At 62.5% G+C, this 55,468-nt stretch carries 56 protein-coding genes (1 of these 56 cut by a window edge); 19 read left to right on the top strand and 37 right to left on the bottom strand.

Features of this window, described 5'->3' with window-relative positions:
- The 16 genes from hslU to larB form a co-directional block, all read right to left on the bottom strand.
- Positions 1-241, bottom strand: the beginning of a protein-coding gene (gene hslU, locus BQ4888_RS05150; protein ID WP_092054503.1) for an ATP-dependent protease ATPase subunit HslU. The gene continues 1,082 nt to the left of window position 1, outside the view; only the first 241 of its 1,323 coding nucleotides appear in the window; its start codon is at positions 239-241; its stop codon lies beyond the left edge, outside the window.
- Entirely contained in the window at positions 238-768 is a 531-nt protein-coding gene (gene hslV / locus BQ4888_RS05145) for an ATP-dependent protease subunit HslV (RefSeq protein ID WP_092054500.1), read from the bottom strand. The genes hslU and hslV overlap by 4 nt, the downstream gene beginning before the upstream one ends.
- A 140-nt stretch (positions 769-908) precedes the next feature.
- Positions 909-2,033, bottom strand: coding sequence for a hybrid sensor histidine kinase/response regulator (locus BQ4888_RS05140; RefSeq protein ID WP_240746417.1), 1,125 nt, complete (start codon positions 2,031-2,033; stop codon positions 909-911).
- A gap of 33 nt (positions 2,034-2,066) precedes the next feature.
- Positions 2,067-4,715, bottom strand: a complete 2,649-nt coding sequence (alaS, locus tag BQ4888_RS05135) for an alanine--tRNA ligase (RefSeq protein WP_092054583.1) — start codon at positions 4,713-4,715, stop codon at positions 2,067-2,069.
- A 131-nt stretch (positions 4,716-4,846) separates the two neighbouring features.
- Complete coding sequence (locus BQ4888_RS05130; protein WP_092054497.1) at positions 4,847-5,308, bottom strand: regulatory protein RecX; 462 nt, start codon at positions 5,306-5,308, stop codon at positions 4,847-4,849.
- Positions 5,295-6,449, bottom strand: a complete 1,155-nt coding sequence (locus BQ4888_RS05125) for a type IV pilus twitching motility protein PilT (RefSeq protein ID WP_092054494.1) — start codon at positions 6,447-6,449, stop codon at positions 5,295-5,297. The genes BQ4888_RS05130 and BQ4888_RS05125 overlap by 14 nt, the downstream gene beginning before the upstream one ends.
- Before the next feature lie 3 nt (positions 6,450-6,452).
- Complete coding sequence (recA, locus tag BQ4888_RS05120; RefSeq protein ID WP_092054491.1) at positions 6,453-7,475, bottom strand: recombinase RecA; 1,023 nt, start codon at positions 7,473-7,475, stop codon at positions 6,453-6,455.
- 27 nt (positions 7,476-7,502) lie between these two features.
- On the bottom strand, positions 7,503-8,090 hold the full coding sequence (gene thpR / locus BQ4888_RS05115) for an RNA 2',3'-cyclic phosphodiesterase (RefSeq protein WP_092054488.1): 588 nt from the start codon (positions 8,088-8,090) through the stop codon (positions 7,503-7,505).
- Entirely contained in the window at positions 8,050-10,179 is a 2,130-nt protein-coding gene (locus BQ4888_RS05110; protein WP_092054485.1) for a sensor histidine kinase, read from the bottom strand. The genes thpR and BQ4888_RS05110 overlap by 41 nt, the downstream gene beginning before the upstream one ends.
- A 25-nt stretch (positions 10,180-10,204) precedes the next feature.
- Positions 10,205-11,440, bottom strand: coding sequence for a competence/damage-inducible protein A (locus BQ4888_RS05105; protein ID WP_240746415.1), 1,236 nt, complete (start codon positions 11,438-11,440; stop codon positions 10,205-10,207).
- Between the two features lies 1 nt (position 11,441).
- Positions 11,442-11,909, bottom strand: coding sequence for a phosphatidylglycerophosphatase A family protein (locus tag BQ4888_RS05100; RefSeq protein ID WP_092054482.1), 468 nt, complete (start codon positions 11,907-11,909; stop codon positions 11,442-11,444).
- A gap of 4 nt (positions 11,910-11,913) precedes the next feature.
- A complete protein-coding gene (locus tag BQ4888_RS17845; protein ID WP_276609584.1) occupies positions 11,914-12,048 on the bottom strand; it encodes a hypothetical protein in 135 nt (44 codons plus the stop codon).
- Entirely contained in the window at positions 12,042-12,287 is a 246-nt protein-coding gene (locus BQ4888_RS05095; RefSeq protein WP_092054480.1) for a BRO family protein, read from the bottom strand. The genes BQ4888_RS17845 and BQ4888_RS05095 overlap by 7 nt, the downstream gene beginning before the upstream one ends.
- Before the next feature lie 25 nt (positions 12,288-12,312).
- Positions 12,313-13,104: a nucleotidyltransferase domain-containing protein gene (locus BQ4888_RS05090; protein WP_092054477.1), complete on the bottom strand. Its 792-nt coding sequence runs from the start codon at positions 13,102-13,104 to the stop codon at positions 12,313-12,315.
- Between the two features lie 22 nt (positions 13,105-13,126).
- On the bottom strand, positions 13,127-14,299 hold the full coding sequence (gene larC, locus BQ4888_RS05085) for a nickel pincer cofactor biosynthesis protein LarC (RefSeq protein ID WP_092054475.1): 1,173 nt from the start codon (positions 14,297-14,299) through the stop codon (positions 13,127-13,129).
- On the bottom strand, positions 14,296-15,054 hold the full coding sequence (larB, locus tag BQ4888_RS05080) for a nickel pincer cofactor biosynthesis protein LarB (protein WP_092054472.1): 759 nt from the start codon (positions 15,052-15,054) through the stop codon (positions 14,296-14,298). The genes larC and larB overlap by 4 nt, the downstream gene beginning before the upstream one ends.
- Before the next feature lie 190 nt (positions 15,055-15,244).
- Here larB and BQ4888_RS05075 point away from each other — a divergent pair, with 190 nt between their 5' ends.
- Positions 15,245-16,192 (top strand): YbgA family protein, encoded by a 948-nt coding sequence (locus BQ4888_RS05075; RefSeq protein WP_092054469.1) that lies wholly within the window; start codon positions 15,245-15,247, stop codon positions 16,190-16,192.
- Positions 16,193-16,208: 16 nt separating this feature from the next.
- Here the strand turns inward: BQ4888_RS05075 and BQ4888_RS05070 are convergent, their stop codons facing one another.
- Positions 16,209-16,763: a YaeQ family protein gene (locus tag BQ4888_RS05070; protein ID WP_092054466.1), complete on the bottom strand. Its 555-nt coding sequence runs from the start codon at positions 16,761-16,763 to the stop codon at positions 16,209-16,211.
- A 146-nt stretch (positions 16,764-16,909) separates the two neighbouring features.
- On the opposite strand from BQ4888_RS05070, the gene BQ4888_RS05065 reads away from it, so the two are divergent.
- The 6 genes from BQ4888_RS05065 to mtgA all read left to right on the top strand — a co-directional run bounded on the left by BQ4888_RS05065 (position 16,910) and on the right by mtgA (position 21,110).
- Positions 16,910-17,905 (top strand): YhdH/YhfP family quinone oxidoreductase, encoded by a 996-nt coding sequence (locus BQ4888_RS05065; RefSeq protein WP_092054463.1) that lies wholly within the window; start codon positions 16,910-16,912, stop codon positions 17,903-17,905.
- Positions 17,906-18,156: 251 nt separating this feature from the next.
- Positions 18,157-18,948 (top strand): sulfite exporter TauE/SafE family protein, encoded by a 792-nt coding sequence (locus BQ4888_RS05060; RefSeq protein WP_092054460.1) that lies wholly within the window; start codon positions 18,157-18,159, stop codon positions 18,946-18,948.
- 96 nt (positions 18,949-19,044) lie between these two features.
- Entirely contained in the window at positions 19,045-19,545 is a 501-nt protein-coding gene (locus BQ4888_RS05055; RefSeq protein ID WP_092054458.1) for an ORF6N domain-containing protein, read from the top strand.
- Positions 19,546-19,624: 79 nt separating this feature from the next.
- A complete protein-coding gene (locus BQ4888_RS05050; RefSeq protein WP_092054455.1) occupies positions 19,625-19,930 on the top strand; it encodes a DUF2442 domain-containing protein in 306 nt (101 codons plus the stop codon).
- Between the two features lie 62 nt (positions 19,931-19,992).
- On the top strand, positions 19,993-20,280 hold the full coding sequence (locus BQ4888_RS05045) for a HigA family addiction module antitoxin (protein ID WP_092054453.1): 288 nt from the start codon (positions 19,993-19,995) through the stop codon (positions 20,278-20,280).
- An 86-nt stretch (positions 20,281-20,366) separates the two neighbouring features.
- Complete coding sequence (mtgA, locus tag BQ4888_RS05040) at positions 20,367-21,110, top strand: monofunctional biosynthetic peptidoglycan transglycosylase (RefSeq protein ID WP_205748048.1); 744 nt, start codon at positions 20,367-20,369, stop codon at positions 21,108-21,110.
- Between the two features lie 36 nt (positions 21,111-21,146).
- On the opposite strand, the gene BQ4888_RS05035 is transcribed toward mtgA, so the two are convergent.
- The 14 genes from BQ4888_RS05035 to mutT all read right to left on the bottom strand — a co-directional run bounded on the left by BQ4888_RS05035 (position 21,147) and on the right by mutT (position 34,739).
- Positions 21,147-21,965: an MBL fold metallo-hydrolase gene (locus BQ4888_RS05035; RefSeq protein ID WP_092054450.1), complete on the bottom strand. Its 819-nt coding sequence runs from the start codon at positions 21,963-21,965 to the stop codon at positions 21,147-21,149.
- Between the two features lie 82 nt (positions 21,966-22,047).
- Positions 22,048-22,497: a DUF2889 domain-containing protein gene (locus tag BQ4888_RS05030; protein ID WP_092054447.1), complete on the bottom strand. Its 450-nt coding sequence runs from the start codon at positions 22,495-22,497 to the stop codon at positions 22,048-22,050.
- Positions 22,494-23,813: an erythromycin esterase family protein gene (locus tag BQ4888_RS05025; RefSeq protein WP_092054444.1), complete on the bottom strand. Its 1,320-nt coding sequence runs from the start codon at positions 23,811-23,813 to the stop codon at positions 22,494-22,496. The genes BQ4888_RS05030 and BQ4888_RS05025 overlap by 4 nt, the downstream gene beginning before the upstream one ends.
- A gap of 37 nt (positions 23,814-23,850) precedes the next feature.
- Complete coding sequence (locus tag BQ4888_RS05020; protein ID WP_092054441.1) at positions 23,851-25,074, bottom strand: ABC transporter permease; 1,224 nt, start codon at positions 25,072-25,074, stop codon at positions 23,851-23,853.
- An 88-nt stretch (positions 25,075-25,162) separates the two neighbouring features.
- On the bottom strand, positions 25,163-26,413 hold the full coding sequence (locus BQ4888_RS05015) for an ABC transporter permease (RefSeq protein WP_092054439.1): 1,251 nt from the start codon (positions 26,411-26,413) through the stop codon (positions 25,163-25,165).
- A complete protein-coding gene (locus tag BQ4888_RS05010) occupies positions 26,388-27,071 on the bottom strand; it encodes an ABC transporter ATP-binding protein (protein WP_092054436.1) in 684 nt (227 codons plus the stop codon). The genes BQ4888_RS05015 and BQ4888_RS05010 overlap by 26 nt, the downstream gene beginning before the upstream one ends.
- 2 nt (positions 27,072-27,073) lie before the next feature.
- Entirely contained in the window at positions 27,074-28,306 is a 1,233-nt protein-coding gene (locus tag BQ4888_RS05005) for an efflux RND transporter periplasmic adaptor subunit (RefSeq protein ID WP_092054433.1), read from the bottom strand.
- 191 nt (positions 28,307-28,497) lie between these two features.
- On the bottom strand, positions 28,498-28,935 hold the full coding sequence (locus BQ4888_RS05000; RefSeq protein ID WP_092054430.1) for an SH3 domain-containing protein: 438 nt from the start codon (positions 28,933-28,935) through the stop codon (positions 28,498-28,500).
- 119 nt (positions 28,936-29,054) lie between these two features.
- Positions 29,055-30,968 (bottom strand): putative nucleotidyltransferase substrate binding domain-containing protein, encoded by a 1,914-nt coding sequence (locus tag BQ4888_RS04995; protein WP_092054428.1) that lies wholly within the window; start codon positions 30,966-30,968, stop codon positions 29,055-29,057.
- A 36-nt stretch (positions 30,969-31,004) separates the two neighbouring features.
- Positions 31,005-31,208 carry a hypothetical protein gene (locus BQ4888_RS04990; protein WP_092054425.1) on the bottom strand — a complete coding sequence of 68 codons (204 nt, stop codon included), beginning with the start codon at positions 31,206-31,208 and terminating at the stop codon, positions 31,005-31,007.
- A gap of 6 nt (positions 31,209-31,214) precedes the next feature.
- The gene (locus BQ4888_RS04985) at positions 31,215-32,921 is read right to left on the bottom strand and encodes a VC_2705 family sodium/solute symporter (protein WP_240746413.1); all 1,707 of its coding nucleotides are present in this window, start codon (positions 32,919-32,921) and stop codon (positions 31,215-31,217) included.
- 30 nt (positions 32,922-32,951) lie between these two features.
- Positions 32,952-33,263, bottom strand: a complete 312-nt coding sequence (locus BQ4888_RS04980) for a DUF4212 domain-containing protein (protein WP_170232960.1) — start codon at positions 33,261-33,263, stop codon at positions 32,952-32,954.
- A gap of 49 nt (positions 33,264-33,312) precedes the next feature.
- Positions 33,313-34,074, bottom strand: a complete 762-nt coding sequence (locus BQ4888_RS04975; protein WP_092054421.1) for an IclR family transcriptional regulator — start codon at positions 34,072-34,074, stop codon at positions 33,313-33,315.
- A 281-nt stretch (positions 34,075-34,355) separates the two neighbouring features.
- Positions 34,356-34,739, bottom strand: a complete 384-nt coding sequence (gene mutT, locus BQ4888_RS04970) for an 8-oxo-dGTP diphosphatase MutT (RefSeq protein WP_092054418.1) — start codon at positions 34,737-34,739, stop codon at positions 34,356-34,358.
- Positions 34,740-34,873: 134 nt separating this feature from the next.
- Between mutT and ubiE the strand changes: the two genes are divergently transcribed.
- On the top strand, positions 34,874-35,584 hold the full coding sequence (gene ubiE, locus BQ4888_RS04965) for a bifunctional demethylmenaquinone methyltransferase/2-methoxy-6-polyprenyl-1,4-benzoquinol methylase UbiE (protein WP_092054416.1): 711 nt from the start codon (positions 34,874-34,876) through the stop codon (positions 35,582-35,584).
- Positions 35,585-35,665: 81 nt separating this feature from the next.
- Here ubiE and BQ4888_RS04960 read toward each other — a convergent pair whose 3' ends face one another.
- From BQ4888_RS04960 to BQ4888_RS04955, 3 genes are read right to left on the bottom strand one after another with little or no spacing between them, the layout of a single operon-like run.
- Positions 35,666-36,955, bottom strand: coding sequence for a diadenylate cyclase (locus BQ4888_RS04960; RefSeq protein WP_092054414.1), 1,290 nt, complete (start codon positions 36,953-36,955; stop codon positions 35,666-35,668).
- A 15-nt stretch (positions 36,956-36,970) separates the two neighbouring features.
- Positions 36,971-37,342 (bottom strand): hypothetical protein, encoded by a 372-nt coding sequence (locus BQ4888_RS17295; protein WP_140396591.1) that lies wholly within the window; start codon positions 37,340-37,342, stop codon positions 36,971-36,973.
- A 58-nt stretch (positions 37,343-37,400) separates the two neighbouring features.
- Positions 37,401-38,738: a DEAD/DEAH box helicase gene (locus BQ4888_RS04955; protein ID WP_092054412.1), complete on the bottom strand. Its 1,338-nt coding sequence runs from the start codon at positions 38,736-38,738 to the stop codon at positions 37,401-37,403.
- A gap of 285 nt (positions 38,739-39,023) precedes the next feature.
- On the opposite strand from BQ4888_RS04955, the gene rsgA reads away from it, so the two are divergent.
- From rsgA to BQ4888_RS04930, 6 genes are all read left to right on the top strand, one after another.
- Positions 39,024-39,959: a ribosome small subunit-dependent GTPase A gene (gene rsgA, locus BQ4888_RS04950; RefSeq protein WP_092054410.1), complete on the top strand. Its 936-nt coding sequence runs from the start codon at positions 39,024-39,026 to the stop codon at positions 39,957-39,959.
- A 96-nt stretch (positions 39,960-40,055) separates the two neighbouring features.
- Entirely contained in the window at positions 40,056-40,232 is a 177-nt protein-coding gene (locus tag BQ4888_RS17495; protein ID WP_170232959.1) for a hypothetical protein, read from the top strand.
- A gap of 111 nt (positions 40,233-40,343) precedes the next feature.
- Positions 40,344-41,126: a PEP-CTERM sorting domain-containing protein gene (locus BQ4888_RS04945; RefSeq protein WP_092054408.1), complete on the top strand. Its 783-nt coding sequence runs from the start codon at positions 40,344-40,346 to the stop codon at positions 41,124-41,126.
- Positions 41,127-41,464: 338 nt separating this feature from the next.
- Positions 41,465-42,523, top strand: a complete 1,059-nt coding sequence (gene ispG / locus BQ4888_RS04940) for a flavodoxin-dependent (E)-4-hydroxy-3-methylbut-2-enyl-diphosphate synthase (protein ID WP_092054406.1) — start codon at positions 41,465-41,467, stop codon at positions 42,521-42,523.
- Between the two features lie 24 nt (positions 42,524-42,547).
- Positions 42,548-43,702 (top strand): tRNA-queuosine alpha-mannosyltransferase domain-containing protein, encoded by a 1,155-nt coding sequence (locus tag BQ4888_RS04935; RefSeq protein ID WP_276609582.1) that lies wholly within the window; start codon positions 42,548-42,550, stop codon positions 43,700-43,702.
- A gap of 64 nt (positions 43,703-43,766) precedes the next feature.
- Complete coding sequence (locus BQ4888_RS04930) at positions 43,767-45,086, top strand: CDP-alcohol phosphatidyltransferase family protein (RefSeq protein WP_092054404.1); 1,320 nt, start codon at positions 43,767-43,769, stop codon at positions 45,084-45,086.
- A 60-nt stretch (positions 45,087-45,146) separates the two neighbouring features.
- Here BQ4888_RS04930 and BQ4888_RS04925 read toward each other — a convergent pair whose 3' ends face one another.
- The 3 genes from BQ4888_RS04925 to BQ4888_RS04915 form a co-directional block, all read right to left on the bottom strand.
- Positions 45,147-46,139: a zinc-dependent alcohol dehydrogenase family protein gene (locus tag BQ4888_RS04925; protein WP_092054568.1), complete on the bottom strand. Its 993-nt coding sequence runs from the start codon at positions 46,137-46,139 to the stop codon at positions 45,147-45,149.
- Between the two features lie 83 nt (positions 46,140-46,222).
- Positions 46,223-46,411, bottom strand: coding sequence for a DUF6726 family protein (locus BQ4888_RS04920; RefSeq protein WP_092054401.1), 189 nt, complete (start codon positions 46,409-46,411; stop codon positions 46,223-46,225).
- A gap of 30 nt (positions 46,412-46,441) precedes the next feature.
- Positions 46,442-47,932: an AAA family ATPase gene (locus BQ4888_RS04915; protein WP_092054398.1), complete on the bottom strand. Its 1,491-nt coding sequence runs from the start codon at positions 47,930-47,932 to the stop codon at positions 46,442-46,444.
- A gap of 155 nt (positions 47,933-48,087) precedes the next feature.
- On the opposite strand from BQ4888_RS04915, the gene BQ4888_RS04910 reads away from it, so the two are divergent.
- From BQ4888_RS04910 to BQ4888_RS04890, 5 genes are all read left to right on the top strand, one after another.
- Complete coding sequence (locus tag BQ4888_RS04910) at positions 48,088-49,527, top strand: DUF3375 domain-containing protein (protein WP_092054396.1); 1,440 nt, start codon at positions 48,088-48,090, stop codon at positions 49,525-49,527.
- 61 nt (positions 49,528-49,588) lie between these two features.
- Positions 49,589-50,191, top strand: coding sequence for a DUF4194 domain-containing protein (locus tag BQ4888_RS04905; RefSeq protein WP_092054394.1), 603 nt, complete (start codon positions 49,589-49,591; stop codon positions 50,189-50,191).
- The gene (locus tag BQ4888_RS04900; RefSeq protein WP_092054392.1) at positions 50,172-53,531 is read left to right on the top strand and encodes an ATP-binding protein; all 3,360 of its coding nucleotides are present in this window, start codon (positions 50,172-50,174) and stop codon (positions 53,529-53,531) included. Before BQ4888_RS04905 ends, BQ4888_RS04900 begins: the two co-directional genes overlap by 20 nt.
- On the top strand, positions 53,528-54,721 hold the full coding sequence (locus tag BQ4888_RS04895; RefSeq protein ID WP_092054390.1) for a DUF3322 domain-containing protein: 1,194 nt from the start codon (positions 53,528-53,530) through the stop codon (positions 54,719-54,721). Before BQ4888_RS04900 ends, BQ4888_RS04895 begins: the two co-directional genes overlap by 4 nt.
- Before the next feature lie 82 nt (positions 54,722-54,803).
- On the top strand, positions 54,804-55,310 hold the full coding sequence (locus BQ4888_RS04890; RefSeq protein WP_092054388.1) for a hypothetical protein: 507 nt from the start codon (positions 54,804-54,806) through the stop codon (positions 55,308-55,310).
- Positions 55,311-55,468: the final 158 nt, after the last annotated feature.

Below are 55,468 nucleotides of genomic sequence, written 5' to 3'. Positions count from 1 at the left end.
CCTTGACGAAGGGGGCCTGGGCGAGCTTCGCCAGACGGCGGGCGATCTCGGTTTTGCCGACCCCGGTGGGGCCGATCATGATGATGTTTTTCGGCGCGATCTCCTCGCGCAACTCCGCCGGCACCTGCTGACGCCGCCAACGGTTGCGCAGGGCGACGGCGACGGCGCGTTTGGCGCCCTTTTGGCCGACGATGTAGCGATCGAGCTCCGAAACGATTTCCCGTGGGGTGAAGTTGGTCACGGCAAGGCCTCCACGAGGATGCTGTCGTTGGTGTAGATACAGATGCCGGCGGCGATGCGTAGCGACTGCTCGGCGATCTCCCGCGCCGAAAGCTCCGAGTGGTTGAGCAGAGCGCGGGCAGCGGCTAAGGCATAGGGGCCGCCGGAGCCGATGGCGGCAACGCCGTCGTCCGGTTCGATGATGTCGCCGGCGCCGGAGAGGATCAAAGTCGTCTCGACGTTGGCGACGATCAAGAGCGCCTCCAGCCGCCGCAGGATGCGGTCGGTACGCCAGTCCTTGCCGAGAGCGACCGCCGCCCGAGGCAGGTTGCCGCGATACTCCTGCAGCTTGGCGTCGAATTTCTCGAACAGGGTAAAGGCGTCGGCAGTGCTGCCGGCGAAACCGGCCAGCACCCGGTCGTCGTACATGCGCCGCAGCTTGCGGGCGCCGTGCTTCATGACCGTGTTGCCGAGGGTCACCTGGCCGTCGCCAGCCAGGGCGATTTCGTTGTTTTTGCGTACGCAGAGAATGGTCGTGCCGTGAAACATGGGAGATCCCCTCCGCCGGGTTTTTCGGAGAAAGAAAAATGCGGCTAATATAGCACAGCCCCGGCGTCATGAAAAAGGAAAATGCCGCCCTCACCCCGTCAGCGGGGAAGGACGGCATGAAGCGAATTTTTAAAGAGGAATCAACGCAAGGGGAGTTCCAGCGTGACGATGGTTCCGCCTTCCGGCGCGCTTTCAAGGGCCAGGCGGCCGTCGTGATCGACGATGAATTGGCGGGCGTAGAAAAGCCCCAGGCCGAAGCCCCTCACCTGCCCGGTATGGTCCGGGTCGACCTGATAGAACTTCTCGAAGACCTTGGGCAGTTCGTCCTGGGGAATGCCCTGGCCGCTGTCCTTGACGATCAGCCGCGCCGAGTTGCCGTGCAAGTCGCCAGTCAGGGTGATCGTTCCTCCTTTGGGGGTGAACTTGACGGCGTTTTCCAGAATCGCCCGCAGGGCGAAGCTGATGCGCTTGCGGTCAAGCATCATCTCGGGGAAATAGCTCTCCAGCGAAACGTTCAGGGTCACCCCCTTGTTTACGGCACTGTAGTTCATGTCCCCGGACACGCTCTGGGCGATGTCCCGCAGATTGCAGGGGCGCAGTTCCGGCGGCCCTTCGCGCAGGATGACCTCGCTGTAGACGAGCAGGTCCTTGATCAGATAGCCGAGATACTTCGACTCGTCGAGAATCAAAGCCAGGGTCTGCTGATAGGTGGGATCATTGGGGTCGCCGAAGCCCCGGGAGAGGTTCTGGATAAAGAGGGAGATGGCGGTGATCGGTGTCTTCAGCTTGTGGGAGACGAGGCCGAGGAACTCTGATTTCAGCTTGTCCAGGCGCTTGAGGTGGAGGAGTTCTTCTTTGAGCGCCTTCTTTTCCAGGACCCGGTCGATGGTCGTCTTGAGTTGCAGCAGGTTGATCGGCTTGGTGATGAAGTCGTCAGCGTCGGACTTGAGGGCGCGCAGGATGACGTCCTTGTCGGCGTAGCCGGTCATGATCACCACGACCTGATTGGGTGTTTTGTCCTTGATCGTCTTGAGCAGGTCGAGACCGTTCAGGCGCGGCATCATGACATCGGCGAGGATAACGTCGGCGGTTTCGCCGGCGAGCATCTGCAGGGCCTGCTCGCCGTCCTCGGCCTGGAGGATACGGTATCCCTTGAGCGCCCGGGCGCAGAGATCGCGGATGATCGGCTCATCGTCGACGATGAGAATGGTTCGACCTTCCATCTCCTGCAGCAGCTGCGGTTCGTTCTTGAGAATGGTACGCAAGAGTTCCTCCCTGATGAATGATTCCGGGTTCGGCTATTGGCCCTGAAGGGCGGCGCGGATCAACTCCGGTGCGCCGTCCAGGGTCTGGGCGAGCCGTTCCGGGCGGTTGCCGCCGGCCTGGGCGAGATCGGGGCGGCCGCCCCCCTTGCCGCCGACCTGTTCGGCCAACACGCGGATCAGGTTTCCGGCATGCAGGCGACCGGTGAGATCTTTGGTGACGGCGACCAGCAGATTGGCCTTGCCGTCGGCCGGGCTGCCGAGAATGACCACGCCCGAGCCGAGGCGGTCGCGTAGTTGGTCGGCCAACTCCCGCAGCCCCTTGGCGTCGGCGCCGGGGATCGGCACGGCTAAAAGCTTAATGCCGTCGATCTCCTGCACCCGGTCGAGCAGTTCCGCCGCCTGGCCGGCGTTGAGGCGGCCTTGCAGCATCTCGACTTCCCGTTCCAGTTCCTTCTGCCGCTCCAGCAGCTTTTGCAGCCGTGACTGAACCAAGGGCCGGTCACTTTTGAGCAAGGCGGCCAGCTGTTCCAGGGTCTGTTCCTCTTCCTGAACCAGAGCCAGGGCGCGGGCGCCGGTGGCCGCTTCGATGCGCCGGACGCCGGCGGCGATGCCCGTTTCCTGGACGATCTTGAACAGGCCGATGTCGCCGGCGGCTTTGGTGTGAGTGCCGCCGCACAGCTCCATGCTGAAATCGCCGACCCGTACCACCCGTACCCGGTCGCCGTATTTTTCGCCGAAGAGGGCAGTGGCCCCGGCGGCGATGGCTTCTTCGTTCTCCATCTCGGCGGTATCGACCGCCTGGTTGTCGCGGATGCGGCGGTTGACCTCGATCTCGACCCGCCGCAGTTCGTCGGCGGTCATGGCCGAGAAGTGGGTGAAGTCGAAACGCAGGCGGTCAGGGGTAACGAGCGAGCCGGCCTGCTTGACATGATCACCGAGCACTTCGATCAGCACCGCTTGCAGAATATGGGTGGCGGTGTGGTTGAGGGCGGTGGCTCGCCGCGCCGCCTCGTCCACCAGCAGCTCGACGGCATCCCCGGTGCGCAGCACGCCTTTACGCACTTTAACCAGATGCACCGGTAGTTCCGGCAGCGGTTTGCGGGTCTCGACGACTTCCAGTTCGGCATCGGCGGCAAGGATGCGCCCGCGATCGCCGGACTGTCCGCCCGACTCGCCATAGAAGGGGGTCTGGCTGGTGACGACTTCAATTTCGTCTCCGGCGCTTGCCTGCTCGACGATCTGCCCGTTTTTGAGGATGGTCGTGACCGTGCCGTGGCCGCTGGTGGTCTGGTAGCCGGTGAATTCGCATTGCCGGCCCTCTTCGAGGAGCTTGCGGTAGACCGCCGCCACGGCCTCCTCGCCGGAGCCCTTCCAGTTTTCCCGGGCTTTTTTGCGCTGTTCAGCCATGCAGGCCTCGAAGCCCGGCTCGTCAAGGGTGTAGCCGTCCTTTTCGACGATATCGGCGGTCAGGTCGACGGGGAAGCCGAAGGTGTCATAGAGGCGGAAAACCACTTCGCCGGGGATGACGGTTTGACCGGCCGTCTTGAGCTTGGCGATCTCTTCCGAAAGGATGCGCAGTCCGTTGCCGAGGGTCTGGATAAAGCGTTCTTCTTCGTTTTTCACCACCTTGGCGACGAAATCCCGGCGCTTGGCTTCCTCGGGATAGGCGTCGGCCATGGCTTCGAGGACGAAATTCGCGGTCTTGAACAGCACCGGATCCTCGAAACCGAGCATCTTGGCGTGACGCATGGCCCGGCGCATGATCCGGCGCAGCACATAGCCGCGCCCCTCGTTGGAGGGCAGCACGCCATCGGCGATGAGGAAGGCGGTGGCCCGGCTGTGGTCAGCGATGACCCGCATCGAGACGGAGGCCTCCTGGTTGTCGCCGTAGCGCTGGCCCGAGAGCTCTTCGACATAGGCGATAATGCCGCGCAGCAGGTCGGTGTCGTAGTTGGAGGTGACCCCCTGCATCACCGTGGTGATGCGCTCCAAGCCCATGCCGGTATCGACCGCCGGCTTCGGCAGCGGCGTCAGGGTGCCGTCGGCGCTGCGGTTGAATTGCATGAAGACGTTGTTCCAGATCTCCATGTAGCGGTCACAGTCGCAGCCGACGGCGCACTCGGGTTTGCCGCAACCGACTTCGGGACCGTTATCCCAGAAGATTTCGGTGCAGGGGCCGCAGGGGCCGGTATCCCCCATCGACCAGAAATTGTCTTTTTCGCCGAAGCGGTAGATGCGTTCGCGGGGGACGCCTTCCTGCTCGTGCCAGATGTCGGCGGCCTCGTCGTCGTCGGTAAAGACGGTGACGTAGAGCCGGCTCTTGTCGAGTTTCAGATCGACGGTGAGAAATTCCCAGGCGTAGGCGATGGCTTCCTTCTTGAAATAGTCACCGAAGGAGAAGTTGCCGAGCATCTCGAAGAAGGTGTGATGGCGGGCGGTGCGGCCGACGTTTTCGAGGTCGTTGTGCTTACCGCCGGCGCGCACGCACTTCTGGCTGGAGGCGGCGCGGACGTAGTCGCGCTTCTCGTTGCCGAGGAAGCAGTCCTTGAACTGGTTCATGCCGGCGTTGGTGAAGAGCAGGGTCGGGTCGTTATGGGGAACCAGCGGCGAGGAGGAGACCACCGTATGGCCGCGTTGCTCGAAAAAACTCAGGAAACGGGAGCGGAGTTCTTTGCCGGTAATCATGGTCTGTTTTCTCTTCCTCTCTACTTGTTGGGGAATGGATTTGGTGAAGATTTCAAGTATTAGCACCAAGCCGCCCAAAGACCAAGCAAATCCTTGTGAAACGATAGAAATCTCAAGCGCGGGGCGGGTCAGGTGTCGGCGTTTTTACAGTGGACCAGAATCCGCTCGAAGGAAAAGCCGCGGCGGAGAAAATAATGGATGACGCGGCGGCGTCGGCGGTCGTCCGCCTCGGCATAGGAAAAGCCGGGAAAGCGTCGTTCCAGCAGTTCGGCCAGCAGCTGGTCGGAATCGATGTCGTTTTCCACCTCTTCGGCCGCTTGTCGGGCCAGTTCCTCGTCGATCCCCTGCTGCTTGAGTTCGGCCCGCAGGCGACCACCCACGGCCCGGCCGTTGCTGACGAGGCTGCGGGCGCGCTGGCGGGCGAAGCGGGCGTCGTCCAGGTAGCCGTATTCCCGGCAGCGTTCCAGGGTAGCGGCGATCTCTTCCTCGGTAAAGCCTTTGCGCCGCAGACGGGCGGCAAGCTCCCCCTCGCTGCGGTCGCGGCGGGCAAGGAGGGCCAGGGCGGCGTTCCAGGGGCTAGTGGCGCTCAATCTGGATTTCGTCCTCGGGTGGCGCCGCCTTCTCCCCCTTGTCGAAGTCGTCCCAACTCAGGTCTGACGTCGAGGAAATCCCGGAGAATTTGAGTTTGAAGTCGTCGGGGTTGGAGCATTGGCGCAAGGCCTCGTCGAAGGTGATGAGATTCTGTTTGAGCAGACTCATCAGCGACTGGTCAAAGGTCTGCATGCCGTAGGAGACGAAACCCTGCTGGATGGCGTCGCGCAGCAGTTTGGTCTTTTCCTTGTCGTCGATCAGTTCGCGGGTGCGAGCGGTAGAGACCAGTACCTCGATGGCCGGCACCCGCCCTTTGCCGTCGGCGCGAGGAACTAGGCGCTGAGAGATGATCCCCTTGACGACTCCGGCCAGCTGGATACGCACCTGGCGTTGCTGGAAGGGGGGAAAGACCGAGATGATCCGGTTGATGGTTTCGCTGGCGTCAATGGTGTGCAGGGTCGAGAGGACCAGATGCCCGGTCTCGGCGGCGGTCAGGGCGGTTTCGATGGTTTCGTGGTCGCGCATCTCGCCGACCAGGATGACATCGGGGTCCTGGCGCAGGGCGCTCTTCAGGGCGACCTGAAAGCCGGTGGTATCGAAGCCGACCTCGCGCTGGTTGATGATGCTGCTCTTGTCCTTGTGCAGGTATTCGATGGGGTCTTCAATGGTGACGATATGGGCGGTCCGGTTGCTGTTGATGTAGTCGATCATCGCCGCCAGGGTTGTCGACTTGCCCGAACCGGTGGCGCCGGTGACGAGGATCAGGCCGCGGGTTTCCGAGGCGATCTTCTTCAGCACCGGCGGCAGGGTCAACTCTTCCAGCGTCTTGATTTCAAAGGGGATGAAACGCAGTACCATGGAGATGGAGCCGCGCTGGGAGAAGACGTTGACGCGGAAACGGCCGAGCCCGGGGACGCCGTAGGCGAGATCGACTTCATGAAATTCCTCGAAGCGCTGGCGCTGGCGTTCGTTCATGATCGACATCGCCATCTTGCGCATTTCCTCGGGGGTCAACCGCGCCGCCTTGGGATGCGGGCGCAAGCTGCCATCGATGCGGTAGGTCGGCGGCAGACCCGCTTTCAGGTGGACGTCCGAGGCCCGCGCCTTCAAGGCGACGGCGAGGATTTCATTCAGTTCCATGGCTTAACTCTCCTCCGCAGGGGCGGTTGCCGGGCTCAGGCCGTAGTGAACCAGAATCTTCTGCTCGATTTCCTGGGCTGTTTCCGGATGCTCGCGCAGAAACTGCTTGGCGTTTTCACGGCCCTGACCGATGCGCTCGCTGCCGTAGGAAAACCAGGCGCCGCTCTTGTCGATGACGCCGCAATCGGCACCGAGGTCGACAATGTCCCCCTCCCGGGAAATCCCCTGATTATACATGATGTCGAATTCCGCCTCCTTGAAGGGGGGGGCGACCTTGTTCTTCACCACCTTGACCCGGGTACGGTTGCCGATCACGTCCTGACCGTTCTTCAGCGAGGCGATGCGGCGGATATCCATGCGCACCGAGGCGTAGAACTTGAGGGCGTTACCGCCAGTGGTCGTCTCCGGATTGCCGAACATGACGCCGATCTTCATGCGGATCTGGTTGATGAAGATCACGCAGCAGTGGGATTTGCTGATGGTGGCGGTGAGCTTGCGCAGCGCCTGGGACATGAGTCGCGCTTGCAGGCCCATGTGCGAATCGCCCATCTCCCCTTCAATTTCGGCCTTGGGCACCAGGGCCGCCACCGAGTCGACCACAAGCACGTCGATGGCGCCGCTGCGCACCAGGGTTTCAGTGATTTCCAGGGCCTGCTCGCCGGTGTCGGGCTGGGAGACGAGCAGATCGTCGGTCTTCACCCCGAGTTTGCGGGCGTAGCCGATGTCGAGGGCGTGCTCGGCGTCGATGAAAGCGGCCATCCCCCCGACTTTCTGCGCCTCAGCGGCGATGTGCAGGGCCAAGGTGGTCTTGCCCGAGGATTCGGGACCGAAGATTTCAATGATCCGGCCGCGAGGGACGCCGCCGACGCCGAGGGCGATATCCAGGCCGAGAGCGCCGGTGGAGATGGCCTGCACGCCCGGCAACGCCAGATCTGTGCCGAGGCGCATGATGCTCCCCTTGCCGAACTGTTTCTCTATCTGGCTGATGGCCAAATCGATGGCCCGATCGCGGTTGTTCTCCGCCATGTTGTTCATCCTCCCGAATGGGGTTGGTTACAGGTTGTCAGCAAGCCGCCGCCGGAGTAGGCCCAGGGGCGCGACGCGCAGGGGGAGATGGATGGCGCTGCTCGCCGCCAGGCGGCTTTCGAAAAGAATCATCCGGTCGGCCTGGAAGTCGCCGAGGGTCAATGCTGCCCGGCGTTGCCAGAGGTCCTGGGGGATGGCCCCCGGTTGGCGCCAGCGGCCCAGAGTCAGGTGCGGGGTGAAGGGCCGAGTTTCGCGAGGAAGGCCGGTGGTCGCAAGGCGTTCATTCAGGGCGTGAAAGAGTTCCCCCAGGGCCGCTCCCCCGTCGATACCGAGCCACAGAACCCGGGCCCGGGTCGGGCCGGGAAAGGTTCCCAGAGTGGTGACGTCGATGTGGAAAGGGGGGATCAAGGTTCCTACCGATAGCATGATTTGCCCTATTTTTTCAACTGTTTCTTCCGGCAGATCGGGGAGGAAGCGGAGGGTGAGATGCAGGCTTTCGGGCCGGACCCAACGGACATCGGGGAGGCGGGGGGAGAGCTCTTGCTGTAGCCGCCGTGCCCGGTGACGCAAATCCTCAGGCAGGGGAATGGCCAGAAAGGCTCGTAAGTTGCTCATGGGAACCCTCCAGCGGCAAGGGGTCAAGGGGCAGGAGCAGATGGAAGGCGCTTCCGCCCAGGGTTTCACCGGTGCCGGGACTCTCGACCCAGGTCATGCCGCCGTGGGCCTCGACCACCCCCTTGACCAGGGAAAGCCCGAGTCCGACCCCCTTGCCGCCGAAGGAGGTGCGGGAGGTGAAATGGCCGTCGGGAGGGCCGATTTCGTAGAACTTATCGAAAATCCGCACCTGTTCCGCTGGATCGATGCCGACGCCGGTGTCGCGGATGCTGAGCTGCAAGAAGCGGGGAAGCATGGGCCGGGTGAAGAAGGCGGTGGAGAAGTCCCGCAGTTGCGCCTCCTGAAGGCGAAGCTCCCGATCGTGCAGGAGGTTGCCGCTGATTTCGATCGCTCCCCCCTCGGGGGTGAACTTGACGGCGTTTTCCACCAGCCGGTGGAAGGTTTTGCCCAGTTGCCGGGCATCGCCGTGAATCTCGTCGGTCGGCAGGGGAGTGACACGAAAGCTGAGGTTCCGTTGCCGGAAAAGGGTCTGGAATTCCTGTTCGACTTCCGCCAACAGGGTCGGCAGGTGGACCTTGCCCCGGGTGATCGGGCAGGCGTTGGCTTCGATCCGGGCCATGTCGAGGAGATCCTGGACGATTTCATGAAGCCTTAGTCCGCCCTGGTGGATGGCCCGCAGCACGTTCTGTTCTTCGTCACTGAGACGGCCTCTCAGGGTGCCGGCGAGAAGCTCGGAGCCGGAAAGGATGTAGGTCAAAGGGGTGCGCAGTTCGTGGGAGGCGAGGGTGATGAAATTGCTCTTCAGACGTTCGGTCTGCTCCAGGGTCCGGTTGGCCAGCTCCATCCGGCGCAGGCTCTCCCGCAGGCGCAGGCGAGACTGCTCCAGCTCGCGGTTGCTCGCTTCGGTCAGCCGGTGCTGCCACTGCAAGGCGTCGTAAAGCTCGACGCTGTCCACCGCTCCCCCCAGTTGTTTGCCGATGGCGAGCAGTAATCTGACCTCTTCCCGGCGGAAGATGCGCTTTTCAAGGGTGAAGAAAAAAAGGACGCCGACAGTGCGCTGGTCGGAAACCAAGGGAACCGCCTGATAGCCGCGCCAGCCGGCCTGGCGCACCGACTCGGACCAGACCCGGTTGTCGTGGCGCAGATCCGGGGAAGAGCGGGGTTTGCCGCTGGCCGCTACCCGCCCCGCCAGGCCCTGTCCCACCGGCATTTTTTCCATATCGGAGAGGACCGGCTCCTCGATCCCGCGATGCACCAGCAGGTGCAGTTCGCGCCCCTGGTGGCGCAGCAGGAAAATACCGCCGCCGTCGGCGGCGAAGGTCTCCAGTACCCGTCCGAGGAGGCCGTCGAGCATGCGCTTGGCATCCCGGCTGCCGGCGGCTTGGTGGGCGATGTCGTTGACCAGGGCCAAATCGCGGTTTTTTTGGCGCAGTTCTTCCTCGATGTGGTGCATCTCGCTCACATCCCGCAGCACGCAGTGGACCACCTTGCGTTTGCCGAGATCGCCGAGCCGGGCATGGAGTTCGCCATGCATGAGTCGTCCGTCCCGGCGCCGGATGAGCAGATCGGGCACCTCGCCGTAGCCGTCGCGCAGGACCTTTTTGACCAGACGCAGATAGCGGCGGCGCTGCCCGCCGGGAAAGAGTTCTCCAAGGGGGAGATCGGTGATGGATTGGCCGGGGTAGCCGAGGAGTTGTGCCCCCCGACGGTTGATGTCGAGAAAGGCGCCAGTTTCGGGATGAATGAAGAAGATGGCGTCACCGGCATTGTCGAAAAGCTGCTGAAAGCGCAGTTCGGCCTCTTCGGCGGCTTGGCGCAGGTGGGAGTTTTCCGTTTCGAGTCGTTGCCGCTCGCGCCAGGGAAGGCCGTGGCGGCGAACCAGGTAGAGGCCGGGAAAGAGCAACGCCAGACCGGTCAAGAGCACCAGCGCGCTTTCGGCGAAACTCCGGTCGAGGAACGCCCGTCCCAAGAGGAGGCTCAGGACCAGGGCACTGAACACTCCCGCGGTGACACCCAGGTATTTCGGAGTGATCCAGGCCTTGCGCGGCATCGTCGATTCGGATTCCTCAAGAAAACGTTCGTTCTTCATGACGGAGGATGGGGGGATTAGCGGATCAATGTTTCTCCAGATAGCGGCGCAACCGGTCCAGCGCCATGCACACGCTCAGTCGGCGGACGGTGTCGCGGTCGCCGGAAAAGCGGTAACCCTTGACCTCCTCCCCGGACGCGGTCGCCAGGCCGATGAAAACCGTGCCAACCGGTTTTCCCGGGGTGCCGCCGTCCGGTCCGGCGATGCCGGTGACCGACAGAGCGACATCGGCCTGCGCCGCTTCGCGGATGCCTTTCGCCATCGCCCGTGCGCATTCGGCGCTGACCGCTCCCTGGGTTTCGAGAACGGCTTCGGGGACCTTCAGCCAGTCTCTTTTGGCGCTGTTGGCATAAGTCACTGCCCCCCGTTCGAGAAAAGCCGAAGCCCCCGGCAAGTCGGTGAGCTGTTTGGCGATCCAGCCGCCGGTGCAGGATTCGGCCAGGGCCAAGGTCTTCCTTTGTTCCGTCAGCAACCGCGCCACGGTTTGTGCCAAGGAGGCATCGCCGGTCGCGACGACGAAATCCCCCAGGGCCCGGCGGGCCACAGGCTCGGTCCGATCGAGCAGTGTTTCGGCTTCCGAACCCGAAGCTCTAAGCTTGACATGGACAAAAGGAAAGTCAACTCCGAAGGCCACTTGCACCTTCTCCGGCAGACCCGCGGCGACGAGCAGCGCCTCGCACTTCGGCTCGGAAAGGCCGAAGACCTTCAGCACCCGTTCCCGGGTCGGCAGCCCTTCGCCATGGTTCCGCTCCAGGCGCGGCAGAACCGCCTCATCGAGCATGGCGACCATCTCCGTCGGCACGCCGGGGAGAAAGAAGCAGTCGCAGTGGCCGGTGTCGAGGCGGAAGCCGGGCGCGGTGCCCAGGCGGTTGGTGAGGATCTCAACCCCGACGGGCAGCCGTGCCTGCTTGTCGTTGCGCGGATGCATGGTCAGGTTGTGGCGCAGGAAGTAGGCGCGGACCTCCTCCTGCGCCGCCGGATTCTCCTCCAGGGGACGACCAAAAGCCGTGGCCGCCGCCTCGGCGGTCAGATCGTCCGCCGTCGGCCCGAGTCCGCCGGTGACGATCAGCACCGCCCGGCGGTCGGCCATCAGTTGCAGGGCGGCGACGATATCGTCCATTTCATCCCGCACGCAGAGGGATTCCCGCACCCGGTAGCCGTGGGCGGCGAGGCGGCGGGCGACGGCGGCGGTGTTGGTGTCGGAGAGCTCGCCGTTGAGCAGTTCGTCGCCGATGGTCAGTACCGAAACGTTCACTTCCATCTCAGCCTCCCCACAATGCGGTCAACGGCGGCAAAAGCAGACGCAGGGCGACGGCGCCGTAGAGCCCCGCCACCACGTCGTCCAGCACCACCCCGTAGCCGTTTTTCAGCTTTTGATCGAACCATGACGCCGGCGGTGGTTTGAGGATGTCGAAGACGCGAAAGAGGAGAAAGCCGAGGAGCGCCGTGCTCCACGAAAAAGGGAGAAAGGCCACCGTGACCAGATAGCCGACCAACTCGTCGATGACGATGCGCCCGTCGTCGACCACCCCGTAGATTTTACCCGCCGCCCCCGCCGCCCAGAAGGAAAGAAAGAGCAAAGCCAGCCAGGTCAGCAGATAGAGTAGGGGCGGGAAGCCGCTGAGCAGATAGAAGACGGGAATCCCGGCGAGGGTACCGAAAGTGCCCGAAGCCACCGGCGCGTAGCCGAGTCCGGCGTTGCTGGAGAGGAAGAGGATGAAACGCTTCATGAGATTAACTCTTCAATTTCTTGGGTTTGGTGTTCTGTTTGGCGAGCTGTTTTTCCTCGGATTTTACCCGGCGCACCAGCTTTTTGATGTCCTCGGCCGGCGGCAAGGCCTCGGGTTTGATCCCCCGGTCGGTCAGCACCTTGCGCACATCCTGCCGATCTCAACCATTTTCCTGACGTCAGGAAAATGGTCTTCCACGGAGTGGCCGGCGGTCCGGCAGGCGATCTTCGCTTTGTCGACCACCTTGGCGAAGTTTTCCCACTTGGCGTAGCCGAGCAGGCCCATGAGGTCGCGGGCGAACCAGAACTCCTCGCCCTCCGCCTGGCGAGCGTAGTCCTCGAAATGCTTGTGCAGTTGGATGATGATGTCGCTTTTCATGGGCATTCCCTCCGGGCGGTAATCGTTATCGGATTGAATTCAATTGCCAGACCTCGTGGAGCATGGTGATGAACAGGTCATCCAGTTCCCCTGTGGCGACCCCGCCGCGCTCCATGTCCGCGCCAATTTTGCCGAAATATGCGATGCGCTCGTCGAGAAAATCGTTGAGGGGAGCGATGCGCGGTTCCAGGTCAAGCTCGTCGCCGGCCATTTTGCGGCGCAACAGCTCGTCGATAACGATAATCAAGTCGGAAGGCAAGCCGGCGTCGGCATAGAGGAGGGCAAACTCGGTCGGCGGCATGGTGCGATATTTTTCGATCCAGGCGCAGGCGAGAATCGGGCGCAGCACATAGAAATATTTTTTGATCCGCACCGTTTCGCCGTGCAGATATTCCCGGTAGTTGCCTTGAGCCATATGCAGGTAGTGGTGCAGACAACTTATGGGGGAAAAGTGTTTCCGTTGCAAACCCCGCAAACGGTCCGCCAGTCCATGATTGTCGGCATAGACAATGGGCGAGCCAAGCCATTCCAGCAGCGGGGGATTGGATTTGCGGAACAGCCGCAGCGCCTTGGAAAGTTCCCAGCCGCTGATGTCGAGCTGGCCGCTGATCGGCTCCTCGATGACATCCCGCTGTCGGTCGATGGCGAGATACCAGTTCAGCGGATGAATGTAGATGAAGCGCACATCAAAATCACTATCCCGCGAGGCGAACCCCCAGGCGCGGCTGCCCGATTCCACAGCATAAAGAATACGAACCCGGTTTTCCTTTTCGATTCGGGAAAGTTCTTTCTGGATATCCGATAGTCCAATATTCATTCAAGGTTCTCGTAGGAGGTATTTACACAGGGAAAAACGCCTCTGCCGCCCGTTCCACCAGCCGGTAGACTTCCGGCAGAGGGCGGCCCGAGGCTTCGGCGAGGGCGCGGCAGCTGGCGTATTCGGCGCTGACGCGCAGCAGTTTTTCTCCTTCGTAGATGAGCTTGACCGCAGCTTCGCCGAGTTCGGTGGCGACGGTGGCGCTGTCGCGGCGCAGCTTGAGGCGTTCGGTTTCGTAACGGCGCACGCCGATGGCGCTGCTCTCCCTGAGCAGCAAGCGGGCGAGGCGATCCGCCAAGGGCGGCGGGGCGACGACGGTGACGCGCAGGCCGGGACGGTTTTTCTTCATCTGCAAGGGACTGTAGCCGACATCGAAGGCGCCGGCGGCGAGCAGGCGTTCCATGAGAAAGCCGAGGACTTCCGGCGTGGTGTCGTCGAGGTGGGTTTCGAGCACGACGACCCGGTCGATTTCTCCATTTTCCGTCGTTTCCCCGAGCAGTCCCCGCAGCAGATTGGGGCGGTCGGGCAGGTCGCGGCCGCCGACGCCGTAGCCGACCGTTTCCAGGGTCATGGCCGGCAGCGGGCCAAATTCGGCGATTTCGGCGGCGATGGCGGCGCCGGTGGGGGTGACCAGTTCCTTGTCGCATTGCCCGTCGATGATCGGCAACCCTTTGAGGATTTCCAGGGTCGCCGGCGCCGGCAGGGGGATGGCGCCGTGGGCGCAGAGCACCGTGCCTTGGGACATCGGCAGCGGTCCGCAGACCACCTGTTCGACGCCGAGTAGGGTCAAGCCGACGGCCGCGCCGACGATGTCGACGATGGAATCGACCGCGCCGACCTCGTGGAAATGCACCGTCTCCAGGGGCACGCCGTGAACCTTGGCTTCCGCTTCGCCGACCCGGCGGAAGATGCGCCGAGCGAGTTCGCGGGCCGCCTCGGGCAGGGCGGAGTCGGCCAGCATGCGGTCGATACCGGCCCAGGTGCGGTGGTGATGGTGTTCGTCGATGGTGACGTGCACCCGGCAGCCGGTGATGCCCCGCCGTGCCTCGCGGCGCGCTTCCAGGGCGTAACCGGAAACCGGCAACTTGCACAGTTCGGATTCGATGGCACTCAATTCGACGCCGAGGTCGACCAGCAGGCCGAGCATCATGTCGCCGGAGATGCCGGAAATGGGATCGAGATAGAGGGTTTTCATGGCTGAATGATCCGATTGATGCGGGTGGCGGCGTAGGCGGCGCCGAAGCCGTTGTCGATGTTGACGACGGTGACGCCGCCGGCGCAGGAATTGAGCATGCCGAGCAGGGCGGCGACGCCGCCGAAAGCGGCGCCGTAGCCGACCGAGGTCGGCACGGCGATGACCGGCACGGCGACCAGACCGCCGATCACCGAGGGGAGCGCCCCTTCCATGCCGGCGACGACGATCACTACCGCCGCCTCGCGGAGTTTATCGGCGCGGGCGAAGAGGCGGTGAATGCCGGCAACGCCGACGTCGACCAGCTCCTCCACCGGATTGCCGAGCATGCGGGCGGTGACGGCGGCTTCCCGGGCGACGGGGAGATCGGACGTTCCGGCGCAGACCACCAGCACGGTGCCGCGGGTGGCGATTTCCAGCGGCCGTTGCGTCAGGCAGAAGGCGCGGGCGTCGGTGTCGTAGGTCGCATCGGGGAAGCGCGCCAGCAGCGGTTCGGCCTTCTCGGCGGCGAGGCGGGTGACGAGGACGTTGCTCCCCTTCTCCGCCATCTTCTCGACGATGGTGAAGATCTGGCCGGCGCTCTTGCCCTCGCCGAAAATCACTTCCGGCGCCCCCTGGCGCAACTCGCGGTGATGGTCGATCATCGCCACCCCGACATCCTCGAAGGGGAGGGCGCGCAGCCGTTCCATTCCCGCCTCGACGGAAAGCCCGCCGTCGCGGATGGCCTGAAGGAGGGTCAGCAAATCGTTGGGATGCATGGATATCCTCGTTTTGTCTCTGGATTTTTACGGGAAACCGACTTTACCGGACAAGCCCCGGTGTTGCAAGGCCTTCATTTTCGGGGGGATGGCGATTTTTCTTGCGCTGGAATCGGTCCGCGGCTTTCTCCCGCCGGGATTAATGATACACTTTCCGCCATCATTGCCAATCTCTCGGGAGGATAAACCGATGGAAGAGAAGATCCGGATCGGCATCAGCGCCTGTCTGCTGGGGCAAAAGGTGCGTTTCGACGGCGGGCACAAGCGCGACCCCTTTCTGGTCGAGACCTTGGGGCGCTATGTGGAGTATGTGCCGGTCTGCCCGGAGGTGGAGGTGGGATTGCCGACGCCGCGCGAGGCATTGCGCCTGGTCGGCGAGGCCGAGGCGCCGCGTCTCGTTTTTTCCCGCAGCGGCGGGGAGATCACCGAACGCATGCAATCCTGGGCGGCGGGGCGTCTGCGGGAACTGGAGGGGGAAAATCTCTGCGGTTTCATCTTCAAATCCCGCTCGCCGAGCAGCGGCATGGAGCGGGTCAAGGTTTATGACGACAAGGGAATGGCGCACAAGACCGGGGTGGGAATCTTCGCCCGCGCTTTCATGGCGCACTTCCCGCTGTTGCCGGTGGAGGAGGAGGGGCGGCTCAACGATCCCAAGCTGCGGGAGACTTTCATCGAGAGCCTCTTCACCCTCAAACGCTGGCGGGAGACGGCGGACCGGCAGCGCACCCGGGGGGCGCTGGTCGACTTCCACACCCGGCACAAGCTGCTGATCCTCGCCCACGGCACCGAGATCTATCGGGAAATGGGGCGGCTGGTGGCGCGGGCCGATCTCTCGGTGGAGGAGCTGTACGCCGCCTATCTGCCGCTGCTGGTGAAGGCGCTGCGTCTGCAATCGACCATCAAGAAGAACGTCAACGTTCTGCAGCACATGCTCGGCTATTTCAAAAACCAGCTCAGTGCCGACGAAAAACGCGAGATGCTGGAGATCATCGAGCATTACCACCAGGGGCTGGTGCCGCTCATCGTCCCCGTGACCCTGATCAACCATTTCACGCGCAAATACGACCAGCCCTATCTTAAGCAACAGGTCTACCTCAACCCCCATCCGCTGGAATTGCAGTTGCGCAACCACGGGTAAAAACAGTGATTGGTGATTAGCTCCCCACGGCGTTGCCGTCTTCCAACAGGGTCAGGCTGCTTTCCAGGGTGGTGTCGCCGAGGTTCAGGTAGAGGTTGCCTTCGGTGATGGTCAGGTCCCAGTTGATGGTGCGTTGCAGGCGGGCAACCAGTTGTTGCAGAAAGTCGTAGTCGATCCCCCAGATGGTCAGGTTGGGGATGGCGGAGAATTTCGCCAAGTGCTGGTTTTCCCAGCGGTAGCGGGCTGGTCCGTAGGCAAAGAGAACGATCTGTTCGGCGTGGCGGGCGGCTTTGAGCAGCCGTTCCGGGTCGGGCTGGCCAACCTCGATCCAGGTCAGCACCCGGCCGTCCGGTCCCTTGATCCACAGGTCGGGCTCGTCGCCGGCGCAGATCCCCTTGGTGAAAGCCAGATCCTCCTCGTAGGCGACGGCGTAGGCGAGAACCCGCGTTAGCAGCCGCTCGGCGGTTTCCGAGGGGTGGCGGGCGACGGTGGTTTGCAACTTCTGGTAGAGGTTGCGGTCGACATCCGCAAGCTGGATGGCGACGCGATAGATGGTTGCCGGCAGGGCCATGAGGGGAGGGTTCCTTTCTCCTTGTTCGCTGGCGCGCAGCATAGCGGCAGGCGGCGGGAAAGGCCAGGGCAAAGTTGCCCCGCGACGGTTGACAGCCCGCGCGCGGGGGGAGTAATAACGTAGCGAAAGCGAAGAGGAGAATCCCGATGACCAAGACGAACTTTACCGCGCTGCTGGTCGAGAAGGCTGGCGAAAAAGAGTACCGCCGTTCCATCGTCAACCGTTCGCTGGAAGATTTGCCCCCCGGCGGGCTGCTGGTGCGGGTGCGCTATTCCTCCCTCAATTACAAGGATGCCCTCTCGGCCCTGGGCAAGCCCGGCGTGACCAAGAACTATCCCCACACCCCGGGGATCGACGCCGTCGGCGAGGTGGTGGAGTGCCTCGGCGGGGCTTTCGCGCCGGGGGATCCGGTGATCGTCACCGGTTTCGATCTGGGGATGAACACCGCCGGTGGCTACGGCCAGTACATCCGGGTCTCCCCGGACTGGGCGGTGCGGCTCCCCGACGGGCTGAGTCCGCGTGAGAGCATGATCCTCGGCACCGCCGGTTTCACCGCCGCCCTGTCGGTATGGAAGCTGGCCGGAGCCGGGATCGGGCCGGAGGCCGGCGACATCCTCGTCACCGGCGCGAGCGGCGGCGTCGGCAGCCTGGCGGTGGCGATCCTGGCCAAGGCCGGCTACCGGGTGACGGCGGCCACGGGGAAGGCGGCGGAGAAGGATTTTCTGCTGTCGCTGGGGGCGGCGGAAGTGATCTCCCGCGATGAGGTGCTGGCCGGGTCGGATCGGCCGATGATGAAAGAGCGCTGGGCCGGGGCGGTCGACGTGGTTGGCGGCGAAACCCTGGTCGCGGCGATCAAATCGACCCGTTACGGCGGGGCGGTGACCTGCTGCGGGCTGGTCGCCTCGCCGGAACTGTCCATGAACGTCTTTCCCTTCATCCTGCGCGGCGTCAGCCTGCTCGGCGTCGATTCGGTGCAATGCCCGATGGCGTCGCGCCTCAAGGTCTGGGAAAAACTTGCGGGCGACTGGAAACCCGCGCATCTGGAAAGCGTCGTCGAAGAAACGACCCTCGAAACCCTGGAACCCAAGTTCCACGCCATCCTCAAGGGGCAGGTCAAAGGGCGGGTGCTGGTGAAGCTGTAGCCGGCTGATGAAAAACACCCATCTGCGGCGTTGTCCTCATCCCTCGTCAACGACGTACCTTTCAGGTACGCCTTATTCCTCAGGATTTCGTCCGCCTTGCATCTGGGCCTTTTTGATCAGCCTTGGAAAACGAGTTTCCAACAACCTGGAAGAAGATTGCTCCCCCCTTTGAAAAGGGGGGCTCGGGGGGATTTCCCCTTGCCTGAAGATGGCCGCCGATCTTTTCACTTCTTGCTGATGGAGTTTCTGCGATGGAATGGCTTTTTTACCTCGGCACCGGCGCCTTCGCCGGAGTGCTCGCCGGGCTGCTCGGCGTCGGCGGCGGGGTGATTATCGTGCCGCTGCTGGTCTTCACCTTCACCGCCCAGCACTTGCCCGAGGCTTACATTCTCCATTTGGCCCTCGGCACCTCCCTGGCCAGCATCATCTTCACTTCCATCTCCAGTTTGCGTGCCCACCATCGTCGGGGGGCGGTTAACTGGCCGGTGGTCAAGGGGATTTCTCCCGGCATCCTGGTCGGCACCTTCCTCGGCTCCTGGGTCGCGGCCCAGCTTTCCACCGGCTTTCTCAAGGGCTTTTTCGTCGTCTTCCTCTACTACGTGGCGACCCAGATGCTCCTCGATATCCGCCCCAAACCGCACCGGCAGATGCCCGGCGCGGGGGGGATGTTCGGGGTCGGCAACGTCATCGGTGGGGTATCGAGCCTGGTCGGTATCGGCGGCGGCAGCCTCTCGGTCCCCTTTCTCATCTGGTGTAACCTGCCCATGCACCACGCCGTCGGCACCTCGGCCGCCATCGGCTTTCCCATCGCCGTCGCCGGCGCCGCCGGTTATCTGGTCAACGGTCTGATGGCCGACGGCCTCCCCTCCGGCGCCGTCGGCTTCGTCTACCTTCCCGCCCTTGTCGGCATCGCCCTCGCCAGCATCTGCACCGCCCCCTTGGGTGTCCGCCTCGCCCACAGCCTCCCCGTCCCCCGCCTGAAAAAAGTCTTCGCGGTTTTTGTGTTGATCATGGGGACGCGGTTGCTGGTGAGTATGTTTTGAGAGGAGGGAGCGCGCCCCGTGCGAAATGTTGTCTGCCGGAATCTGTTCCGATTTCGACTCCAGTTCTTTTGATGTCATGACTTGAAGGGAGGGAATATGTCGTCGCCCGATCTCATTCGCGTGGAGCGCGCCATCCGCATCATCCGCGGAGACAAGGTGATTCTCGATGAGGACCTGGCCGAATTGTACGGCGTCGAGGTCAAACGGTTGAACGAGCAGGTCCGCAGGAACTTGGATCGCTTTCCTGCCGACTTCATGTTTCAGCTGACAAATCAGGAATTTACTGACTTGAAGTCGCAATTTGCGACCGCAAGTCAATGGGGCGGTCGGCGCACGCCTCCTTATGCGTTTTCCGAGCAGGGCGTAGCGATGCTCTCCAGCGTGCTGCACAGCAAACGCGCGGTCCAGGTCAACATCGAGATCATGCGAACCTTCGTGCGGCTGCGCAAGCTGCTCGCTTCAAACGTCGAACTGGCCGAGCGCCTCGATCAACTGGAAGCGAAAGACGATGGCCAATTCCGGAACGTGTTCGAGGCGATCCGCCAGTTGATGGCGCCGGTGGAGACAAAGAAAGGGCGGATCGGGTTCGATGTGTGAGGAGAATTCAGTCGTTTGGAGTTGAGGCGAATCAGTGGGATGATAAACGAAAATATCGATAAGTTGACGGAGGCGTGGAATGGCTACTTTGGCGGTTGAAATCCAAATTCCCGACGCGGTGGATGTTTTGGTGAGCGAGGATACTTTGTCCGTCGATCTGTCTGATGGCAGAACGATTTCCGTTCCCTTGGGGTGGTACCCCAGGCTCGAATATGCCAGCGCCGAGGAGAGAGCCAACTGGCGACTGATTGGAAATGGTCAGGGCATTCACTGGGATGACGTCGACGAAGACATCAGCGTCGAAGGACTTCTCGCCGGAAAATCATCCGGGGAAAGCCAATCGTCCCTCAAACGCTGGCTTCAATCCCGAAGACCTGTCAGCTGATCTCATTAGCTGTGCTATGAGCACGTCTCGCCGATTACCACTAAAAAAAGAGGAGACCGCCCATGATCCCGACTGATCGCATCCCGGCCCATCCCGGCACCATCCTCAAAGAAGAATTTCTCGACGAACTCGGCGTCAGCCAGGTGGCGTTCGCCGCGCATGTCCAGGTTCCCGTGCAGCGCATCAACGAGATTGTGCGCGGCAAGCGGGGCATCACCTCGGAAACGGCTTGGCTGCTGGCTCAGGCCCTCGACACGACCCCTGAGTTCTGGCTCAACCTGCAAGCCGCTCACGATCTTGCGCTGAACCGCCCGCAAAAGACCATTGCGAAACTCCGCCTGGCGAGCTGACGACGTCTCGTCTCTAGTCTTTCGATCGCCAGGGGGGCGGGACTCCTCAGACTGCCATCCTTTTTTCGCCCCATACCGAGTTCCCCATGAATCCCCAAGTCCCGATGGAAGGCAAACGCAGATCGGTACCCCGCCGGTTGTTGCTCGCTCTTGCGAAGACGGCCGTCGCTCTGGTTGTGCTGTCGGTGCTGGCGGTACTGGTGTTGCGGTTCGTGCCGCCGGTGACCAGTGCCTTCATGGTGACGCGCTATGCCGAAGGGGTCTTTGGGGGCCACGCCTATACCGCTATTGACTATCGCTGGGTGAATTGGAAGAAGATTTCGCCGCAGATGCCGCTGGCGGCGGTGGCGGCCGAGGATCAGAAGTTTCCCGACCATTTCGGTTTCGATTTCGAGGCGATGGCCGACGCCTTCGAAGACATGGAAGACGGCGGCCGCGTTCGGGGGGCCAGCACCATCAGCCAGCAGGTCGCCAAAAACCTCTTTCTGTGGAAGGGGCAAAGTTTTTTTCGCAAGGGGATTGAAGCCGGCTTCACCGTGCTGATCGAAACGCTCTGGCCGAAGCAGCGGATTCTCGAAGTCTACCTGAACATCGCCGAATTCGGCGACGGCGTCTACGGGGTGGAAGCGGCGGCGCAGCGCTATTTCGGCAAACCGGCGGCGAAGCTGTCCTCGCGGGAAGCGGCGCGGCTGGCGGCGGTGCTTCCCAATCCGAAACGCTTCAAAGCAGCGGCGCCCTCGGCTTACGTCGAGCGGCGGACGATGCGCATCGAACGGCAGATGCGCAACTTAGGGCCCGACTATCTGCGGGAGGTCTGGCGCGCTCCCTGATCCACCCTGTTCACTTCTGCTCTCACCAACTCCGCTTTATCCCTCCAGCACACTCCCTACCGAACCGAAAAAGAAGCGCTCCCCCAGAATCGCCTGCAAGCGGGCGGCATGGGGCAAACCGGTGCAATGGGAAACCCCGAGTTTTTCCACCTTATAGTTGTCCAGCGCCTGCAGGGTCCGCTCAAACTGGGCATCGTCGGCGAAACCGAGATGGGTGCCGCCGAGAATGGCGTAAAAACCGTCGCGGCCAAGTTTCGCCAGCACATGATCCATGATGTTGACCAGTCCGGCGTGGGCGCAGCCGAGGACCAGGATCAGGCCCTTCTCCGATTCGACCACCAGCGAGAGATCGTCGAGTATGTCGTCGTGGCTCGTCGTCCCGCAGCAAACCGCCGTCATCAGCGGATCCCCCTGCTCGAAGGCGGTATGGCGCGGCACCTCGCCGGTCAGCCACAGCCCCTGAGCGACTTTGTGCATTTCCCGGTTGAGGATGAAGCGGGCACCCTGGGCTTCGAGATATTCCCGGCGGTGGGGGATGCCGATGAAGCGGTCTTCCCGGTAGCGGGCCAAAAAGAGGTCGGGATGGCCGTGGACGTCGATGGGACCGGTGCGGCGCAGTACCTCGGGCAGGCCGCCGGTGTGGTCGTAATGGCCGTGGCTGAGGAGGATCGCCTTGAGTTTGGCGAGATCCTTCTTCAGGGTGAGGGCGTTCTGGATGATGCCGAAGCCTTGGCCGGTGTCGAACAGGTAGTTGCCGGCGGGGGTCTCCACATGACAGGCGAAGCCGTGTTCGCCAATCAGATTGGCCTGGGGGCGGACGGAATTTTCACAGAGGATGGTCAGTCGGATCGCCATGGGAACTCCTGTTTTTGGGATTTGATCATTTTTGGATGTTCGAAAATCGGGCGCACCTCGGTTCGCCCCAACACCTCACCCTTCACGGTCCCTGTTGCGGATACCCGGCGCAGGTGCCGAGCAGGCGGTCGTGGATGGCGGTGAGGGCAGCCTCTTCGTCGGCGAGTCCGGCGCCGGCCTGCAGGTTGATCGCCAGCGGCAGCAGGCCGGCGAGCATGACCCGCAGGTTGCCGCAGCCTTGGGGGCCGCCGAAGACCTCGTTCAGTTTGCGGCTCAGACCCCGGCCGATGACGAAGCCGTGCAATGGGGCGCCCTTGTCCGCCGCCTCCGTGCAATGGGCGGTGGGGGCGCGGTGGAACTCGACACGACTGGCGAGGATTTCGAGGGTGGCGATGTCGGCGACGATTGCGACTTCGATGTCGTGGAAGCGGTCGCGCAGGCGGGCGGTCAGGGTCATGCGTCCGTCCGCTTCGGCCCTGACGCCGTAATCGATGGTGCGCTGAAAGTCTTGCATGGGATTGGCGGCGGTCATGGCCTTTCCTTTTCGCTGGGGGAAGGCGGGATCTCCAGTGCCCGGGTCCGGTCGATGAAGATGAAGGCGTCGAAGCGCCCCGGCAGGATGGTGGCCAGATAGTTGTCCCGGGCGTCGAACTCGGGCTGATAGACGACGCCGATGGCGCGCAGGCCGCAAGGGGCGGCGAGAGGTCCGTCGTGACGGTCGCCGGGAGCGAAGAGCCAGTAGGCGACGGCATGCCCGGCGCGGTGCATGAGATCCTCGAAGCTCCCCTCCATGGCCGGGGGGACGGGCAGGGTCGCCACCGGGGCGCCCCAGTCCCGGCCGGAAAGCACGCTCCCCGTGTAGGTGGCCGAGCCGACCAGCAGCGTTGATTCGGTGCCGAAACGGGTCCGCAGCAGCTCGCCGAGACTCTGCATCCCCTGTCCGGCCATGGCGCTGAGGCGAGCGTCGCCGACGTGGGTGTTGTGCGCCCAGACGAGGCCCCGGGCGGCGGGGCCGTGCCGGTCGAGCAGCCGCTCCAGGGTTTCGGCGAAATGGGCCACCCGCCGGTTCCAGGCTGAGGCGGAGGAGGTGGCCATGGCCCGGTAGTAGGCTTCGGCGTTTTCCACCACATGCAGCTGGGCGGCGAGATCGCCGTCGTGATCGTCACTCGCGGCCACTCGGGCGCGCAGGGCGGCGAGTTCCGGGGTGCAGTCCGTCGCCCCCTGCGCGAGGGCGACGGGGTAGGTGAGGGGATTGTCCAGGTAGGGCGCCAGACATTGCCGGAAGGAGCTCCCGGCTTCGGTTGTGGCCGGATGGTCGATGAGCTTTTGCAGGGAGTCGGGGAAGCCGAGGAGATCCATGCCGTAGAGGGCGACGCGCCGCTCGGGCGGGCGTTCGCCGTTGAAGCGGTGCAGCCACTCCACCAGCCGTTCGAACTCGCTGTTTTTCCAGACCCAGTCCGGCCAGCGGTTGAAGGCGCGCAGGGCTTCGGCGGCACTCGCGGCGGCCCCCGGCAAATGGCGGACATAGCGGTCGACTTCCGCCGTGCTCGCCCAATCCCCCTCGACGGCGATAAAGGCGATATCCTGCTCGGCGATGAGCCGTTGGCTGATGTGGGCGCGCACCCGATAGAAGTCGTAGCTGCCGTGGCTGCCGTCGCCGAGGAGGATCAGGCGCGCCCCGTGCGCCCGCGCCAGCAGCGGATCGAGATCGGCCTCGGTCGCCAGGGGCAGCGCCCGCTCGCGCAGATGCGCGACCAGGGGGATTTCCGTGGTTTCCACGGCCGGAGCGGGAGATGGGAATCCCGTCAGCAGCACGATGCCCAGCAGTGCCAGGAAGGTCTTTTTCATTCAGGCCGACTCCCGCTGCGAATCGGGCTTGCGCCCGTTACTCGTGGTTTTTCAGCACGTCGAGAATTTCGATGTGCGCCGCCTGCCAGGCCGGATAGGCGCCGGCGGCCAGCCCCAGCAGCACCGAGCCGCCGAGGGAGCCGCCGATGAGCAGGGGATCGATGACCAGGGGCATGTTGCCGAGGCGGCAGACGACCACCACCAGGGCCAGCGCCAGCACGACGCCGAGACCGCCGCCGCTCCCCGCCATCAGCGCCGCTTCCAGCATGAACTGGCGGACGATGTCGAGCCGCCGCGCCCCGACCGCCCGGCGCACGCCGATCTCCAGACGGCGGGTGCGCACCAGCAGGACCATGATCGAGAGAATGCCGAGGCCGCCGACGGCGAAGGAAATCGACGAACTGATCAGGCCGAGGGTGCCGACCAGATCGAGGGCCTGTTGCTGCACCTTCATGGTGTCCTTGGCGGTCATCAGGGAAAAGTCGTCCTCCTTGCCCGGGCCGATGTGGTGGCGCGCGCGCAGGATCGCTTCCGCCGCCGGGCGCGCCGTCTCATGGGCGTCGGGACGGTCGAGTTGCAGGTAGACGCCGCTGATCCAGTTCTGGTTGGCCATGCGTCGCATGAAAGTGCTGATGGGAACGAAGACCTGCTCATCCTGATCGGTGCCGGAAATGTCCGCCCCCTTGCTCTCCATCACCCCGATCACCTGGGCGCCGGCGCGAAAGAAGAAGACTTGCCGCCCGAGGGCTTTTTCCGGCGAGCCGAAGAGGCGTTCGGCGATCTTGGCGCCGAGCACCACCACCCGTGCCCGCTCCTCTTCCTCGGCGGCGCTGAAGAAACGGCCGTGGGCGGGGCGGAAGTTGCGTACTTCGGGATAGGCGTCGGTGGTCGCCACTATCTGGGAGGGGATCTTGTTGTCGCCGAGGCGGATCGGCATGGTCTGGGTGATGAAGGGGGCGCCGCGGTGCACCGAGGGAATCCCCTGGATCAGTGCCCGGGCGTCGGCAAGGGTGAAGTTGCGCGCTTCGTTGCGGGCGCGGGCGGTGCCGTCCCGACGGAAGGCGAGCTGGCCGCTCTGGGCGATGAAAAGATTGCTGCCGAGCTTGGCCGTTTCCACCTCGGTTTTTTCCAGCATCGCCATGGAGACGTGCTGCACCCCGGTCAGCGCCAGGGCGCCGAGGAGCACGCCGATCATCGCCAGCAGGGTACGCAGGCGATGGGCGCGTAGGGAAGAGAGGGCGATTTTGAGACTCAGGGGCATGGCAATCCAGTGATGAGTGATGAGTGATGAGTGATGAGTGATGAGTGGTATTGTCAATTACCGATCACCGATCACTAATCACTGTTTTTTATCCCTTCAAAACCTCGATCGGCACCATCGCTGCGGCGCGGCGGGCCGGGCGTAGGCCGAAGAGGATGCCGATGGCGACGGCGGAAAGGGTGGACCAGGTGAAGACCTTCCAGGAGAAAAGGATCTCCAGGATTTCCAGTTTTTCCAGGAGCTTCGCCATGCCCATGCCGAGGGTCATGCCGAGCAGGGCGCCGATCAGGGTGAGGATTACCGCTTCCGCCAGAAACTGCGCCAGCACCGCACCGTCGCGGGCGCCGAGGGCTTTTTTCAGGCCGATTTCCGCCTTGCGCTCATCGACGCTCAGGTAGAAGAGGTTGGCCAGCACGAAACCGCCGACCAAAACGGCGACGGTGGCGGTGATGCCGAGAAAGACGAGCAGCCCGCCCTTGAACATGGAGAGGAATTTGAGAATCTCGTCGGCGGTCAGCAGGCTGAAATCGTCGGGCTCGCCCTCGGCAATGCGGTGTTGATGGCGCAGCAGGGAGCGCAGATTCTCAACGTGGAAAGCCATGTTGTCGGTGGAGGTGAACTTGACCCGCAGGGCGCGGAAATATTTGCGGTCGAGGTTGAAACGCTGGGTCAGGGTGGTGAGCGGCACGATGATGCGTTCGTCGATGGGCGTGCCGCCGCCGGTGGGGGTGCCGCGGTAGATGAGGCGGCCGATGACCTGTACCGGCAGCTTTTCGATGAAGATGGTCTGCCCCAGGGGGGAACGGTCGCCGAAGAGCTCCCGCGCCGGAGCGTCGCCGATGAGGCAGACCTTGGCCCCCCGTTCGATATCCTCGGCGGTGAAGTCCCGCCCCTCGGAAAGAGGCCAGTTCCAGACCTGGGCGTAGCCTTCGGTGGCGCCGACGATGGCGGAAACCTGGATCTTGTTCCGCTCGAAGCGCACCGGCAGGTTGTGCTGGGAGCGCATCGGAACCACCAGGTAGGCGCCCGGCAGCGACTGGCGCAGAACCTCGACATCGGCTTCGGTCAAGGTGTTGAAACGCTGACCGACGGCGCGGTTGCGGATATCGCCGCCGATGACGAAGATCGCGTCGGGGCCGAAGGTGTCGACGATTTCGTAGGCCTTGCGCTCGGCGCCGTCGATGGCGGCGACGATGACGGTCAGCGAGGCGATGCCGAGGCCGACGCCGAGGATGACGAAACAGCTGCGCAGCCGATAGGCCCAGACCGCGGTCAGCGCCATGTGCAGGATACGCGCACTCAGGCGCAGGCGATCAAGAATTGCGGATACGGCCGTCATCGAGAACAATCCGGCGTTGCGCATAGGCGGCGGTCTGCTGGTCATGGGTGACGAGGATCACCGTGCGCCCCTGGCGGTTAATGGCGCTGAGCAGTTCGAGAATCTCGACGCTGGTTTTCGAGTCGAGTTGGCCGGTCGGTTCGTCGGCCAGCAGCACCTGGGGATCGTTGACCAGCGCCCGGGCGATGGCCACCCGCTGTTGCTGGCCGCCGGAGAGCTGGCTCGGTTTGAACTCCATGCGGTCGGCGAGACCGACCAAGGCCAGCAACTCTTCGGCGCGGGCCTTGAGTTTGCGTCCCGGCGTGTGGCTGTAAAGCCCCGGCAACATGACGTTCTCCCGGGCCGAAACATAGGGAATGAGATAAAAGGATTGGAAGATGAAGCCGACCATCTGATTGCGCAGTTCGCTCAGTTGGTCGTCGGCCAGTTGTGCCACGTCCCGGCCGCCGAGGAGGTAGCTCCCGGCCGTCGGCCGGTCGAGCAGGCCGAGGATGTGCATGAGGGTCGATTTGCCCGAACCCGAGGTGCCGAGCAGGGCGATAAACTCACCGGCGGCGATATCCAGGGAGATCCCCTTGAGGACTTCGACGGGTGCGCCCCCCTGGCTGAATATCTTGCCGATATCCGTGAGGCGGATGATGGTGTCGTTTGCGGTCACGGCTATTTCCTCTTGGCCGGGGCCTGATCGGGCAGCTCGACCCGAGTGGCGACCACATCCCCCTCGCTGAGCCCTTCGATCACTTCCGTGTGGCCGAGACCGGCCAGCCCCAGTTTAGGCCTGACCTGGCCGACTCCACCCGCGGCCTGTTTGACAAAAACGATCTGTTCGCCGTTCACCCACTTGAGGGCAGCGTTGGGCAGGCGCGGCACATCCTGCTTCTCCTCGACGACGATGCGTACCTGGGTGGTCATTTCCGGGCGCAGGAGCAGCGCCTGTTCGCTGTCGATCTTCACCAGCGCCCGGTAGTAGACGATGTTGTCGCGGATCTCCGGTTCGGGGTAGATGGTGGCGACGTGCCCTTCGAAGGTTCTGTCCGGATAGGCGTCGACCTTGAATTCCACCAGCTGCCCGGGCTGGGCCAGGCCGACGTCGGTTTCATCCACATAGACCCACATCTCCAGGCGGGTGGGGTCGATCACTGTGACCAGATTGGCGACCTGCAGCCCGGCGACGATGGTTTCCCCCTCCTGGGCCGTAACCTGGCTGACAACGCCGGAGAGGGGACTTTTTACCGCGGTGTAGGAGATACGGATCTCCAGCGCCGCCAGCGCCGCCTCGGCCTGGCTCACTGCCAGTTCCGCCTTGCGCGTTTCCTGGGCGAACTCCTGCTGTTCCCGTTCGTGTGCGGCCTGACGGGAACGGACCTGTCCGCCGTCGATCTCCGCCTGCTGCCGGGCCCTTTCCAGTTCATCCTGGGAGATGACCCGCTCCGCCACCAGGCGTTGCTGGCGCTGGTAGTTGTTTTGTGAATAGTCCGCCCGGGCGGTCGCCAATTCCCGTTCCGCTTCCGTTTCGGCGATGCGCAGGGGGTAGACGCGGGCGATGCGTTCCCGTTCGGCGCGCAACGAGGCGAGGCGGGCGCGGGCTTCGTCGGCCTGGGCGACCAGCTCGCGGCTGTCGATCGTCGCCACCAGTTGCCCGGCCTCGACCCGGTCGCCGACCTTAACCAGCATACGGTCGATGACCCCGGTGGCGCGGGCGCCGATTTTGACGATGCCCCCCACCTGGGACTTGATGATGCCGGTCTCTTCCAGCACCTTGCGCACCGTTCCCCGCTCGACCTTTTCCGTGGCCAGGATACGGATCTCCGTTTTTTTATGCGTGGCTTTCCACCACCAGAGGGCGCCGCCGAGGGCACCGAGAACAAGAATCAGGGCGATGGTTTTTTTCATGGATGGACAAACCTCACGGCGAGGGAATAAGTCAGGGTAAAGTTTACGGGGACGAAAACATCGTTCCTATATCTTTAACAGAGTTTGTACGGGAAGGAAACCGTTGAACTCCTGTTTCGTAACTGCACAAAACGTCGGCGGGCCGCTTTGGGAAAGCGGCCCGCCGTGAAATCCTTATGCGTGGAAGGCAGTTACAGCCCCCAGGTCAGGCTTTTGCTGATCCAGCCGCTGCGTTCTTCTTCCTGCCCACCGATTTGGACCCAATCCCCCTGCTGTTCCAGCACCGGGTAGGTTTCGCCACGCATGCCTTTGAAGGCGACGGGATGCTCGGTCCCCGGGCCCTTGCGCACGTTGACGCTGTCTTTGGTGATAACCACGGCCGGGCTTTTGCCGACCAGGGTGTTGTGAATCCAGCCGACGGTGCCTTTGAAATCCTTGACCTGCAGGTAGCGGTCCTGGGTGTCACGTACCTCGAGCGGGGTGGCGAGGGGGACGGTAGCGACGATTTTGGAGCCACTCACGGCGGGCTTGTCCCGCAGTTCGGCCTGGCCGACGGTGACGGTGACCATCTCGGCGAAGGCCGGTCCGGCCAGCAGTAAGGCGGTGAAAACGAGTGCGACGACTTTCATTGTTCCTCCCGAAGAATGGAATGATTTTGCGCTTTTTTAGCCGCGCCAATCTATCATCGGTGCTCGGGGTGGTTCAAGGGTTTTTCACGGCGGGGCGCCTTGGCCACCGCGATTTTCCGTCAGAAGGGAGTTCGGGCGAAATGGCGCTTGGTCGCTTCCTGCAGCTTGCTCACGGCGTTGAAGGCTTCGCGCAGCAGGTCCTGCTCGGTCTTCGACAACAGGCTGGGGTCGAGATAGTGGCTCGGTTCCCGTCCCGCTGCGAAGGCGGCGATTTCGGTGCGCAGACGCAGGAAGGTCAGGGCCTCGAAGGCGGCGCGGATATGTTCGGCGGTCTCCACGGAAAAGACGTTGCGCTTGACCAGGGCCTTGAGCCGGTCGAGGGTGGAGAGCTCGGGCAGCCCCTTTTCCAGGGCGAACATGCGAACGCAGTCGACGATGTAGATGCTTCCCCCCTGCTTGAGGGAAAGTTCCCCATTGTGCTCGCCGCTCTTTTCCGTGAGGAAGCGGCCGAGCAGGCCGATGGGGACCTTGTAGCGCAGGTCGAGGGACATCATGTGATAAAGAAAACCCTGAAACTCGCGGATTTCCCGGTCGACAATGGCGCGTAAGCTCAAGGCCAGCGCGGCGTCCCCGGCCAGGGGGGTGAAGTCGAAGAAGATCGACGAGTAGCGGACTTTTTGCGGCTCGGGATCGTTCACCCAGTCGCTGATGCGCCGGTCCCAGTCCCCCAGCCGGCCGCGCCAGAGGGGGTTGTTGACCATGACCCTGCCGGCGCAGAGGGGGTAGCCGACCCGGTTCAGGGCGTTGACAATCTTCTCGGCGAAGGGGGCGAAGAAATCTTCGATCTCGGGCAGGCGGTCGTCGGGGACATCCTCAAAAATAAAGCCGTTGTCCTGGTCGGGATTGAGCAGCATCTCGCGGCGGCCGCCACTGCCCATGAGCAGGAAGCAGTAGCGGATGTTGGGCGGCCGGTAGCCTTCGGCGAGCATCTGCTCCAGACACAGATCGTAGACCTGGCGGATGATGCCGTGGTGGATGTAGGAGAGAATCTCCATGACTTCCGGGGTGCGGCGGGTTTCCGAGAGCAGGGTGCGGGCGACACCGACGATCTCGCGGCGGATCGCCGCCAGCCCTTCCAGGGACCGCTCCTCGCGGATGTTCCCCACCAGCAGCATCGCCTTCTGGCTGCGGAAACGCATCAGATCGCGCACGGTGACCATACCGACGACCTCGCCGTTATCCACCACCGGCAGGTGGCGAATCTGGTGGTTGAGCATGTAGGCCATCGCTTCGTACATGTAAGTCGAGGGCGGCATCGAGCAGGTCTTGCGATTCATGACGTCGGCGGCGGTCAGGGTGTCGGGATTGGCCCCCTCCGGGGCCAGGGCCTTGGCGACGAGATCCCGCTCGGTGATCAGGCCGAGATGGGTGTTGTGCTCATCGGCCACCAGCAGGGCGCTGATCTGCCGCTTGCCCAGGCGCTGGGCGACCTGGCGCACGGTATCCTCGGGCGCGCAGGTCTCCACCGGCGAAGTCATGATTTCGGAGAGGCGTTTTTTGAACGGGTAGGCCTCCATGTGGGTGAGGGCCTGCTGGGTGTGGTCGGCGACGATTTCCGTATAGAGCTTGCGTACGCGCGAATGGATGATGCGGGTGAAATAGTCGCCGACCTGGGGATAGTCGGCGGCGGCGCGCTTGAGGATGTCGGCGGGAATGAGATAGCAGTCGGTCTGCTTGACGGTGCGGGCGCCGCCGGTGTAGGGCTCACCGGTAAAGATCGGCGTGCCGCCTACGAAGGTGCTTTCGTTGCGGTAGTCGACCACCATCTCTTCCCCGCCGGGGGCGAGGACGGTAATCTCGACCAGCCCTTCCTTGATGACGTAGAGAAAGCCGGTGGGCGGGTCGTTCTGCTTGAAGAGGTAGACCCCCGACGCATACCTTTTCAGGATGGCCGCTGCGCAGATTTCGTCGCGGATGGCGTCGGGGAGCTGGCTGAAAGGTTGGGCTTCCTTGAGATGCTTGAACAGGGGCATGGCGATGTCCGTGGTCGAGAGGAGAGGCGCGGGAAATCAGGGCTTGGTCTCGGCATCCTTGCGCGCCGTCGGGGCATGTTCCAGCACCAGGGCGATAATAAAGGAGAGGATGCTCGCCGCCATCAGCTCGGCGATATGCACGAAGAAGCTGCCGGTCATGAGCAGGTCGACGGCCATCAACAGCACGCCGAGCACGGTGAAGGCCGTGGCCAATCGCTGGCGGGTCAGAAGGGGCGGCATGGGAAGCTAGACCCGACGCGGCGCGTCCGTATCCGGCGCGGCTCCCGCTTCCGGCAGGGGGGCGGGCAGGTTGTGCAGCTTGCGCAAGATGCTGTCCCCCCGGTCGGCGGTCTCTTCGGTGACTTTGTCGTGCATGATGTTGGAGACGAGAATGTTGAGCAAAAAGGCGATGGGACAGACGATCAGCGCCGAGGAGGTCGCCGGTATCCAGCCTTCGGGGCCGAAGAAGTCGATCTTCAGAATCCACCCGGCCATGGCCAGTAGGGTCATGCCGAAACCCCAGACCATCCCGGCCAGGGCGCCGTATTTGTTGGATCGAGAGTACCAGATGCCGAGGACCACGGCGGGAAAGATGGTGTTGCCGGCGATGGCGAAGGCCATGGCGACGATCTGGGCGATGAGGGCCGGAGGATTGAGGGCGATGACGATGACGATGACGCAGAGGACAGCGGTAAAGATGCGCCCGACCATCAGCGCCTGCTTGTCCGTGCATTCCGGACGCAGCACCGTGGCGTACCAGTCATGGGCGATGGCCGAGGCGCCGGCCATGAGCAGCCCGGCGACGGTGGAGAGGCCGGCGGCCATGGCGCCCGAGGCGAGGTAGCCGATATAGGCGATGCCCAGGTTGGCCCGCTCTGGGGCCGAGAGGATGATGACGTCGGCGACGGTGGGTCCGCCGGTGGGGTTCCAGAATTTGCCGAGCACCGCGTAGACCGGTGACGACCAGTAGAGCAGGCCGATGAAGACGAGCCCCCAAAGGACCGATTTGCGGGCAATATCCTCGTTCTTCACGGTATAGAAGCGGATCATGATGTGCGGCAGGCCGGCGGTGCCGACCATCAGGGTAAAGACCAGGGCGATGAACTGGTAGAAGTTGCCGGTTCCCCAGGGGAGAAAGGTCCGGCGCAGTTCCAGGGCCTCATCGGCGCTTAAGGGGCCGCCCGCGACCTTGCCCTCCATCAGCCCCGAAAGGATCGGGCCGTACTCCAGTTGCGGCAGGATGCCGGCGCCGCCGGCCTTCTGAATCAGCACCCAGAGGGGGATCATGAAAGCCGAGATCAGGACCACGTACTGAATCTGCTGGTTGCGGGTGACGCCGGCCATCCCCGAGATGAGCATGTAGGCGGTGACCACCCCGGCGGCAAAGAAGACGCTGGCGGTGTAGCTCATGCCGAAGATCCAGCCGCAGATCAGGCCAATCCCCTTGAACTGGGCGGCGGCGTAGGTGATAGCGATGATGACCGTGACCGAGGCGGCGAGGAGGCGCACCACATGGCAGTCGAAGCGGTCGCCGAGGAATTCGGGGATGGTGTATTTACCGAAGCGCCGCAGCTGGGCGGCGATCAGGCAGAGCAGCAGCACGTAGCCGCCGGTCCAGCCGATAATGTAGCCGAGGCCGAACCAGCCTTTCAGGTAGAGCAGCCCGGCGACCCCCATGAAGGAGGCGGCGGACATCCAGTCCGAGGCGATGGCGGCGCCGTTGCCGAACTTGCCGATTCCCTGGCCGGCCACCCAGTAGCCGGACGTATCCGAGACCTTGGAGAGAAAGCCGACGCCCACGTAGACGCAGAGGAGCGAGATCATGATGACCGCCGGAATCAGCTTGAAACCCTGTTCGATTTCGAAGATCTCTTCTCCCGTGGCGAAGAGATCGCCGGCGAAAAGAAGAAGGAGCAGGGGCGCCAGAAGCGGGATCAGGGTTTTTCGTTTCACGTCGGTAAGTCCTTTGCGCCGGGGGCGACTCTAGCGGGGGAGGCGGGAAACCTTGCGATCCCAGAGCAGGCAGTAGAGTTTGCACAGCAAAATATAGCCGATGGTGCAGCCTTGGGCGATCAGCCAGTAGTGGAGGGGAAAACCGAGAAAACGGGTGCGGGTGAAGAAGGATTCTCCCATCCCCGCGGGATCGCTCATCCCCGCCAGAAAGATGCACAGGGGCAACAAATAGCTGAGCAACGCCCAAAAAAGAATGACGATGGCGGCGATGCGCGCCTCGGCCTTCATGTTGGCGGACGAGGGGCGGAAGAAATTGACGTAGACGCGCTCCTTGGCGGCCATTTTCATCCTCCATTTGGGGTTTCGTCTAGTTATAAATGGAAATGGCGTTTCAGTAAAGGTCTTTACTGAGATGTGGGCCGAGATAGCCCAGTTTGGAGGAGATGATCTGGCCGGCGTCCTTCAGGCGGGGAAGGAGTTCGCTTTCGAGAAGGGGGGGCTGCATGCGGAAATCCGGGCCGATCATGGCGAGGGCGGCGACGGTGGTGTCGTGCAGGTCGATCAGGGGGACGGCCAGGCAGGTGACGCCTTCGCCGAGGCTGTCGTGATCGACGCCGAAGCCCTGTTCGAGGATTTTGTGAAGGGCGGGGTCCATTTCCGGGAGGGGTTCGACGAGACTCTCACTGTGCCGGGCTCCGGCCAGCAGCACCCGTCCCGCCACCGACAGGGGGAGGGGGTAGCGCTTGCCGACCAGGGAGACGATCTTGACCTGCAAGGGGGTGTCGACGGCGTCGAGGAAAAGCAGATCATCATCGCGGCGCACGGCCAGATAGACGGCCTCGCTCGTTTCGCGGACCAGGCGCTCCATCACCGGTCGGGCCTTTTTCAGCAGGCCCATGCGCGACAGGAACTTTTGCCCCATCTCGTAGGCGGCGATGCCCAATCGGTATTTGCCCGAAATCTCCTCCCGCTCCACGTAACCCCGACTTTCGAAGGTGGCGAGCAGGCGGAAGACGCTCGTTTTGTTCATCCCGAGCTTCTCGCTGAGGCGGGAAATCCGAACCTCGTCGTCATCTTCGCACAGGGCTTCGAGAACATTGAGGGCGTTTTCCACCGACTGGATGGAGTAGGTTTCTTTCCCGCGACTGGGCAAGGGGCGACTCCTTTCTCGGTCGGAGCGATGGCGACAGGTCTATCCCTAAGGCGTCTAAAAAATAATACGACGTTTTATTTGTGTCAACGGTATTTTTCAAAAAAGGGGGATGAGAACCGTCCGGCGCGGTATGGCGGGGGGTTGTTGTGTTTTGTTTTGTTCTTCGTAAGTGTCTGGAACCCTTGGATCCTGGATCTGAATTGAACGGTGGGGAAGGGGGCTTTTGGGGTTTGATAAATTATGTTTTATTGATCTCGAAGGCTTTCGCGGAGGGCTCGGCTTCAGCGTTGCAGTCGAGCGATGATGGGGGCGTCGGCGGGGAGGATATCGTAGCGGTGCAGTTCGGTCACCGGCACCCAGCGGTGCTCGGATACTTCAATGTTCTGAATGACGCCGTCCAGATGCCGGCATTCGTAGGCCAGAATCAGCACCGGCGTTTGCGGATAGCGAAAATAGACGACCTCGAAAATATCCCCGACTTCGCTGTCGATGCCCAATTCCTCGCGCAACTCCCGGCGCAGGCCCTCCTGCGGGGTTTCGTTCGGGTCGAGCTTGCCCCCGGGAAACTCCCAAAGTCCGCCGTGCTTGCTCTGTAGCGGGCGGCGGGTGATGAGGACGGTCTCCCCCTCGCGGAGGATGGCGGCGGTGACGATGATCGGCAGCATGAAGGCTCCTGGAAGAGGGGGACGGCTGAGTATAGACCGGGCCCCGCGGGCGGGGGAAGGCTTTTTTGCTGACAGTCTTTCCGGGGATGTGCTAAAAGTTGCCGTCGCTTTGCTTGTCCTCATGAGGTGAAACCATGTTCAATCTTTCCGAAAAAGGGCGCGGCATCCGCGAGATGTTCGACGCCATCGCCCCCCGTTACGATCTGCTCAACCGTCTGCTCTCCCTCGGCATCGACCGGCGCTGGCGGACCTTTGCCGTGAAGCAGTTGAATCTACCCGAAAACGGCCGGATTCTCGACGTCGCCACCGGCACCGGCGATGTCGCTTTGGAGATCGCCGCCCAGTCCCCCGCCTCGCTGACCATCGTCGGCGCCGACCTGACCCCGGGGATGCTGAAAGTCGGCCAGGAGAAGATCGCCCGTTCCCCCTATCGCGACCGCATCACCCTGGTCACCGCCCCCTGCGAGGCCATGCCCCATCCCGACGGCCAGTTCGACGGCGTCACCATTGCCTTCGGCATCCGCAACGTCGTCGACCGCCCCGCCGGACTGCGGGAGATGTGCCGGGTGCTCAAGCCCGGCGGCAAGGCGGTGATCCTCGAATTCTCCCACCCCAAAAGCCGGCTGTTCAAGGAAATCTACTACTTCTACTTCCGCAAAGTCCTCCCCTGGATCGGCGGTCTGATCTCCAAACGCAGCGCTTACCAGTACCTGCCCGACTCGGTCCTCGAATTTCCCGACCAGGAAACCTTCAAGAAGATGATGGAAGAAGCCGGATTCACCCAGGTCGTTTACCATGAGCAAACCTTCGGCATCGCCACCGTCCACGTCGGCGTGAAACCCTGAAAATTCCCTTGCCAAAACTCGCTAGGGTGGTCTCGGTGTTCGTCGCTCCATAGAGGGGCTATAGGCGGTTTATACAGACATTTACCCAAAACGGTAAAGGCGTTTACCATTGCGGTAAAGCTCCACCGGACCATCCTCTGAAACTTTTATCACCGAGCCAAAGTGCGATGCGGCGGTCGCTGCAGTGGTACGACCCCCTCCGGTGACAAGGCGACTGGTTTTCGAGGTATCAACAATTACCCCGGTATCGAGCAGTTCACCCTTGCGGTTAATCACCGTGAGCCCATCAGAAGAAAGAATCCGGGTCAACTCGCCTGAACGTTTCAGTGTGCCGATTTTGGTCCCACGCACATGGTGGATCAAAGACCGGCTCAGGGGATCGCTTCCCCCAACCGAGCCCTTGCGCAGGGCGTCCAGGTCGGTATCGTCATTGGCCACCAGAACCACGGTACCGTGACGCGCCTTTGACAGGGCGTAGATGGACCAGACAAGATAATCTATCGACCGTTTTTCCAGGTGCCCGGCCAGAAAACCCCGGTAAATATCCGGATCGTAAACGCCCCATGCGCCCTTGCGCCAGACGAGGATCTGGTCGCTGTCCAGAACGATCTCCACTTCCGATACGTTGTTCACAAAAATGGCAAAAGATCCCTCCCCGGCCTTGGCCAGGAGGGCGAGGGTTTCGCGATTGGCCATCTGCTCGATAGAATCGCTCGGGCCCGGGGCATTGGTGTGAACAGTCCCCTTCACATTCATGCGGATATCACAGAGAAACAGAGATCGCAGGCCGTCGACAAAACGGTAAGGCAAAGGATTGCGAAAAAAGTCGCGGGAAATTCGCTGACGGCTCTCCTCAAGATCAAGCCAGCTGTAACGAGTCTTCTGCAACGCCTCCAGAAAGTCATCAAGCTGGTTCCGGTAAACGAGAAAGCCCGTGGTTGCCTGGGACCCTTCATAGCGCTGGTAAGAAAGATTTTTCAGCAGTTGAATCAGGCTTTGGATGGGCCAGAAGACCCCCTTGCGGTCGCCACGGATGTAGCGGGCGACGGCGATATCGGTCAGAGAAGTCAACAACGCGGTACGAAAGTGGGCGGCATAGCCCGCAGCGGAAAACCCGGCGAACAACCCCTCAAAAGCGGTGAACAGTTCTTGGATAAAACTATTTTCGGTGGTCGTAAAAGGGAGTTCATCGCGGCGGGCGGAAAATTGGTAAACCACATCTTCGACTTGAAGATAGGCCAGTATCTCCAGCCGATGTTCCGGGCCAAAAGAAGCACTTTCCCTCTCCTCAACGACCGCCAGCGAGACTTTTGCCCCGCCGAGAAAATCGCACAAACTGTTTTCGATAGCACTGAACGCTGACTTAGGCATGTCGGATAAAGAGCCTTATGCACACTGGAGATTCAAGGACGATTCATTGATACCAAATTCTGACAAGTCCTGGTAATAGAAAAAAGGAGTGGTCTCACGGGACGCTGCTTGAGGGAGGGCTTCGGGGGCAGATCTTGAAACCCGACAAATCGCGTTATTCCAGGCCGGGAAAGTTTTTCTCCCACCGATTCCGCTGCTTGCTTCTTCCCAGGATAAAAGCCGATATTCGCGAAAACCATCCAGTTGCTGCTCGTCTCTTTTCTCGCGTTTACCCTCTATGAATACTTCAACTTGCTGACCACCGGCCGCATCGGCCATTACAGATGAAGACAAAACAACCCAGGTTGCTTGCGCAGTCTGGGTTGCATTGCTTTCATCTTTGTTCACTTCACCGGTGAGGCGGGACGACGGCTCGGCGGCAAGGTCGTGCGCTGCCGAACAGGGGTCAGGACCGCGCCCCCCGTCGCCCGGTCTTGGCGGCGGGCCGTTGTGCCGCAGCGGTTTTCCGGCGGGACGGGGCGGGCTTGGCCGGAACGGCCGGTTTGGCCGCAGGGACGGCTTTGGCGGCGGGGACCGGAGATTTCTTCTTGGCCTTGGCCGGCCGTTTGCCCGGCGCGGCGGGTTTTGCTTTTACCCCCCGCTTGACCGCAACCTGCGGGAATTCCGCGATGGTTTTTTGCGGGATGGCATAGTTGAGCAGTTTTTCGATGGCGGCCAGCAGCGGCTGTTCTTGCGGGCAGACCAGCGACAGGGCCACGCCCCCTTCCCCGGCCCGGCCGGTACGGCCGATGCGATGGACATAATCCTCGGGCACCTGCGAAAGCTCGTAGTTGACCACATAAGGGAGCCGTTCGATATCGAGGCCACGGGCCGCCACATCCGTCGCTACCAGCACCCGCAATTCTCCGCGCTTGAACTCCGCCAGGGTGCGGGTGCGCACCGACTGGCTCTTGTTGCTGTGGATGGCCGCTGCCTTGATGCTGTCGAAGAGCAGTTCCTCGGTCAGCTTGTCGGCACCGTAGCGGGTGCGGGTAAAGACCAGCACCTGGCTCCACTCCCCCTTGCGGATCAGGTGCGAGAGCATCTCCCGTTTGCGCCGGCGTTCCACCGGGTAAACCGCCTGGGTCACCGCGTCGGCGGCGAGATTGCGCCGCGCCACCTCGATACGCCGCGGCTGGTCGAGCAGCTCATCGGCCAACTGGCGGATGCTCGGCGAGTAGGTGGCGGAAAAGAGCAGCCCTTGGTGCTGCTCGGGTAGATATTCGGCGACCCTGAGGATGTCGTCGATAAAGCCGAGATCGAGCATGCGGTCGGCCTCGTCCAGCACCAGAAACTCGATGTGGGAGAGATCCACCGTGCCGCGCTCGGCATGGTCGAGGAGTCGCCCCGGCGTCGCCACCAGAATATCGACGCCGCGATGTAGCCGTTCGATCTGGGCCTGGATGTTTACCCCGCCATAGACCATGGTCGAGCGCAGGGAAAGCCGTCGACCGTAATTCTGCATCTGCTCGCTCACCTGGGCGGCCAACTCCCGGGTCGGAACCAGCACCAGCGCCCGGGGCGCCCGGCGCTTCTGCGGCGGCACCTTTTCGCTCAGCCGCTGAACGATCGGCAGGGCAAAGGCCGCGGTCTTGCCGGTGCCGGTCTGGGCCCCGGCCAGCAGGTCGCAGCCCTCGAAAATCACCGGAATGGCCTGGGTCTGGATCGGGGTCGGCGTGGTATAGCCCTGGGCGGCGATCGCACTGAGCAGTTCGGCGCAGAGGCCGAGAGATTCAAAAGACATGGAGCATCATTTCCTTAAAGGGAGCAAACGGCGGTTTGCAAAAAACGGCGAGGCGGACGGGATGAGAGCGGGACCTTAGCGGATTGTCTCCGGACTGTCAATGATACAAGTGCATAAGTTGCTATTTTGCCGACGGAATTCCCGCCTTTTCGGGGTGACCTCCGGAGACTCCCGGCGGAGATATTGACTCGCTGACCTGGCGCTGTTACTTTCGCGGCAGAGAACCCTGGCCCGAAATTCCCGGGCCGACGCAATAACCCATCGACCCTGACCCGAGGATTCGCCGTGAATCAGCCTTCGTCCCCTGCTTCTTCCGCCGATCCGCCCGCCGGATCAGGGATCATCAGCGCCCATCACGGCGTCGCCGTCGAGGTGCGCTTCGACAACGGTGCACGGTGCCTCGTCCGGGTCAAGCGCCGCTCCGGCCATGTCGTCGGGGACGCCGTGCGTGTGGTCGGCGAAGTTTTGGAACGGCTGCCGCGCCGCACCGAACTGCGCCGCCGGGACGCCCTGGGCGGCATCCATCTGGTCGCGGCCAACCTCGACGTGCTCGGCATCGTCGTCTCCCCCGCCCCCCAACCCCCGGCCGGTTTCGTCGATCAAGCCATCGTCGCCGCCCGCGCCGCCGATCTCGCCCCCTTCCTCGTCATCAACAAGTGCGACCTTGCCCTTGCTGACCCCTATGTCGCCGCCCTGCGCGCCGCCTATGCCGGCTCCGTTCCCGTCTTCCCGCTAAGCGCGGCCAGCGGCGCCGGGCTCGAAGCCCTGCGTGCCTTCTTCGCCTGTGGGCATCGCGGCGCCTTTGTCGGCACCACCGGCGTCGGCAAGAGTTCGCTGCTCAACGCCCTCTGTCCGGAGATCGACCTGCAGGTCGGCGAACTCAACGAATATTCCGGCAAGGGGCGCAACACCACCACCCTTTCCACCTTGCACACGCTCCATGATGGCGGCGAACTCATCGACACCCCCGGCTTTCAGGATTTCGGCCTGGTGGAAATCTCCGCCCCGGAGCTGGCCCTCCACTACCCCGGCTTCGAACAGATCCCCCCCGGCAGCTGCCGTTTCCGCAATTGCCGCCACCGCAGCGAACCGGGCTGCGCCGTCCGTGACCTGGCGAGCACCGGGCAGTTCCCCGCTGACCGCTATGCTACCTACCTCGAGATTCTCGACGCCGTCGAAGTCGTCGAAGCGCAGAACCGCTACCGGGGGAAGAAGGGCTGAGCCCTTTCCATCGCGGGCGCTGATCATCGCCGGGTTCAGCGCCACGCGGGTGAATGTCGGGTCAACGAGGTGGGGCGGAGGAACGGAATCCGGCGGATGGCGGATGGTGAGGAGCGAGGGAAGCAATATTGCACCGCAAGACGCGACGCTGCTTTGTTGTCGGAAAAGTTTGCGTTTGCCGGGGTGTTTTTGTGTCAGGGCTGCGATTTTGTCGGATTTCTTTACGGTTTTTTCGGTGAGGAAATTAAAAATCCAATAAAACAAGGTGTTTAAGAATTGGAATATTTTTTGCTTACAGCAGGATGACAATGCCTATCCGACGAATCGCCGTCGCTATTGGGCCCATCCACATTCGCTAAACATTCTTACGAGGGGGATCGTAATATGTTCAGTCGTCGTTTATTTGCCGCGGTGACGGCCGTTCTGGTCTTCGCCACCGGGGCTTCGGCCCTTTCCCTGGGAACCAACATCACCATTCCCGACAAGGTTTACAGCACCGCCACCGGCTGGTACGGCCAGCAGGAGGACAACGAAGTCGAGCCGGGCAATATCGCCACCCAGGCCTGGGATCTCGAAGGGTTCTTCCTCAGCGGCACGACCCTGGCCATGGTCGGCGGCTACGATTTCGTGCGAGGGGTGACCTCCGGCGGCCATACCTTTACCTCCGGGGATCTTTTCATCGACGTCGACGGCGACGCGCAATACGGGCCGGTCAATACCAAGAGCGGCGGGGCCTATCCGGCGCTGGCCCTCAACGATACCTTCGGTTACGATTTCGTCCTCGACCTGGATTTCGCCACCAAGACCTATGCGGTGATCCGCCTGGACGAGGGGGCTTCGACTCTCATGTCGTCGGTCTATTATGCCCAGAACGACGAGTCGAACCCCTGGCGCTACCTGTCCGGCGGCACCGTTCTGGCCGCGAACCAGAGCCTGGGCTATGTCGCCGGGTTGACCGACACCGGTTTCGCCGGCGACTGGCACAACGCCGTTTTTGTCGATCTTTCCTTCCTGGGGCACGGCGCCGACTTCACCGTCCATTTCACCATGGAGTGCGGCAACGACAACCTCATGGGGCAGGGGGCGCTGCCCGCGCCCGAGCCGGGCACCCTGCTGCTGCTCGGCACCGGACTGCTCGGCCTGCTGGCCTGGCGCCGCCGCCACTGATCGCCTCGCATCCCATCGACAAAAAAAGCCCCGCCAACCCGGCGGGGCTTTTTCGTCCGCATCGCGATAAAAAGGGGGACATTTCCGTCATGCCGCCAGATTGATTTCCGCCACGACTTTCATAGGCCGGGAAAGGCGCGTCTCAGGCTACCGCCCGGTCTGCGACCCGTAGTTGCGTATACTGTCCCGGAACCCGCGCGTAGTTGCGTATACTGTCCCCGGAACCCGCGCGTAGTTGCGTATACTGTCCCCGGAACCCGCCGGAAACTTGACTTGTCCGCCATCCCCTCGGTAAACTCCTCCCCTCGACTTTCCCCCATCCTCCAGGAGTCCTGTCCATGGCCCATAAAACCCGCCGGATTCAGGTCGGCTCGGTCGCCGTCGGCGGCGGCGCGCCGGTGTCCGTGCAGTCGATGTGCAACACCGATACCCGCGATGTGGCCGCCACCCTCGGGCAGATCCGCGATCTGGCCGAGGCCGGTTGCGAGATCGTGCGCTGCGCCGTGCCCGACCGGGAGGCGGCCGAGGCGTTGCGGGCGATTCGCGCCGCCTGCCCGATTCCCCTCATCGCCGACATCCATTTCGACTACCAGCTGGCGCTGATAGCCCTGGACGCCGGGGTCGACGGGCTGCGCATCAATCCCGGCAACATCGGCGAGCGCTGGAAGGTGCGGGAAGTCGTCAAGGCCTGCGCCGAGCGCGCGGTGCCGATCCGCATCGGTGTCAACGGCGGCTCGCTGGAGAAGGAACTGCTGGAGAAATACGGCCATGCCACCGCCGAGGCGATGGTCGAAAGCGCCCTCGGCCATGTGCGGATTCTGGAGGATCTCGGCTTCGACCGGATCAAGATCAGCCTCAAGGCCTCGGACATCCGCCGCACCGTCGAAGCCTACCGGCAACTGGCGGCGTGTTGCGACTATCCCCTGCACATCGGCATCACCGAGGCCGGCACTACCTGGAGCGGCACCATCAAGAGCGCCGTCGGTCTCGGCACGTTGCTCTACGACGGCATCGGCGATACCCTGCGGGTGTCGCTGACCGGCGATCCGGTGGAGGAAGTGCGGGTCGGCTGGGAAATCCTCAAATCCCTGGAGCTGCGCGAGCGCGGCCCGGTCTTCGTCAGCTGCCCGACCTGCGGCCGCTGCCAGATCGATTTGATCCCCATCGCCGAAGAGGTCGAACGGCGCCTGCACGATCTGCCGAAGAAAATCACCGTGGCGGTCATGGGCTGCGTGGTCAACGGCCCCGGCGAGGCGCGGGAGGCCGACGTCGGCATCGCCGGCGGCAAGGGGCAGGGGCTGCTCTTCCGGCATGGCGAGGTGGTGCGCAAGGTGCCCGAGGCCGAACTGGCCGAGGCGCTGATCGAAGAGGCGCGGCGGCTGGCGGAAGAGGAGTGAAAAGTGCTGAGTGCTTGGTGCTAAATGGGGGATAAACCGCTGGAGATCATCCTGCTGGAGCCCTATCTGACCGGCTCGCACGCGGCTTGGGCCAGGGAGTATGCGGCCCACAGCCGGCACCGGGTGCGGATTCTCGGGTTGGAGGGACGGCACTGGAAGTGGCGCATGCATGGCGGCGCCGTGACCTTGGCCCGGCAATTTCTTGCCGAGGGGTTGCGTCCCGATCTGCTGCTGGCCACGGATGTGCTCGATCTCGCCACCTTTCTCGCCCTGACCCGCAAGGTGACGGCGCGAACTCCCGTCGCCCTCTACTTTCACGAAAACCAGCTCACCTACCCCTGGTCCCCCGGCGATGCCGATCCTTCCTTATGCCGTGACGCCCATTACGCCTTCATCAACTACGCAAGCGCCCTGGCCGCCGGCGACGTGCTCTTCAATTCCGATTACCACCGCCGCGCCTTTCTTGGCGCCCTGCCGGAATTCCTTGCCGCATTTCCCGACCATCGCGAACCGGAGAGCATCGCCGCCATCGCCGGCAAAAGCCGGACCCTCCCCCTCGGCCTCGATCTGCGCGCCCTCGACGGCCCCGCGCCGCCCCGGGTCGGGCCGCCGTTGATTCTCTGGAACCACCGCTGGGAGTACGACAAAAACCCCGAAGAGTTCTTCCGCGCCCTGTTCCGGCTGGACGAAATGGGCGTCGATTTCACCCTGGCGGTGCTCGGCGAGTCTTTCCGCAAATTCCCGCCGATCTTCGCCGAGGCCCGGCGGCGGCTGGCGCGACGTATCGTCCACTGGGGCTTCGTCGAGAGCTTTGCCGACTACGCCGCCTGGCTGCGCCGGGCCGACCTCCTGCCGGTGACCTCGTTCCATGACTTTTTCGGCGCCGCCGTGGTCCAGGCCATCCATTGCGATACCTGGCCGCTGCTGCCGAAACGGCTGGCCTATCCGGAACATCTCCCCATCGAGCGGCAGGAGGAATTTTTCTATCACGACTGCGATGAACTGGTCCGGCGGTTGGCGGAGGTGTGCCGGGACATGGGAAGCATCCGCCGGACGCCGACGCGGTCGCTGGTGGCCCACTATGACTGGGCGATGCTGGCGCCGGTTTACGACGAACTTCTCGCCGACCTGGCACGGGGCGGGACTTTTGCGGTTGACAGCGGCGCGAGGCTGGGATAATCAGAAGCGGCATTCATCGCCGGCATTTTCTCGAAACCCTCATTCTTCGCAGGCACTCAATTTTATGACTTCGTACATGGCCATGTGGTGGGAGATCATTCTTCCCGTCCTGTTGATGCTCGGTATCGAACGCTTTCTGGTTATCCGCTTTCTGCGTACCCCCGAGCAGGTCGCCTGGGTGCGGAGCCGGGCCTGGCTGCATCCCAACGCCATCAGCCGCGCCCGCTATCCCATGGGTTTCATTTCGGTACTGCTGCTGCATCTGGACTTTCCCCGTCTCTGTTTTCTCTTTTTTACTTTCTGGATGATCAGCGACATCACCGATGGGGAGATCGCCCGCCGCTGTGATCTGCACACCGAGGAAGGGGAGACCATCGATCCCTTTTCCGACAAGCTTATGTATTCCCCCATGCTCATCTACATGGCCTGGACCGGCTGGCTCGATCCGCTGCTGGTGGGGCTCTTTCTGCTCTTTGACGTCATCGGCCAGGTTTCGCGGCGTTTCAGCAAGGTCAAGGCGGCCAATCTCTTCGGCAAGGCTAAGACCTTTCTGGTGGTGGTGCTCCTTATCGTGATCGGTTTCGAATGGATCTACGGCCCCCTGCCGATTCTTGGCCGGGCCATCTATCCCCTGATGGCGATCTGTGCGGCGCTGGCTTTCTGCTCCACCGTCTTCAAGCTGGTTCCCAATTACTGGTACGCCAACATCCTCAGCATCATGAATCTGGTCTGCGGCTTGGCCGGCTGTTATGTGCTGCTCGCCGGACATCCTCCGGTCTATGCCTTGGGGCTGGTCTTTCTTGGCCAGTTTCTCGATCTCTTTGACGGGCGGGCGGCGGAACGCTGGGGCTCGACCCCTCGGGGGGAAGTCTTCGACGACGTGGCCGACGGCACCAGTTTCGGCCTTACTGTCGGGTTGATGGTCGCCCTGTCCTTTCCCACTCTCGGTGTGGGGCTGATCATCGGCGGACTCTATCTGGCGGCGGTGGTCTACCGGCTGGTCCGTTTCGTCGTTGAAAAGCGCAAGGCGGGGGTGCTGGGCGGGGTCGGCACGTTTTCCGGCATGCCCTCGCCGGCCGGGGCGCTGCTGGCCGGAACCTCCTGCGTCTTCATCCCCAGTCCGCTGATCAACGGCATCATCGTTCTGGTGACCTCGGCGCTGATGGTCTCCCGCGTTCCCTATGCCCACTTCGGGCGAACGATCCTTCCGAAAATCCCCAAAATCGTCCGGGTTCTGGTGCTCGGGCTGTTTCTCTTCATGCTCGCCCTCGGCTTCCGCCGCGACGAATATACGGCGCCCCTGCTGATTTCCCTGGTTGCGGCCCTGGCCTATCTCATTTCGCCGCTCTTCTGGAAAGAACCGGCGAAGCCTTCCGACAAATAACCCGCCAAAAACAAAAGCCCCGGTTCACGCCGGGGCTTTTTCGTCAATACTTCGAGCGTTTCAGTCATCCATCATCAACACCGCCGCCCCTTCGATGCGCCCGGCGCGCAATCGGTCAAGGGCTTCGTTGGCCGCTTCCAGAGGGAAGGGGACGACTTCGGTTCGCAGGGGGATTTCTCCGGCGAGGGCGAGCAGTTCCTCGCCGTCGCGGCGGGTGAGGTTGGCTACCGAGCTGACCTTGCGTTCTTCCCAGAGAATCCGGTAGGGAAAGGCAGGGATGTCGCTCATGTGGATGCCGCCGGAGACGACATGTCCGCCCTTGTCCACGGCGCGCAGGGCGGCGGGGATCAGCTCCCCGGCTGGCGCGAAGATCAGGGCGGCGTCGAGGGGGACGGGGGGCATGTCAATCGACGCACCCGCCCAGACCGCGCCGAGGCGGCGGGCGAAGTCTTGCGCCTCGCTATCGCCGGGGCGGGTGAAGGCGTAGACTTTTTGCCCGCGATGGACGGCAATCTGCGCGACCAGGTGGGCGGCGGCGCCGAAGCCGTAGATGCCCAGATGTTCGATGTTGTCTCCGGCCAGGCGGTAGGTGCGGTAGCCGATCAGTCCGGCGCAGAGCAGGGGCGCGGCATGGAGGTCGGAAAATCCGGCGGGGAGGGGGAAGGTATAGCGCGTATCGGCGACGGTGTATTCGGCGAAGCCGCCGTCGAGGGTGTAGCCGGTGAACTTCGCCTGCGCGCAAAGATTTTCCTGCCCTTTGCGACAGTAGCGGCAGCTGCCGCAGGTCTGCCCGAGCCAGGGGACGCCGACCCGGTCGCCGATGTTGAAGGGGCTGCTGCCCGCGCCGACCTCCACCACCGTGCCGACGATCTCATGGCCGGGGATCAAGGGAAGTTTCGGTTCGGTCAATTCCAGATCGACGATATGCAGGTCAGTGCGGCAGACGCCGCAGGCGTGGATCTTGATCAATACTTGTCCGGCGAGAGGGCGGGGCAGGGGGAGCGTTTGCTGGCGCAGCCGGCGCTGTCCCGCTTCGAGAACCATGGCGCGCATGGTCGCGGGGAGAGGCATGGCGATCTCCTTGTGTGAAAAACGCCGCGTCCGTCGCAAGGGCGGACGCGGCGGGGTGGGGGGGATCAGATGGGGACGTCGTCCACCACGTCGGCGGCGCCGTCGATGGCGTCATGGGCGGTATTTCCGGCGACGGGAATGATGGAGATCACCGCGCCGACGGCGCGCATCGGCACGCTGACGACCTTGGTGAGAAAGCAGCCGCTCAATTGGCTGGCGAGGAGCAGGACGACGAAGAGCTTGATCCAGTTCATAGCAGTTCTCCTTGAGAGAGGGATGGGGGGCTAGCGCAGGGCTCCGGCGCTGGCCGGAACCGCCCGCTTGAAAGCCCAGGCTTCGATCTTCTTGATCTGTTCGGCCATGGTGACCGACAGGGGGACGGTACGGCTGATTGCTTCCATGATGTCCTGCTGGGTCATGGCGCGGTTTTGGGCCAACGACTCAAAGCCGGCGCTGGCCACCGCCTGCTCGATTTCGGCGCCGGAAAACCCTTTGGCGGCGTGGGCGAGCATGCCCAGTTCGAAATTTTCGATGGGGAAACCGCGCTTGCGCAGGTGGATGCGCACGATCTCTTCCCGCTCCGAGAGCCCCGGCAGGGCGACGTAGAAGATTTCGTCGAAGCGCCCCTTGCGCAGGACTTCGGCGGGGAGCATCTCGATGGCGTTGGCGGTGGCGGCGACGAAGACTGGGTGGCGCTTTTCCTGCATCCAGGTGAGAAAGTAGCCGAGCACCCGCGAAGCGGGACCGCCTTCGGCCTTGAATCCCTGGTTGGAGATGCCCGACTCCATCTCATCGATCCAGAGCACGCAGGGAGAAAGGGCCTCGGCGGTTTTGCAGGCCTTGCGCAGGCTGCTTTCCGGCGAACCGAAGGTGCCTTCGTAGACCGTCGCCATGTCGAGCCGCACCAGCGGCAGGCGCCAGCGGGCGGCGATGGCCTTGACAAAGAGGCTTTTCCCGCAACCGCTGATGCCCATCACCAGTACCCCCCGAGGCAGGTTTTTGCCTGAAGAGAGTCCTTCGGCGCCAAAAGCCTTTTCACGTTTCTCCATCCAGGACTTGAGATTTTCCATGCCGCCGAGCTGGTCGGCGGTGACATCGTTCTCCACGAACTCCATGATCCCGCTTTTGCGCAACTGCTGCTTCTTGGTGCGGAAGAGGGCGGCGACGACCTCGTCCGGCCCGCCCCCCTTGCTGACCCGGGCCAGGCGCAGCGCCCGATCGAGATTGAGCAGATCGAGTCCCTGGGCGGCGACCACCAGCCGCGACACCGTGTCTTCGTCGGCGAGCAGGCGGTCGATGAAGGGATCCTTGCCCCGGTTTTTCTCAAGAAAGGCCTGGATTTCCTTGCGGTCGGGCAGGCCGTGGTCAAGGAGCAGGAACTCCTCGCGCAAGGCCGGCGGAATGTCGGGGCGGCTGCCCATGAAGATCAGGGTCTTGCCCGGTGGCCGGCGCACCGCCGAAAAATCCTTGAGGGTGCGTTGGATGAAGGGATTGTCATGCCAGAACCAGTCGAGATCCTTGAAAATGAAGATCCCCGGACCCTCCTGCTCCACCGCCCAGCGCAAACCGGCCAGCGGCTCGCGGGTCCCCTCGTGGCCGAGGAAGCCGACGGTGCAGTTCCAGGCCAGGGGGCCGGGCATCCCCTTGATGGCATGGAGGGCGGCATGGGTGATGAGCGCCTCGGTGCGGCTCTCGTTGTCGGTGGTGATGTAGAGCAGCGGCGTTCCCGCCGCCACCTGCTGGCTGAAATTGGTCAGGGTCAGAAGCTCTTCCATGATCGAATCCTTCCGGCAAACGATGCGAAGGCGTGGTGATTTTGTCTCTCACGTTAAATCATCCGTTAAGATTTGTCCATGATCACAGCGGCGGGGGCACTCGCGATAAAGCGTTTATTGACTTCGACGGCACCCTTCCTTTACTGTCGTTCCCTATGGATCACGACTACCTCGAAAAACTCAAACAGACCCATCCTACGCTGCGGTTGCTGGCCGCCGACAACGCTCCGCTGATCATCAGTTTTCTGTTCCGGGTATTCATTCGGAGTAACCGGCGCTCGATTTCGCAGTCCGATCTGACCACCTCCCTGGAAGACTACCTCTATCATCTGCGGGAGATTCACGGCGAGGGGAAATATCCCAAAACGGCCCGCCAGTACCTCGAGGACTGGGCCGGCGGGAAGACACCGTTTCTGCGTAAATATTACGCTGGGAGCAGCGACGAACCCGAATTCGATCTGACCCCGGCCACCGAAAAAGCGGTGGAATGGTTACAGAGCCTGGAAGAGCGGCAGTTCGTCGGCACCGAGTCGCGCTTGCTGACGGTCTTCGAACTGCTGCGGGAGATCGTGCGCTTGACCCGGCAGGATCCGGCGGCGCGCATCGCCGAGTTGGAGTGCCGGCAGGCGACGATCGAGGCCGAAATCGAGCGCATCCGCGGCGGGGTGATCGATCCCGTCGACCCGACCCGCATCAAGGAACGTTATTTCCAGGTGGAAGAGACCGCTCGGCGGCTCCTTTCCGATTTCCGCCAGGTGGAATACAACTTTCGCGCCCTTGACCGGGCAACCCGAGAACGTATCGCCGTCAGCGACCAGACCAAGGGGCGGCTGCTCGACGAGATCTTCCGCGAGCAGGACGTGATCTGGGATTCGGATCAGGGGAAAAGCTTCCGCGCCTTCTGGGAGTTCCTCATGTCCGCTCCCCGCCAGGCCGAGCTGGCCGAGTTGCTGGAGGCGGTTTTCGCCTTGGAGGAAATACGCCTGCTCGCTCCCGATCCTTTTCTCGCCGGGATCAAATTCTCGCTTCTCGATGCCGGCGAAAAGGTCTACAAAACCAACAACCTGCTGGTCGAACAGCTGCGCAAGTATCTCGATGATCAGGCCTATTTGGAGGATCGACGGATCATGGAGCTGGTCAAGGGGATCGAAAAGCAGGCGGTGGCGATTAAGGACAATCCCCCTTTGGAACGGGACTTTGCCGAACTGGACGACGTGAAGCCCGATTTCGATCTGGTCATGGCGCGCTCTCTCTTCGTACCGCCGACAAGCCCGCGGATCGATTCCGCGACGATCACCGCCGGGGAGGCGGAAGTCGACGCCCTGGCCCTGTACCGACAAAATTATGTCGATGAGGCGCTGCTGCGCGCCAACATCCGCAAGGCGCTGCAGAGTCGTTCCCAGGTTTCGCTGCGACAGTTGGTGGAGGAGTTCCCCGTTCGCAAGGGGTTGGCCGAGGTGGTGGCCTACCTGAGCTTGGCGGATCGGGACGACAAGGCGCTGGTGGCCGAAGACGAAACCGAAACCCTGATGGTTGCCGCCACTGAGGGGCGAATCCGTAACATCGAGTTGCCGAAGGTGATTTTCACCCGGTGAGGATGCCGAATGCCGTCCCTCTGACGGTTCTCCATCCGATATCACATTTTGCGGGGATCCCATGAACGCCTATCTGAATCTTCCCCACCAGGCATCGCTGGTGTTGATTGCCCTCTTCAAAGGGGTTCTTTACCAGGATAAAAACCCCGAGCTGTGGCGCGATCTGCTCACCTACCAGAATGCCGTGCGCGACTATGTGGCGGTCCTTGGCTTGCTGGTGCTGCTCGATGAAACCGAGGGGTACGCTTTCCTTCGCCAGCGCCCGGAGGAGGCCGTCGAGGATGACGAGGCGGCGCCCCTGCCGCGTCTGGTGCAGCGGCGCCAGCTCAGCTATCCGTTGAGTCTGCTCTGTGTGCTGTTGCGCAAGAAGCTGATTGAGCAGGATGCCGCCGGCGGTGAAACGCGGGTGATTCTCAGTCGCGGGGAGATCGTCGACATGATGCGGGTCTTTCTCCCCGAGGGGAGCAACGAGGCCAAGACCGTGGAGCAGATCGAAAGTCATATTCGCAAGGTGGCCGACTACGGCTTTTTGCGTCCCCTCAAAGGCGACGAAGAACGTTTCGAGGTGCGCCGCATTCTCAAGGCGCTGGTCGATGCCGACTGGCTCGGCGATCTGGATCGAAAACTGGAGGCATACCAAGCCCATGCAGACGCTCTCGCTTGATTTCGCCGCCGACGATACGGCCACCGGTTTTCGCTTGCGACGTCTCGAAGTTCTCAATTGGGGAACCTTTCACCGTCATGTCTGGGCCATTGCCCCGCAAGGGCACAACGCGCTGCTCACCGGCGATATCGGTTCGGGCAAGTCGACCCTGGTCGACGCCGTGACCACGTTGCTCGTTCCCCACCACCGCATCGTGTACAACAAGGCGGCGGGCGCCGAGGGGAAGGAGCGCTCTCTCTATTCCTACATCCGCGGCGAGTACAAAAGCGCCAAGGACGATCTGACCCAATCGGCCAAAGCCATCGCCCTGCGCGACGAGAATAGCTACACGGTGCTCCTTGCCCAGTTCCATAACGAAGGTTTTTCTCAGTCCGTCACTCTGGCCCAGGTCTTCTGGCTGAAGGACCAGAAGCGTAATCCGGAGCGCTTCTTCGTCGTCGCCCAGGGGCCTTTGAGCATTGCCGAGCATTTCAGCGGATTCGGCAGCGACATCCTCGATCTGAAAAAACGCCTCAAGCGCCTTCCCCGGGTCGAGGTGCTGGAAAATTTCAAGGAGTACGGCACCCGCTTCCGTCATCTGTTCGGCATCCAGAACGAGCAGGCCCTTGAACTCTTTTACCAGACCGTCTCCATGAAATCGGTGGGGAACCTCACCGACTTTGTGCGCAACCACATGCTTGACGAAGGCGAGGTGGAAAGTCGTATCGAGGAACTGCGCCGAAATTTCGACAACTTGAATCGCGCCCACGAGGCGGTGCTCAAGGCCAAGGAGCAGATCGGACGGCTTGCGCCCCTGGTCGAGGACGGACACCGCTTCCGCGAGCTGAGCGTCGCCATCGAAGATCTGCGTTGTTGCCGCGAGGCACTGGTGGCTTATTTCGCCCGGCATAAGGAAGGGCTGCTGGAGGCCCAGATCGAATCCCTGGAGACGGAGGTCAAGAAGATCGGCCATCACTTGGCCGTCCTCAAGGAAGAGATCGGCCAACTTCGGCATAAGGAGGGGGAGCTCAAGACCTGTATCGACGAAAGCGGCGGCCGCCGGTTGCAGGCCTTGGAGCAGGAGATCGCCGGCTTGGAGCGGGAGCGGGAGAAAAAGCAACAGCGGGAGGATGAGTATCGCGGCCACGGGGCGAAGCTGGAGCTGCCGACGGTTCACAGCGAGGAGGATTTTTATCGCAACGTCAACAGCGCCCGCGCACTGCTGACCGAAATTGAAACAGTGATTGAGGAAATCCGCAAGCGCGAGATCGATCTTAGCGTTTCCCGGCAGGAACTGATAAAAGAGCGCGCCCGGGTCGACGACGAACTCGATTCCCTGCGTCGGCGCAAGAACAACATCCCGCTGAATAATCTGGAACTCCGCCGCGAGATGGCCCAGATCCTCGGTGTCGATGAAAGCCGGCTTCCCTTTGCCGGGGAACTGCTGCAGGTCGATGAGGCCGCCGCCGAGTGGGAAGGGGCCATCGAGCGCCTGCTGCACAATTTTGCCTTGAGCCTCCTGGTCCCCGAGGATCTCTACAAGGACGTCTGCCGGTATGTCGATCGGACCAATCTGCGCGGACGCCTGGTTTACTTCCGCGTCCGCGAGGAAGAGGGTACCAACCGTCAGCTTCCGCCGGAGACCGACGCTTTGGTGCGCAAACTGCGCATCAAACCCGACAGCCTCTCCTACCCTTGGCTGGAGCGGCATCTCCGGGAGCGTTTCGATTATCGCTGCTGCGACGATCTGGAACAGTTTCGCCGTCTTCCCCGGGCGCTCACCCGCAGCGGCCAGATCAAGTCCGGCGGTCAGCGCCACGAAAAGGATGATCGCAGTTCCATCCTTGATCGCAGTCGCTATGTGCTGGGTTGGAGCAACGAAGAAAAGATCCGCGCGTTGGAGGGGGTGAGGCGGGGAATGGAGGTCGAAGCCCGGCGTCTGACCGACGAACTGACCGCGTTGGGCAAGCGGCAGCAGGAACAGACCGGGCGGCGAGACGCGGTGCGTGATCTGCTCAAGTTCGTCGACTACGGCGAGATTCACTGGGCGCCCCTGGCCCGGAGCATCCAGTCGCTACTGGAGGAAAAGGCCGAGATCGAACGTAGCTCCGATACCTTGCAGGCGTTACGGAATCAACTGGAACTGACCCGTCAGGAACTGGAACTCAAAGAGAAGCGGCAGGGCGATTTGGGCAAAGAGGGGGGCAAGCAGGAAGAGCGTCTGGAGACCCGCCGCGCCGAACTCGCCGAGGCCCGCCAACTCAGAGAGCTGTTGACCGAGGAAGAGCGCCGGATCTGGTTCCCGAAAATTGATCCTTTCTGTCTGCAGAGTCTTAATCTGCAGAATATCGACAAGGCGCAACGGGAAACCCGGGAGGCGATCCAGGCTCGACTTGACGGCGACGAGAAGAAGAATCGGCGACTGACCGAAAAGCTCGTCGGTGCCATGCAGGTCTACAAAAACGCCTATCCCGCCGAAACCGCCGAGGTTGACGCCGGCCTCGAAGCCCTCGGCGAGTTCGAGACGATGTTGCAAACCTTGCAGGAACAGGATTTGCCCCGCCACGAAGAACGCTTCAAGCAACTGCTCAACGAGGGAACGATCAACAGCGTCGCCCTCTTTCAGAACCAACTCGACAAGGAGCGCCAGCAGATCGCCAAGAAGATCGAGACCATCAACGGCTCGCTGCGGCAGATCGAGTACAACCCCGGCACCTACATCGAGTTGGTTATGGACAAGACCCAGGACGCCGAGGTGCGGGAGTTCCAGCAGGATGTCCGCCAGTGCCTCTCCCACATGGAAGAGACCGAAATTTACAACGAGGCCAAGTTTCTCCAGGTCAAAAGCCTCATCGACCGCTTCAACGGCCGCGAAGGGCTCGTCGATCTCGACCGCCGTTGGACCCGCAAAGTCACCGACGTGCGCAACTGGTTCGCCTTTTCGGCCAGCGAGCGCTGGCAGGAGGACGGCAGCGAGCGGGAATTCTACTCCGACGCCTCGGGCAAGTCGGGCGGTCAGAAAGAGAAGCTCGCCTATACCATTCTCGCCTCGGCCCTGGCCTATCAGTTCGGTCTGGAGTGGGGGGCGGTGCAGTCGCGCTCCTTCCGTTTCGTGGTCATCGACGAGGCCTTCGGCAAGGGCTCGGACGAGAGCACCCGTTACGGTCTGGAGCTTTTCAAGAAACTCCACCTGCAACTGCTCATCGTCACCCCGCTGCAGAAAATCCACGTTATCGAGGACTACATCCGCTCGGTGCATTATGTTCACAACGAAGGCGGAGCCAACTCGGTGCTGCGCAACCTGACCCTGGAGGAATACCGGGAGGAGAAGGAACGATTCCGCGGGACGAGGGAGGGATGATCGGCCCCGGAGAAATCAGGACGAAGGCGGAAAAAATCTGGCAGAGCGGCCTGCTGCTGCGGGCTCACCTGCGCGGCGAGGAACTTTTCCCTCTCGATATCCCGTTTCGCAAGCCGACCGGGAAGGAGGTGCTGGAGCGTTTCGCCGAAGTACGCGCCTGGATGCTGTCGCTGCGGGAAGCCGGCAAGGAGTCCCGCGGGTTCGGCTATTCGTTGGATTTTTCCACCGTCAATCACCGTCAGCTAGGCGAACAGCGTTTCCCTTCCCGCATCTATTTCGAAACCCTTGCCGATTTGCTCCGTCTCATCGGCCGACAGCGGGACTTTGTTTGTTTTCGCGAGCTGACGGAAGTGACCCTGGCCGCCCATCCGTTGCTGCGTCCCTGGCTGGAACAGTCTCCCTTCAACGTGCTGGAAGGTCGGGAGGTTTGGCCGCGGCTGTTGGCCGTCTGCGCCTATTTTCTGCGCAACCCCGCCCCGGGGCGCTATCTGCGGGAGCTGGACATCCCCGGCGTCGACAGCAAGTTCGTCGAACAGCATCGGCGTATTTTGCGGGAAATGCTCGATATCCTTCTGCCGGAGGATGCCGTCGACCGGACCGTCACCAATCTGGCCGGTGCTGGCTTCGAGCGTCGGTTCGGTCTGCGCTACGACGAGCCACTGGTGCGTCTGCGTCTGCTCGACCCGGCTTTGGCCGCCCCTTTCGGCCTCAACGACCTGAGCATTCCTCTGAGTCAGTTTCTTACTTGCAACCTCCCCGGCCGCCGGGTTTTTATCACCGAAAACAAGATCAACGGCCTCAGTTTCCCCCCGGTCGCCGATGCCCTGGTGATCTTCGGTTTGGGCTACGGTGTCCAGGCGATCAAGGACGCCGACTGGTTGCGGGAGAGGGAGATCTTCTACTGGGGGGACATCGACACCCACGGCTTTGGCATCCTCTCGCAACTGCGCGGCTATTTTCCCCAGGTACGCTCCATGCTCATGAATCGGGAGACCCTGCTGGCCTTCCGCCACCTCTGGGTGAGCGAAGAGGCGGGAAAACGCTGTCTGGCGGAACTTGCCCACCTCGACGAAGCGGAGCGCCGGCTTTACGAGACGCTGCGCGGCAACGCATTGGGCGAACATATTCGCCTGGAACAGGAACGGATCGCCTACGCCTGGCTGCGTCAGTGGCTGGATGAAAACATCTAGCTCGCGGCCGCACGAAAACAGGCTGGGAACCAACCTGAACACAGGGCAACTTGCCCCGTCATTTTCATTTCCGGAGTCCTCCATGCTTGATCTGATCAAGAACCACCTCGCTGCCGTCAAGACCCGGCCCGCCGTTACGCCTCTGGTTCTGCGCAAGGCCCATGCCCTCTACGTCAACGGCCAGTGCCAAATGCTGACCTGTGCCCGGGACCATTTTCATATCGCCATCGACGATGAATTCAAGGACTTCGACCTGGTTGTCGAACTGACCGCCGACGGCGTCGTCACCCGCTGTAACTGCCGCGCCGCCGAGGCCGGGTGTCACCATGCGGTGGCGGGGCTCTTGGAACTCTCCGACTTTCTGGCGCGGGAGGAGTTTCCCGAAGCCGGCTCGGGTCAGACCTATACCCGCGAAGGGATGATCAAGCGGGTGCTCGACGAACGGCGGGAGAAGGCGGAGCAGGCCGAATACCGCATCGACTTCGCCGACAACCCCTACGGCGAGCACGAACTGCTCACCGAAAAGGGGCGTCTTTACAAATTGACTCAACTTTCGCAGGCACGCACAAAAAATAAATATCTGAAATAATTAAACAAAAGCGCCATCAACTGTAATAGAATGGGTTGTCGCCAAACAACCAATCTACCCTCAGGAGATGACGCTTTGGATCAGAGTGTAGCAGAGACTGTTTCATGTCAGAACCAAATTAATTCGTTTTTTGACCATCAGCGTGTCGCTTTACTCTT

This window comes from Desulfuromonas acetexigens, from assembly GCF_900111775.1.
In the GTDB taxonomy this organism is placed as follows: Bacteria; Desulfobacterota; Desulfuromonadia; order Desulfuromonadales; family Trichloromonadaceae; genus Trichloromonas; species Trichloromonas acetexigens.
Note: the sequence above shows the minus strand (reverse complement) of the source record. Positions and strands in the feature narration are given on the sequence as shown.

What these genes read in the sequence shown, in the direction of transcription:
- hslV (WP_092054500.1), bottom strand. Translation starts at nt 768, where the DNA reads ATGTTTCACGGCACGACCATTCTCTGCGTACGCAAAAACAACGAAATC.
- BQ4888_RS05125 (WP_092054494.1), bottom strand. Translation starts at nt 6,449, where the DNA reads ATGGAACTGAATGAAATCCTCGCCGTCGCCTTGAAGGCGCGGGCCTCG.
- recA (WP_092054491.1), bottom strand. Translation starts at nt 7,475, where the DNA reads ATGGCGGAGAACAACCGCGATCGGGCCATCGATTTGGCCATCAGCCAG.
- thpR (WP_092054488.1), bottom strand. Translation starts at nt 8,090, where the DNA reads ATGAGCAACTTACGAGCCTTTCTGGCCATTCCCCTGCCTGAGGATTTG.
- BQ4888_RS05110 (WP_092054485.1), bottom strand. Translation starts at nt 10,179, where the DNA reads ATGAAGAACGAACGTTTTCTTGAGGAATCCGAATCGACGATGCCGCGC.
- BQ4888_RS05105 (WP_240746415.1), bottom strand. Translation starts at nt 11,440, where the DNA reads ATGGAAGTGAACGTTTCGGTACTGACCATCGGCGACGAACTGCTCAAC.
- BQ4888_RS05100 (WP_092054482.1), bottom strand. Translation starts at nt 11,909, where the DNA reads ATGAAGCGTTTCATCCTCTTCCTCTCCAGCAACGCCGGACTCGGCTAC.
- BQ4888_RS05095 (WP_092054480.1), bottom strand. Translation starts at nt 12,287, where the DNA reads ATGAAAAGCGACATCATCATCCAACTGCACAAGCATTTCGAGGACTAC.
- BQ4888_RS05090 (WP_092054477.1), bottom strand. Translation starts at nt 13,104, where the DNA reads ATGAATATTGGACTATCGGATATCCAGAAAGAACTTTCCCGAATCGAA.
- larC (WP_092054475.1), bottom strand. Translation starts at nt 14,299, where the DNA reads ATGAAAACCCTCTATCTCGATCCCATTTCCGGCATCTCCGGCGACATG.
- larB (WP_092054472.1), bottom strand. Translation starts at nt 15,054, where the DNA reads ATGCATCCCAACGATTTGCTGACCCTCCTTCAGGCCATCCGCGACGGC.
- BQ4888_RS05075 (WP_092054469.1), top strand. Translation starts at nt 15,245, where the DNA reads ATGGAAGAGAAGATCCGGATCGGCATCAGCGCCTGTCTGCTGGGGCAA.
- BQ4888_RS05070 (WP_092054466.1), bottom strand. Translation starts at nt 16,763, where the DNA reads ATGGCCCTGCCGGCAACCATCTATCGCGTCGCCATCCAGCTTGCGGAT.
- BQ4888_RS05065 (WP_092054463.1), top strand. Translation starts at nt 16,910, where the DNA reads ATGACCAAGACGAACTTTACCGCGCTGCTGGTCGAGAAGGCTGGCGAA.
- BQ4888_RS05060 (WP_092054460.1), top strand. Translation starts at nt 18,157, where the DNA reads ATGGAATGGCTTTTTTACCTCGGCACCGGCGCCTTCGCCGGAGTGCTC.
- BQ4888_RS05055 (WP_092054458.1), top strand. Translation starts at nt 19,045, where the DNA reads ATGTCGTCGCCCGATCTCATTCGCGTGGAGCGCGCCATCCGCATCATC.
- BQ4888_RS05050 (WP_092054455.1), top strand. Translation starts at nt 19,625, where the DNA reads ATGGCTACTTTGGCGGTTGAAATCCAAATTCCCGACGCGGTGGATGTT.
- BQ4888_RS05045 (WP_092054453.1), top strand. Translation starts at nt 19,993, where the DNA reads ATGATCCCGACTGATCGCATCCCGGCCCATCCCGGCACCATCCTCAAA.
- mtgA (WP_205748048.1), top strand. Translation starts at nt 20,367, where the DNA reads ATGAATCCCCAAGTCCCGATGGAAGGCAAACGCAGATCGGTACCCCGC.
- BQ4888_RS05035 (WP_092054450.1), bottom strand. Translation starts at nt 21,965, where the DNA reads ATGGCGATCCGACTGACCATCCTCTGTGAAAATTCCGTCCGCCCCCAG.
- BQ4888_RS05030 (WP_092054447.1), bottom strand. Translation starts at nt 22,497, where the DNA reads ATGACCGCCGCCAATCCCATGCAAGACTTTCAGCGCACCATCGATTAC.
- BQ4888_RS05025 (WP_092054444.1), bottom strand. Translation starts at nt 23,813, where the DNA reads ATGAAAAAGACCTTCCTGGCACTGCTGGGCATCGTGCTGCTGACGGGA.
- BQ4888_RS05020 (WP_092054441.1), bottom strand. Translation starts at nt 25,074, where the DNA reads ATGCCCCTGAGTCTCAAAATCGCCCTCTCTTCCCTACGCGCCCATCGC.
- BQ4888_RS05015 (WP_092054439.1), bottom strand. Translation starts at nt 26,413, where the DNA reads ATGACGGCCGTATCCGCAATTCTTGATCGCCTGCGCCTGAGTGCGCGT.
- BQ4888_RS05005 (WP_092054433.1), bottom strand. Translation starts at nt 28,306, where the DNA reads ATGAAAAAAACCATCGCCCTGATTCTTGTTCTCGGTGCCCTCGGCGGC.
- BQ4888_RS05000 (WP_092054430.1), bottom strand. Translation starts at nt 28,935, where the DNA reads ATGAAAGTCGTCGCACTCGTTTTCACCGCCTTACTGCTGGCCGGACCG.
- BQ4888_RS04995 (WP_092054428.1), bottom strand. Translation starts at nt 30,968, where the DNA reads ATGCCCCTGTTCAAGCATCTCAAGGAAGCCCAACCTTTCAGCCAGCTC.
- BQ4888_RS04990 (WP_092054425.1), bottom strand. Translation starts at nt 31,208, where the DNA reads ATGCCGCCCCTTCTGACCCGCCAGCGATTGGCCACGGCCTTCACCGTG.
- BQ4888_RS04980 (WP_170232960.1), bottom strand. Translation starts at nt 33,263, where the DNA reads ATGGCCGCCAAGGAGCGCGTCTACGTCAATTTCTTCCGCCCCTCGTCC.
- mutT (WP_092054418.1), bottom strand. Translation starts at nt 34,739, where the DNA reads ATGCTGCCGATCATCGTCACCGCCGCCATCCTCCGCGAGGGGGAGACC.
- ubiE (WP_092054416.1), top strand. Translation starts at nt 34,874, where the DNA reads ATGTTCAATCTTTCCGAAAAAGGGCGCGGCATCCGCGAGATGTTCGAC.
- BQ4888_RS04960 (WP_092054414.1), bottom strand. Translation starts at nt 36,955, where the DNA reads ATGCCTAAGTCAGCGTTCAGTGCTATCGAAAACAGTTTGTGCGATTTT.
- BQ4888_RS04955 (WP_092054412.1), bottom strand. Translation starts at nt 38,738, where the DNA reads ATGTCTTTTGAATCTCTCGGCCTCTGCGCCGAACTGCTCAGTGCGATC.
- BQ4888_RS17495 (WP_170232959.1), top strand. Translation starts at nt 40,056, where the DNA reads ATGGCGGATGGTGAGGAGCGAGGGAAGCAATATTGCACCGCAAGACGC.
- BQ4888_RS04945 (WP_092054408.1), top strand. Translation starts at nt 40,344, where the DNA reads ATGTTCAGTCGTCGTTTATTTGCCGCGGTGACGGCCGTTCTGGTCTTC.
- ispG (WP_092054406.1), top strand. Translation starts at nt 41,465, where the DNA reads ATGGCCCATAAAACCCGCCGGATTCAGGTCGGCTCGGTCGCCGTCGGC.
- BQ4888_RS04935 (WP_276609582.1), top strand. Translation starts at nt 42,548, where the DNA reads ATGGGGGATAAACCGCTGGAGATCATCCTGCTGGAGCCCTATCTGACC.
- BQ4888_RS04930 (WP_092054404.1), top strand. Translation starts at nt 43,767, where the DNA reads ATGACTTCGTACATGGCCATGTGGTGGGAGATCATTCTTCCCGTCCTG.
- BQ4888_RS04925 (WP_092054568.1), bottom strand. Translation starts at nt 46,139, where the DNA reads ATGCGCGCCATGGTTCTCGAAGCGGGACAGCGCCGGCTGCGCCAGCAA.
- BQ4888_RS04920 (WP_092054401.1), bottom strand. Translation starts at nt 46,411, where the DNA reads ATGAACTGGATCAAGCTCTTCGTCGTCCTGCTCCTCGCCAGCCAATTG.
- BQ4888_RS04915 (WP_092054398.1), bottom strand. Translation starts at nt 47,932, where the DNA reads ATGGAAGAGCTTCTGACCCTGACCAATTTCAGCCAGCAGGTGGCGGCG.
- BQ4888_RS04910 (WP_092054396.1), top strand. Translation starts at nt 48,088, where the DNA reads ATGGATCACGACTACCTCGAAAAACTCAAACAGACCCATCCTACGCTG.
- BQ4888_RS04905 (WP_092054394.1), top strand. Translation starts at nt 49,589, where the DNA reads ATGAACGCCTATCTGAATCTTCCCCACCAGGCATCGCTGGTGTTGATT.
- BQ4888_RS04900 (WP_092054392.1), top strand. Translation starts at nt 50,172, where the DNA reads ATGCAGACGCTCTCGCTTGATTTCGCCGCCGACGATACGGCCACCGGT.
- BQ4888_RS04895 (WP_092054390.1), top strand. Translation starts at nt 53,528, where the DNA reads ATGATCGGCCCCGGAGAAATCAGGACGAAGGCGGAAAAAATCTGGCAG.
- BQ4888_RS04890 (WP_092054388.1), top strand. Translation starts at nt 54,804, where the DNA reads ATGCTTGATCTGATCAAGAACCACCTCGCTGCCGTCAAGACCCGGCCC.